Below are 57,671 nucleotides of genomic sequence, written 5' to 3'. Positions count from 1 at the left end.
GTTAAGTAGTTATAGTCTTGCAGCAGACAAACCGTATTTCTTCCAGTGGACGAACGACTTCAAATCATCGACTTTAGCCAACCCAACGAGGTAATAGGTTTCACGTTACTATTATTCCTGATCGTTTTTATCCGTTATGTGATCGTCTCTGCCATCTTTTTTGGTGTCTTCTACCGCTTGGGTGGGCAGAAATTCGCCGCCAGAAAAATATCCATTGGCTCCTGGAAGAAAGGTCAGTTCAAAAAAGAAATCATTTATTCGGCCCTCACCTCTTTTGTCTTTGCCCTCTCAGGCGTGGGCATGTTGTGGGCATGGCAAATCGGGAAAACAGCCATTTACACTGATCTCTCAATCTTTGGATATTGGTATTTGCCCGTTAGTTTGCTCATCGCTCTGCTTATACATGAAACCTACTACTACTGGGCGCACAGGCTGATGCACCTGCCCGGGCTGTTCAAAGCCGTTCACAAAACACACCACGAAAGCCTGATTTCCTCTCCGTGGACTGCATTCTCTTTTCATCCGTGGGAAAGCCTGCTGCAAGCCATCATTGTGCCGCTGATTGTATGGTTTCTGCCCATGCACATCTATGTCGTCCTTGCCATGTTAGTGATCATGACGGTGAGCGCAGTTGTGAACCACCTTGATATTGAGATTTTCCCGGAGAATTTTGATCAGCATTGGCTCGGCAAATGGCTGATTGGTGCTACCCATCACAGCCTGCACCATTCGGAGTTCAACACCAACTATGGATTGTACTTCACCTTTTGGGACAAATGGATGCACACCGAAAGCAGGAAATACGAAAGGCTATTCAAAGAAAAAACATCAAAAAAAACTAGCGTGGCCGCTCACCAATAAAGGTGACGCAAGGGAAGGAATTCCACGAACACGGTTTGTGAAAAGTAACACTCAGTGGCTCATTGGCCTCCGCCAGCACCTCAAACACCAGGTTGGCTTCTGCCACCCACTTGTCCAGGCAGGCTTTATCCACAGCCGTATAATTCTCTGTCTTCTCGGCAAAATTCGACATCATGTAGTTGTACGAGGCTTTGTCCACTCTTTTCTCGTCTACCATCAGATAAAACCCTGGTTCCAGGCTAACCGAAAACTCCCCTCTTTCGTCTGCCGTCACCTCAGCCACCACCGGTGCCTCCGGGTCGTTGGCCTTTCCTGATTTTAGATAGATGACTTTCCCGACAAGTGGCTTTGGTGTTTTCATTTGGGCCAACCTGTCCTCGCTGGGTGCAGCCCCTCCGCAATACGACTGCGTTTCGAATACTGTGCCAGTCACAACAACGGCATTTGATTGTTTTGCCGCCGGGCGTTTGCAACCAAAAACAGACAGCGCTAGCGCCAGGGAGAGAATTTTAAAGAATTGCATGGCCTCAAGATACTAAAATAGATCGCTTTACAACCACTTTTTGTGTTTCATGTACACCACCATCACCACGCTGCTCACAATCATAAAAGTCCAAAGCATCGGGTAGCCATAGGGCGAATCAAGCTCGGGCATGTACTTGAAATTCATGCCGTACACCCCGGCGATAAAGGTGAGCGGAATGAAAATAGCGGCCACCACCGTCAGGGTTTTCATTACCTTGTTCATGTCGTTGCTGAGATTAGACAAATGCAGATCCATGATGTCCTTCAACATTTCACGGGAAGTTTCAAACGAGCTGATCAGGTAGTGGATGTGGTCGGCGACGTCCTGAAAATAATTCACAGAAGTTTTCTGGATGAAGTGAGAGCCCTCCACCCTCATCTTATTGAGGGCATCCCGCAGCGGCAAGGTGTATTTCCTCAGCGTGTTGATCTCCTTTTTGATCTCCATGATCTCCTCCACCACATGAAAAGAAGGGTCTTTGATAATCTCAGCTTCCAGCTTCTCTATTTTGTCACGTAGCCGCTCCATAATGATCATATAGTTGTCCACCACAGAGTCGATGATGTTGTAAAACAGGTAGTCGGCACCGTACTTTCTGATTCGCCCCTTGGCCAGTGCTATGCGGTTTCTTAGCTCATCAAACACGTCGCCGGGCAACCCTTCCTGAAAGGTGATGATGAGGTCTTCGCCCATCACAATGCTGAGATGCTCCTGGGTTATTTTATTGGTTTCAGGGTTAAACACCAGCATCTTCAAAGTAAAGAAAAGGTACTTATCAAACACCTCGAACTTTGGCAGCTGTTCCAGGTTTTGAATATCCTCGGCCATCAGGTGGTGAATGCCAAAGAACTGAGCGGTGTCTTCCACCAGAATCTTATTGGTGATTTCCACATCAAACCAGTTGATGTGATCGGGCTTTACCAGCTTTGAGGCCTCGGCGGGGCTAAGCCCGTCCCTTGTGGTGTAGCCAGGGTCGTTGTATTGAATGAGTGTTATCAAGGTTGGTGAGATTAGGCTGTTAATTTACACCAACGTTTTGGAATCCGTGCTAGCAGCTATTCCCCCGGAAGCAATTTATTTTTGCGCCCTTTGCAGGGGTTGGCATTTATAGAATTGGCAATCCGAAAAATCGTCAAGTACTTCATCCTCATCTATATAGATTTTCCACTCGCCGTCAATCTGTTTGAGGGTGGCGTGAAACATCCCATAGAGCACCTGAGGCGGGCTCTGGGGCTTGTGCAGGCTGACACGATAATAACCAACCTCATAGGCTATGGCGCCTTCCACCAGCCGGTCAACAAACCGAATTTCCAGGTTTCTTTCCCAGTCTTTCGATTGAGAAATGGCATTACGCCGGTACTCATTTTTCCGGTAGGCCGTGCCCACCATGATCTGGCTGCTCTCCCTTTTTACCCTGATTACATCCGGTGTGTGCAAAGCCATGAATGCCCGGGTGTTAAATTCATTGTAGGCCTTGATATAGGGTATCCACAACTGTTCATCAATTTGCTCAAATACTCTGTCCTGTTGCGCCCAAACGTCAACGGAAAGTATACATAGCAAGACCAATACCGTGCTCTTCATTCTTTCCTCCTTCTTCTGCCTGTGTGTTCTACAACAATTAAAGGACGTAAAGTCAGCACAATACAACCCATCGGACTGGGGTGAATTTTAGGGGGATATGTGGAGGAGAGGATTTGAAGGCTGGGGAATTGAGGAGCCGAATTGACGTTAAGGTTCTGTCCGGATGGGGCTCCACCGCCATCCGGGTTATATTACGCCCTTTCAGGGCTTGCTGCCTTAGGCACGCTGCAAGTGCTGTCAAACGCCGGGTTACCAACCTTCGTGGCTTCGTGGCTTCAGAAATGGTCGTTAAGGTGCCGGGGCTTCACACACCTTGTACGGACGGAACAAAACGCCTTTTGGGGCTCTCGCAGAGGACCCTGAAAGGCCGGATGGGGCTTTACCACCATCCTGTGGTTATTCCGCCCCTACAGGGCTTGCTGTCTTAGCCACGCTGCAAGTACCGTAGACACCAGGTTACCAACCTTTGCGCCTTTGTTTCTTCGTGGCTCCAGAAATGGTCGTGGTCGTTAAGGTGCCGTGTCTTCACGCACCTTGTCCGGGTGGAACAAAACGCCTTTTGAGGTCTCTCGCAGAGGACCCTGAAAAGACGTTTTAACCTTGTACGGGGCATCATTTTACCACCATCGCTCGCCCACCGTAACCCTCACCGTAGGTGGGCGGCTGACGGCTCCAACGCTACTGGCCCCTTGCGGTACCGACGCCTCCTTCCAGCTTCGGTCTTCCGTCTCCTCTTCGAACCTCCGAACGTCCGAACATCTGAACATCCGACCATCTGAGTGTCTGAATATCTCCACCATTCACCAACCTTTGCGCCTTTGTTTCTTCGTGGCTCCAGAAATGGTCGTTAAGGTGTCATGTCTCCACGCCCCTTGCATGGATATAACAAAACGCCTTTTGGAGGCTCTCGCAGAGAATCCTGAAAGAGCGTTTTACCCTTGTACGGGGCATCATTTTACCACCATTGCTCGCCCACCGTAACCCTCAGCATAGGTGGGCGGCTGACGGCTCCAACGCTACTGGCCCCTTGCCGTACCGACGCCTCCTTCCAGCTCCTGTCTTCCGTCTGCTCTCCGAACGTCCGAACATCTGAGCGTCCGAACATCCGAACATCTGAGTGTCCAATATCTGCCTCCCCCTTTCTTTTAAAACTAATTCCTCCCCATTTTTGTCTTAACCAAAAGCAAACTCACTCAAAACCCTTTTGCGCCTCAGCTTTCTCCATATCATACTCATTGCCATTTTAACCCTGGCAGAAACTGTCACCGCCCAGGACATTCCTGTATTCCGGCCGGCGGAGGACCTCACAATGTCCGCCAACGGCATTCAGCTGCGCCAGCCCTTTGCTGGTGGCATGCACTCCGGACAGTTTTTTATGTTTGATGCCAATGCCGATGGCGACGAAGACCTCGTCGTTTTCGACCGGGCCGGCGACGTGGTAAAAGTGTTCACCACCATGGCCGGGCAGTATGTGTACCAGCCCGACCTTGCGCAGTTTTTCCCGGCTGACCTTGAGAACTGGATCATTCTGATCGACTACAATTGCGACGGACAAAAAGACCTGTTTACCTATTCCTCGTTCGGTGTGCGGATTTTCGTTAACACCTCCAACGCTGGGGAGTACCCTGCCTGGGAGCTAACCGAAGATCCGCTCTTCACGAAGTCGGGTAATAACACCGTGAACCTCCTGGTCAATCCGTCTGATATCCCTTCCATTCAGGACATCGATGGCGACGGTGATGTCGACATCCTTGCCTTCAACTTCAGCTCCGGGCAAACGGCCGAGCTGTATGAAAACCGCAGCGTAGACAATACAGGCAACTGCGGTCTCGATTATATTCGAACCAACCAACGCTGGGGCGGCTTCTCGGAGTGCAACTGCGGCAACTATCAGTTTGAGCCTTTTACCTGCACCGACCCGTCCAGCCGGACGATGCACATCGAAGGAAAGGCCTTCCTTGTTGCCGACATCAACGGCGACGGGAAACGGGATGCGCTCATTGGCCAGGAGACCTGCGAAGGATTGACCTACCTGATCAATCAGGGTACCGATGCCAACCCCAGCTTCGTGGAGCGGAACCTGTACCTCCCGGATTTCTCTCCCAGCCAGGGTGCCTTTTTCCCCTCTACTTTTCTCGCCGACTTCAATAAAGACGGCCAGGCTGACCTGATCCTCTCGTCCAACCACCGGGAAGATCTGACCGGTCTCGACTATAGACAGTCGAGCTTTCTGCTTGCCAACAACGGCACCAGCGCAGCGCCTGACTTTGCCGCCCCGGAGCCTTTTTTGCAAAATGAAATGTTTGATGTGGGCGAAAATGCAGTGCCCGTTGCTTATGACGCCACAGGAGACGGGCGGCCTGACCTTCTCATCGCCAACAAAGGCCTGCCTGCTACCGACGGCAATTTCCGATCAACCATCACCCTGCTCCAAAACAAAGGCAATGGCAACTTTGAGTTAAATACCTCCGACTGGATGGGCCTCAGCCAGCTAGGCCTCACCAACCTCAGCTTTCAGCTGGTGGACATGAACGGTGACGGTAACGCCGACCTGCTGCTCAAAGGATATGGCCTCAATACTTTCGGTCTCAAAATCTTCTGGATTCCAAATCAAGACGACACCTTCAGCGCTTCAAAAGCCCTGCCGCTCACCATCGAAATCAACGCCACCGACTACCCCTATTTCTACGACATCAATGGCAATGGAAGGCTGGACCTGCTCCTGGGCCAAAGCAACGGCCGTCTCTCGCTATGGCTCAACAGCGGCACCAATACCGCCCCGGTATTCAACACTAAAACTGACGCCTACCTGGGCATCGACCGCACCCCCGACCGCACCTTTCTCGTGCCCATGGTTGTCAATGAAGACGGCAACGGGTCGCCCGACCTCCTCCTGGCCGACAACTCAGGTGGGCTGCGGCTGATTCACGACTTTACCACAGCGGGCACCACAGGGCCGCAGGTCATCCAGCTCTACAATGCCACCCTCAACGCCACCCAGTTGCTGAAAGCCGGCCGCAGGCTGTTGCCAGCCCTCGCCGACCTTACCGGCGACAATGCCAACGAGCTGATCATCGGCACCGCCCAGGGCGGACTCTTGGCCTTCACCGCCACCAACGAGCAGGGAAATCCTGGTGAAGAGGTGAAGCTTCAGGTCAACGTATTCCCCAACCCGCTTGAAACAGAAAGGGCGCTCCGGCTGACCACCAACTTGGAGGCTACAGGCGTGCTCTACAATGTATCGGGGCAGCGATTAAGTGGAGAGTTGTCCTTCAGCCGCACTGCCACGGCAGAGATAGACCTGAGCAACTTTCCTACTGGTCTCTACTTGCTGAGGATCAGGTCTGGCAGCCAGGCCATTACCAAACGTATCATTGTAGGGCCATGACAAAAGCACTGTTTTATATTCAGCTGGGCGCCAGGGAGCAAATTGGCTTCGGCCACCCCTTTGGGCCGTTGCCAGCCTGGCAGGTGTACGACCTCGACAACCACGCCGACGCTACCACGCTAAAATATGCCAGCCGCTTGCTAGGTGAAGCCGAAGAAGTAGTGCTGGTATTCAAACAACACGGGCCCTACCAATCCCTGGGTGGCCTCACTGGTTTTCTGGAAAGCGTGATGCGAAGCAAGAAGGCAAACCCAACCGCCTATTCGTTGGGGCCGGTCACGCTGCCCGTTCTTGTCAACAAAAGGTTTGGAGTGCAGGAAAAGAATATTAAAAGCATAAAAGCACTGCTCGATAAACCTTTCGAACCGCCGCAAGACGCATTGCCCGCCCCTTAAAATAGGGACTGTAGCGCCAATTTTTGCAATAAGCCAAAGAATGGTACATCTGTAGAAAGTACAGCACTTCTGCGAAAAAGGCCGGAACGAGGCGTGTTACCTTTGTCATACACCAAAGGAAAGCACATGAAATCGGCCATTCTCTTATCCGTACTACTTATCTCTTCGCAGTTGTCATTCGGCCAGAACATGGCTGCCGAAACTGTCCAACCCGACGCTCTGCCCGTGGCTCCCCATACCAGCGACACCGCCGCCCAGGAAGATGACCAGAGCACAAAAACGATTGACGACAGCCCCAATAGCATGCCGAAGAAGGTAGCCGCCGAAGAAACCGCCACCCTAAGCCGCCAGGGAAAACGAAGGGCCATTCAGACACAGGAACGCTACGCCATCGCCCACTCTAAGACTTCAAAGAAAAAAAAGAGAAAGAAGAGAAAACAAGGAGCGATAAGATAAACCTCTTGCCTGCTGATCGATTACCCGTCGGTTGCTGCCACCCCTAAAAGTAGCCAACCAGCCCTCGCCATTCGAAGCAAGCCCCTTCCGCAACGCTGTCAACTTAAAGAGGTTACTCTCTTCGCCCCTGCAAGTAGCAACCTCTTTAATCTCAACGAAACGTATAAAGAGGCTCTGCACTCCAGCAACGCCATCAAATTAAAGAGGTTACTCTATACGCCCCCGCAAGTAGTAACCTCTTTAATCTCAACGCAAACGAAATAAAGAGGCTCTGCACTCCAGCAACGTGATCAAATTAAAGAGATTACTCTCTTCGCCCCTGCAAGTAGTAACCTCTTTAATCTTAACGAAACGAAAGGGAAAACAGCACCTCAATCCCTCCATCAACAAATACTTCAATTGCTTTGGGCGTGCCCCCTTTACCGCCGGAGTGAGAGTCCTAGCCCAACAATCCTCATCGTCGGCAGGGGTCGGGCAGGCACCAAGGAGGCATCCGTCAATAGAAGCACCTACCACCTCTTCTAATCCCAATCCCCCACCTGCCGCCAACTGTCATCCACTCTGATAAAACCAGCGCTAAAATCAATTCCAAGTTAGTGCCCCGTCAAAACCCGCTGGCCTTCCCTGGCATCCAGGTACCGAAAACTGTCAATAACATCGCCATTCGCATTCAGGAGTTCCACCAGGTCTCCATCATTGTTGAGGCTCATCGCCTGTCGGTTCCGCACAATAACAAGACTCTGGCCCGCAGCCAGCGAACTGGTCAACACCCAGGTCCTGCTGCTGGCATCCCTGAGCACCCACCCTGTGAGGCTGACCGAAGCCGTGCCTTTGTTTTTAATCACCACTTCCTCATTATCGGCGTCCGCACCGACCGGATCAGGCACCAGGCTCTCAATCACTACCGCCATGGCGGCAGATGAACTGGCCGGTGCTTTTACCTGATACGTTTTGGAGAAGCTGCCAAAAGAAACCTTGTAGGAGCTGCCTGTGAGTTCTGTAACAATGGTTCCCTCATTGCCTGCCGGATCCAGGTCGGCAATAAACTGGTCGGCCACGTTGCCAGCGCCTGCTTTTGTCTTGGTAAATTTGTTGGTCTGAAAAATATCAGGTCGTGGGTTCAATGCCGCCATGTGATCAAGCGTGCTCTGTCGTGGGTGCCCATAGCCATTGTCGCTCCCGTTGGAAATAACGATGACCGATGGTTTCATGGAAGCCAGAAAACTTTCGGCCGAGCTGGTCTCTGAGCCGTGGTGGTTGGCCTGGTACATGTCCACATCTTTGGCTGTGCTACTAGCGGCGATTTCTTCTTCAATAGTGGCATGAATATCTCCGCCCACAAAATACCTGAATCCATTATAGGTAACCAGAATGGCCACACTCAAATCATTCTCATCGGTGCCAATACTGGGACCATTGTTGATCACCTGCCCACCTGACGCCAAGCACTGCACACGCATGCCACCCAGCTCAAACTCCTGACCCGCCCTCAGGGTGCCGGCGTTTTTGCCCACCGCATTGTCATAATCGATATACGTCGCCTCTCTTTTCTTGGCCGCTGGCAATATGTCCTTGTCTCCCCTGTCGTAGGCCTGCACAATCTGCACGTTATGGTTGTTGACCAGCTCATCGATGCCGCCATAGTGATCGGAATGATAGTGGGTGTCGATGAAGCAGTCGATCCGGGAAATGCCAGCTTGCTGCATAGTGGCAAACAGCACCTTGCCGCTCCCATTGTTGCCGGAGTCCACCAGCAGGCTGTGGCCGGAAGCTGTTACAAACAGCGTGGCATCGGCCTGGTTCACGTCGATGTGATAAATACGCAGATCCTGTGCAGCACCGATCCACGAAACTGCCAGAAAAAAAATAGCGAGTAGTAGGTGTCTTTTCATAGAGCCAAAAATAATCCAATACACTGAAGTGTCTGTTTTACATGAAGTTAGCTATTATTTCCTGCAGAGGAAATACCTAAATCCTGGTATTTTGAGGCCCCTTCCTTCCGGAGCTCCGCCCACCACCTGACCGTCACTTCGCAGCATAGCGGAGAAGTCCCCAGCTACGAAGCCCAACCCCCCGAAGCTCTGCCCACCACCAGCCCATTACCTCATTTGCCCTTTTCCTCCACTTCCCTTTATATTACCACCAAAAAACTACTTCCTGTGACACCTGCCAAATTCATCAAGCGTTGTAACCTCGTCATCTTCTTCATTGCCTTCCCCTTTGTGCTGGAGCAGGTGCTCCCCCTTTCCAAAACTGACGCAGAAGTCACCAAAACCTCCCGCCCGGCCAACTATGTAAGGGACAAAATCAAGTATTCTAGTGAAGAAGTCATCATCCACACCACTGAAGGCAATATCAGGGTGCCCCCCAACCATCTCAATATCATTAGAGAAGGTGACGACGTCGTGGTATACAAAACGGTGTTCTTCAGAAAGCTGAAGCGGATTCACCTGCTGAGGCAAGACAAAACCATCGATAGCATCAACCTGCTCTATAGGTGGTTTATCTTTTTACCCGTAGTCATGACCATCCTCGCCGTCGCCACGGTTCGGGTTGCCGACAATGAATTGGCAATGAACCTCGGCTCTGGCAACCTTGTGATAGGCCTCGTAGCTCTCTACATGCTGCTGAGAGATTATGTCAGTTGATTGAAACAGACGTTGATTCTTCCCTCCCGTTAAAATGTGTGCCTTCACACAGATTGACACCAACACAAATGGGGCGAGTCTTCGCTAGTCGAAGCAAGCACCGCCACCAGACAGTCATTCTCTTGGCCTTAGGTGGCCTCGTGCGGGTGAGAAGTCTCTAACTACTAGCGATAATACTCTTTGATTGTTTTCAACGACGATGCAAAAAAAGTAAAGTGAGTATTACGACGCAAAGCACATGGCCACTTTCGATAAATTCACGAGTCAAAGTATCGACATTGCTCTTCAAATATTTCCATAAGAGATTCTTTGCGGTATATTTAAAAACGTAAAGAATCGTATTGCTTCCAACTAATAAGTCAATGGCAGAAATTCAAAAAATTATCAGCGAATTGATTCAATTCAGAGATGAAAGAGACTGGGCCCAATTTCACAACCCAAAGGATTTAGCTCTTGCAATTAATGTGGAAGCTGGAGAACTGTTGGAACTATTTCTTTGGAAGACTCCGGAAAATGCTAATAGGAATAAGGTTAAGGAGGAATTAGCAGATATTCTTGCTTATGCTTTTCTGCTTGCTGAAAAATACGAGTTTGATGTCAAGGAAATTGTCCTTGAGAAAATCAAGATCAATGGTCAGAAATACCCTGTGGATAAGGCAAAGGGAAATGCAAAGAAATACAATGAGCTATGATATTACCCAATAGCTTCGAAATCAAGCGATACGAATTTTCTTCAGATTTAACTAGAGTTCTAAGCAGTGAATACTTCGCTAAAGACCTTTGGCCAATTGTTTACATTATAAGTGATGGTAACGTCAAAGAAGCCTATGTGGGGGAAACTACTGACGTGGACGCACGAATGACTGCCCATTTAAAAAATCAGAGAAAAAAGACGCTTACCACAGTTCACTTAATATCAAGCGTCAAGTTTAATAAATCTGCCACACTTGACATTGAATCAAATCTCATCAAATACATCTCAGGAGATGGAGTATACACATTACTTAATGGCAATCTGGGATTGGCAAATCACACCTACTTCCAGAAAAGAGAACTTTACTGGGATACCTTCAGGTCGATTTGGAATAAACTACGGGGAGAGGGAATAACAGAACATTCTATTGAATACATCGACAATTCAGATTTATTCAAATATTCTCCCTATAAGACGCTTAGCAAAGACCAAAAGGATGGGCTACTGGCAATAATCAATAGCTTGCTCAGCGAGACCTACAAAAACACGATTGTTCAGGGCGGGGCCGGGACAGGAAAGACCATCTTAGCTTTGTTCCTTTCTAAAATTCTAAAATCACCTTACAACTCATTCAATTTTAGGGAATTTCAGGAAGTAGAGGAGTTTACTGACCCTTTAAGCGAATTGAGAGTCAAGTTCCCCGATCCAAAAATTGGACTTGTTGTTCCAATGGCTTCATTTCGCAACACCCTAAAGAAAGTTTTCAAGAATGTAAAGGGACTCAATTCGTCAATGGTTATTGGGCCCGCAGAAGTTGTAAAACAGAAATATGATATTTTGATTGTTGATGAGGCACATCGATTACGCCGAAGAGTCAACTTGGGTACGTATTTTGGCTCATTTGATTCAGCATGCGAAAAATTGGGACTCGACAAAACTAGTTGCAGTGAATTAGACTGGGTGATCCTTCAATCAAGGAAGTGTATACTTTTCTACGATGAGGCGCAGTCGATCAAACCTTCGGATGCAAAAACAGAAGACTTCCAAAAGTTGAAGAACAGCCCAAACACCACTCTCTTAGGGTTGAAATCGCAGCTGAGGGTAAATGGGGGGAATGACTACGTCGAGTTTGTCAATGACTTGTTAGACTGTCGGCTAGCGACTATTAATCAGTTTCAGAACAACGAGGAATTTGAGGTCTTACTTTTCGAAAGTATAGATGATCTTGTAAGCGAAATAAAAACCAAAGAATCACAATACGGTCTGTCTCGCCTGGTCGCCGGCTATTCCTGGGAATGGGTATCCAAGGGTGATGACACTAAAACCATGACCGATATCGAGATTGAAGGCACCAAGCTTCGTTGGAATAGTGTCGCATCCGACTGGATAACTTCCGAAGGTGCTATCGACGAGGTGGGCTGTATTCATACGACCCAGGGATATGACTTGAATTACATTGGAGTGATTTTTGGAAACGAAATCACCTACAATCCAATCAAGAAAGAGATCGAGGTAATTAAAGAAAAATATTTCGATCGAAACGGCAAAATGTCGATCAACAATATCGAGCAGCTGAAGGCATACATTATCAATATCTACAAGACTATTATGCTAAGGGGAATTAGAGGTGCCTATATATTTATCTGTGATGCTGAACTCCGAAAATATATGGCTCAGTACATTCCAGAGGCCCTTCACCATAAAAAACCGCCCCTAAGAATATTGACACGAGATGAAGCCAAGCCGTTTGAAAACTGCATCCCGATTTACAACCTGAGAGCAGCGGCTGGCAACTTCAGTGAACCCCAAATAGTGGACGAGTTAGATTGGCTTGAGTTGCCTTCAGATTTGCGCCCGAAAACGGATATGTTCGCATGTCAGGTTGTAGGCCGGTCAATGAACGTTGTAATACCTGACGGCGCCATATGTTTGTTTCGTAGATACCAGGGCGGATCGAGAAACGGAAAGATTGTGCTTGTCGAAAGCACTTCCCTCCAAGATGCTGACACAGGTTCTAACTATACCGTTAAAGAATACCATAGCGGCAAAACCATCGACGGAGATGGTTGGCAACACAATTCTATTACCTTAAAACCGTTGTCCGACGATCCTAACTATTCTGATATTGTACTGGCCACAGATGCCGCCCAACAGCTTAGAGTGATTGGAGTCTTTGAACGGGTTTTGGATAGTTGAATGAACATCAGCAGCAAAGGCTACGACACGCCTGATGAGGTGGGTAACTTCAGCATCAAGCGCAACAAGATCAGCTTTTTGCCCAGCGCAGAGATGAGGGAAAACATGGTTACAGTGAGGTATACCAAGTATACTGAGCTATCAAGCACCCTTTTGTCGAACGAACCTGACAATGTATTTACCTGGGTAAAGCTCAGGGTTGTTTACATTTTTGGCTGAATTTTTTTCCTGAGTTTGACACGATTTTGAGTTAAGTATCTGATATATAAGTAATTAAAAAATTGCTTTCGATATACAAGATTTTATAAGTATTTGATTATCTGATCCTTATGAAAAAGGTCTGGGAGGTTCTTTTCAGCCACTGCTTGTAGTAATTGCTGTGAGATTTCAGAGGTCTTGGAGCGCAGGTAGAAGTATTGATCGGCTTGTTTGACAAGGCTGACTTGCATTTTGGACAAGTGGGTTCGGATGGTTTGCTCTGTAAGTGGGGTGCCTTGTTTGGTTAGCCGAAGTTGTAAATGGTTTAGCATGCTATAGGCGATATAGCACAGACAAATGTGACCCTGGATACGCTTATTGGTCCAGTGGAACATCGGGCGGGTTTCCAGATAGCCTTTGAAGGTACGGAAGCTATGCTCTATCTGGTATAGATGGTGGTAGTGATCCAGCACCTGTTCATGGGAGAGTCCTTTGGCGTGGTAGGCGATGGCAAGGAAGCCGTCATACTTTTCGCTTCGTTTGATTTTTTCAGTATCAACCACATACTTTTCCCCTTCGGTATTTTTGAGGTAGTAGTGATGGGCCTTCTTTTTGAGTTGCGTTGGGTTTTTGAGCAACAATTCAGCCTTACGAAGCTTTTCTTCTCTTTCTTGTCGATCTTTTTCAGCTCGCTTTTCGCTGTAGGTAGCTATGATCTTTCGCTCATTGTATTCCAGGACAGTGTAGCGCACTTTGACCGGCTCACGCTCCGAACCTACTGAAGAACTCATCCATTGATGGTGATAGTTATCCAGATCGATCAACCGGGCCTGGATGGGTTTGGGGAGTACCTTGAGCCGCTCTCCCATGATGAACTCATAGCCTTTGTCAACAGTGACTTGCAGGTTGTCAGTATTGAGCATGCCTCGGTCGGCTACCAAGACGATGTTTTCGATCTGGTATTCTTTCTTGAGGCTTTCCACCATTTCTGTGTAGGTGTATCCTTCCCACAGGTCTCCGCTATAGAGTTTGTAACCGATGGGTTGCTTGTATCTGTCAATGAGCATGGCAAAAACCACTTGTGTGCTTCCTATTTTGCCATCTTTGCTAAAGCCTTTCTGACGCAATGCTCCTTCCTGTTCTATTTCTGATTCAAAATAGAAGGTGGTCACGTCATAGAACACCACATCTAATTTCTGGTTGAACAGGTCTCTACCAGTTTGGAAAATGGTTTGCTGGATCAGTTGGCTATGGTCAGCCAGGTAGTCCAGACTCCTGTAGAGGTGTTGCAAGGACACCTGAGCCAGTCCCAGGTATTCTTCCTGGTGGAAAAAGCTACCCCGCTTGCTACAAGGATCATTGAGGCGCTCAATGAGCAGTAGTAAAACCACTTCAGTAAGAGAGAAGGTCAGCTTTTTCTTTTTGGTGATCCGCTGAAATATGCGATCAAGGCCGTAATAGTGGAGTATTTTACGGTAAACCAACAGAAAGCCGTAGTTATATCTACCTTCTTCGCTGACTTGCTCACCGAGTAAATCCTTCAGATTTCCACCACCTAATTCATAGAGCCGCTGGCCCATTCGTTTCAGAGACTCGGGCGAAAAACTGTCTACCCGCCCCAGGCTGTAAAGCGTTTTGGTGCGTGGCTTGCCATCCTGGTCACGATAAGACTCAACGATGCGGATATAATCACCTGATGGCTTCTTGTCGATAATGATACTAGGCACTCAAAATCTGTTTGAGGCAAATCAAGCCACTATCTGAAAGAAAATCAAGCGAGTTTTCGATATACAAATTTCTGAAAAGTAGTCTAAAAAGTGCCCATACACAGCGCAATGGCACTTTTTCAATTTCAGCGTGTCAAACTCAGGACCATTTTTTCCAATCCTATACCTCTGCTGGCTTTTATCAAAATCGTGCAGTCAGCGAAGCCCGATGTCTTCACATGGGCCAGTAGTGCGTCTCTCGTTTCAAAATATAAAGCCGAAGGACATGCTTCTTTGGCTTGTTTCATTTTAGGCCCGCAGAAAATCACCTGACTGAAACCCGCTTCGCAAGCCGCTTTGCCGATAGCGGTATGCTCCATGTCGGAGTCAGCGCCTAGCTCCAGCATGTCGCCCAGGATGGCCACTTTGTTGTCGGCCTTCATGGTCTTTAGGTTCTCGATGGCCACTTTCATAGAGTCGGGGTTGGCATTGTAGGCATCGAGGATGATATTGTTGCTGCCAGCTTTGAGTAGCTGAGAGCGGTTGTTTTTTGGCTGGTAGCCTGCAATGGCTGCCTCGGCCTTGTCCAGTGGTACTTCAAAGTACTGCCCCACGGCCATGGCGGCAGCGATATTGTCGAAGTTGTAGCTGCCAATCAGCTGGCTGGTAACAGGCGCCCGATTGCCGACCTGAAACACCACGAACGGGTTGGCTTCAATGAACTTCACTTCATAAGTGTCGCCGGGTTGAGGAAAGGTAACGGCAGACTCAAATCGCTTCGCCATGTTTTGCAGCATGGGCTGCCGACTGTTGATGAAGACGGTGCCCTCATTTTTGCGGATATGATCAAACAGCTCACTTTTTCCCCTGAGCACCCCTTCGATACTACCGAAGCCCTCCAGGTGTGCTTTGCCAATGTTGGTGATTAGTGCATGGTTGGGGTCGGCGATGTCGCAAAGCTCTTTGATATCGCCAACCTTGTTGGCACCCATTTCAATGATCGCCACTTCCACCTGCGGATGAATGCCCAGCACGGTCAACGGCACGCCGATATGGTTGTTGAGGTTGCCGGTGGTGGCGTGGGTGATGTATTTCTTGCTGAGCACGGCATTGATCAGCTCTTTGGTGGTGGTTTTGCCGTTAGAGCCGGTAAGACCAAGCACCTTTCTGTGAAACCTGCTGCGGTGGAAAGTGGCGAGGTCTTGTAAAGCCTTTAAGCCATCCTCAGCCAGGATGTATTTGTCTCCCTTTTTGTATGCCACATCGTCGACTACGGCGTAGCTAGCACCCTTGGCCAGGGCTTCTTCGGCATAGGCGTTGGCGTTGAAGTTGGGGCCTTTCAGTGCAAAGAAAAGGTTGCCTTCACCAACGGTGCGGGTGTCGGTACTTACTCCGCTCGATAAAAGAAACCGGCTATAAAGGAATTCGATGAAGTTGTTGTCCATGCACAAATGTAAGGAGGAGTGGGAGAGTAGGAAAGGGAGAAGGTCGAAAGTCGGATAGTTGGCCAGTCGGACGATTGGATAGTCGGACAGTCAGACAATCGGACAGTCAGATTCTCTAAGCCGTCTCCTGTCTCTGGCATAAACGTCTTCCTGACATCATCCGGTATCTGACGACTCTTGTAAAGCTGGCTATTGGCCATGCAAGCACCTTTACTCTCCAGAAGTTCCTCTCCCACTCTTCACTTTTGTACTCATCACTCTCCGACTTACTCCGTCCAGCTCATCGGGTAGTTAGGATCCACAAATTCAAGCGCCTCCTCTGTTAGGAACAGCGGCCCAAAGGTGTCGAGCATCACTGCCAGCTCTTCGGTTTCTTTAGCGCCAATGCTCTTTTCTACCGTGCCGGGGTGAGGCCCATGTGGCAAGCCGCCAGGGTGCAAAGTGAAAGAGCCTCTCTCAATTCCTTTTCGGCTCATGAAGTTTCCTTCCACATAATAGAGCACCTCATCAGAGTCGATGTTACTGTGGTTGTAGGGAGCGGGAATCGACAGCGGGTGATAGTCGAACAGGCGGGGTACGAAGCTGCAGATAACAAACCCATGTGCCTGAAAGGTTTGATGCACTGGTGGTGGCTGGTGGATGCGGCCAGTGATTGGCTCAAAGTCGTGGATGCTAAGGGCGTAAGGATACAGGAAGCCGTCCCAGCCCACCACGTCAAACGGACTGTAGTCGTACACATACTGGTGCAGGTAGCCACCTTTCTTAATTTTCATAAGAAACTCGCCTTTCCTGGTTTCAGTGACTGGCTCCGATGGCGGCCTGATGTCCCTTTCGCAGTAGGGCGAATGCTCTAAAAGCTGCCCCAGCTCATTGCGATAACGTTTCACGGTTTCGACTGGCCCAGCCGACTCAATGACAAGTGTTCTCAAAGGGCCTTCGTCCCATTGAAGCTTATAAATGGTGGTGCGGGGAATGACCACATAGTCGCCCGACTTGATCCTGAGCTTGCCAAACTGAGAAAGCAGCCAGCCGCTGCCATCGTGGATGAAAATGACCTCATCGGCTTCGGCATTTTTGTAGAAATAGTCCATGCTTCGGCTGCTGGGGTTGCAGAGTGCCATCGACACATCCTTGTTCTTGAGCAGCACCTTGCGGGCCTCCAGCCAGTCGCCGCCAGTGGTGCCGACGCCGGTAGTTTTCAAATGGGTTTGCAGCAGTGCATTGTCTTCCGCCATTTTTGACCCGAACCTGACGGGCGTGCCAACAGACTTCACCCTGGTGGGGGCGTTGATATGATAAAGGTTAGAGTAAATACCCGAAAAGCCTTTGGAACTTACCAGTTCTTCTTTGTAGAGGCTGCCATCGGGTTGCCGGAATTGGGTGTGTCTCTTGGGGGGAATTTCTCCCAGTTTATAATAGTAAGCCATCTCATGTAGGGTTAATAGTCAAATTTACATAATGATAGATGGTTTTCCGTCAAGACAGTGAAAGATTGGTGATCCCATCTTTTTGATCTGCTAGGGCGATAAGAAAACGAATATCACAACCAACGCCGGCCAGACGGGAGGTTTTGAATTAAGACTACAAAAGTTTGGCAGCACCATCCCAAGCTCTTTAGCCTGCCACAGCAGATACGGCGGCTACTTTGCCGGTAACCAGCAAAACTTTTGTAGTCTACTTAACAACAAAAAAGGCTGAACCCGACACTCGTCAGATTCAGCCCTTTCAATTCGAAATCAGTCATCCGAAATCTCCAAATTTTTAATTTCTTTCAGCTAGCTGCTCGGCCTGGTCAAACAGCGTCAGTGCTTTGATGAAAATCTCGTCGGCCTGGTTGAACACTGGGAAGAAGCCTTCTTCGCCCCAGTTGCTTCGGGCTATCTGCGCCTTCATGTGAATACGCACCAACTCCTTCGACTTAGCAAAGTCAGCTGCGGCGTATTTCACGCCATTTTCCTTTGCCACCTTGTTGAGGTCCTCCAGCATTTTGTCGGTCACGCTAAAGTCATTGAAAAACTCGTCAAAGCCCATTTTCTCAAACTTCTGTTTGTTGGCCTCATAGTATTTGAATGTGTACTCTCTCAGCGAGTTGCTGGTGTACATCTTGGTCAGGTAACTTGATGTTTCCGTGGTGTCGATGGGAACAAAGAAGTCGGGCACAATACCGCCTCCGCCATACACTTTTCTGCCCTTGCCAGTAGCATATTCCAATGTGTCGTTTACGTGAATGCTATCTGCTACGAAGAGCTCACCGTTTTCGTACCTATCGGCCAGGTCATGAGAATATGCGGCGTCCTTGCCATCATATGGCTTCTGTATAGAGCGGCCGCTTGGTGTGTAGTACCTCGAAATCGTCAGTCGCAGTTCGGCACCATCGCTCAGGTTGATAGGCATTTGCACCAGGCCTTTACCAAATGACCTACGACCAACAATCAGTGCCCGGTCGTTGTCCTGCAGGGCACCGGCCACAATTTCTGAGGCCGAAGCACTTCCCTGGTCAATCATTACCACAACAGGGCCTTTCTCAAAAATGCCCTTGCGCACTGCCCTGTATTCATCGTTGTAGCGGGTTTCTTTTCCTTTGGTATAAACGATCATATCATCGTCGGCGAGCAACTCGTCGGCCATGTTCACCGCCTTGTCCAGATAGCCACCAGGGTTTCCTGTGAGGTCAAGCACCAGCTTCTTCATGCCCTGGTCGATCAATTTTTCCATGGCCGCATAAAACTCATCGTAGGTAGTGGCAGTGAAGCGGCTCACCTTAATGTAGCCCACCTCCTTATTGACCATGTACGACACATCCACTGACGACTGAGGTATTTTATCCCTGATGATCGTGAAGTCAAGCGGTGCTTTTTTGGAATCTCTGATGATCTGTAGTTTCGCTTCGGAGCCTTTTGGTCCACGCAGCTTTTCAAACACTTTTCGGTTGTTCAGGCCTATGCCAGCAATGTTTTCCCCGTCCACCTTCACAATCTTGTCGCCGGCCTGGAGTCCAACTTTTTCGGATGGGCCGCCGCTGAGTGGGGTAACAACATAGAGCGTGTCTTTGAAAATATTGAATTCAATACCAATCCCCTCGAAGTTGCCCTGCAGCTGAGACTGGGCAAGCACTGCCTCTTCTTTGGGAATATACACGGTGTGTGGATCCAGTTTCTCCAGCATCTTCACAATGGCAGTTTCCACCAATTCTTCTGAATCTACGTCGTCGACATAATTTCTGTCGATATAACCCAGCACCTCCCTGAACTTGAACAGGCTTTTGTTCATATCACCCGACGGGGTGTCGCTGGTGGTGAAGTTGGCTCCCAGAAGTACGCCAATGGCGACAGCTGAGGTAATGATGATTGGCAAACGGATGGCCCACTTTGAGTTGTTCATAATTTTTTCTTTGATCAAGACTTCTGTTTTCTCCAGTCAGTATTCAATAAACCGAATTGTGTATCAACCACAGTTTAAGTTCAAACGCAACTTAATAGTGTTCGGTTATTAATAGCCTTGAAATTTATGCGATTAGTTGGTCAATGGCAATGGTAAGTTTTTAATATTCAGCGTTTACACCATCAACCATAATGTGTATATTTGCTTCTTAATCAGAATCAGTAGCGTGAAGCTTGCCCAAAGAACCATTAATTCTATCATCGACGAGAACTTCGTGTTCGCTAAAGTGCTCGACTACTTTGGGGTGGCTTTCTACAAATACTCCGGGCATACTTTAGAGGCTCTTTGCAAAGAAAAAAACCTTCCTTTGGATAAGGTACTTCGCAATATGGAGCGTTACAAGCCGCAAAGTCAGTTTGACAAAAACACCATTGCCACCTACCCGGTTGATCTGATCATTGAATACCTGAAACATTCACACCACATATTCATCAAGCAAAAACTGCCCTACCTTGCCCGGCTTATCAATGGGCTGGATCAGCGATCTGCTGTGAGCAAGACATTGGCTGACGACCTAAAGTTTGTTTTTCCCCTGTTTCTGGAAGACTTCATACACCACGTATACGAGGAAGAAGACACGCTTTTTGCTTATGTGAATTCGTTGTATAAAGTGCAGCAGGGCACCATGCCTTCAAGTAAATTGTTCTATATGCTGGAGTCGTACTCTATTCAGGAGGCGGCGCTTGATCACGACCATACGGAAGATGAATTGAAAGGCATAAGAGAAATAACTGGTGACTACCAGCACAATCCTAACAACGACCTTCACCTGAAGGTTATTTATGAGGAGTTCAAGGCATTTGATAAAGAGTTGGTACAACATGCGTCTATTGAGGACGAAGTGCTTTTCCCCAAGGCGCTCATGCTTGAAAAGAGTGTGCAGGAGTTGATCAACAGAAAAATCCGCTGGAACTAGCACATGGGGCGTATTCTTGCCATTGACTACGGAGGCAAAAGAACTGGTATTGCCGTCACCGATCCCTTACAACTGATTGCCACATCGCTCGAAATGGTTCGATCGCATGAACTTATTGCGTTTTTAAAGCAATATTTGCAAAAGGAAACTGTGGATGCTTTTGTGGTGGGAATGCCAAAAAAACTGGACAATACCGACACCAATGGCACACTGCTGGTCAACCGGTTTCTGGTGCAGCTAAAAAAGGAATTTGCAGAAATGCCCATTCATTTGATTGATGAGCGCTTCACCTCCAAAATGGCCATGGACACCATGATTGCCGGGGGCATGAAGAAAAAAGACAGGAGAATTAAAGGAAACGTAGATAAAATAAGTGCAGTGATTATACTGCAGTCGTACATGGAGAGTAATAGATTATGATTTACCCTATAGTAGTATATGGTGATCCCGTATTAAGGAAGAGGGCGGCTGATATAGAAAAGGGATCTGATGTAAAGCAGCTTGTGTTGGATATGTTTGAAACCATGCGAAGTGCCAGCGGCATTGGGTTGGCAGCGCCGCAAATAGGCATGTCTATCAGGCTGTTTGTGGTGGATGGTTCACCGCTGGAAGAACCCGAATTGTCGGGATTCAGGAAGGTGTTCATCAATGCGAAGATTGTAGAAAGAGATGGCAAGCCCATCGTAATGGAGGAAGGCTGCCTGAGCATTCCCGGTGTGAGGGACGATGTGCAACGGCCGGACAGCATCACGGTGAACTACTACGACGAGCACTGGAAAGAATACACCGAGACGTACGAAGGCATGAAGGCCCGTATTATTCAGCATGAATACGACCACATTGAAGGCGTGCTCTTCACTGACCACCTCACTGCTTTTAAAAAGAGGATTATCAAAAACAAGCTTGTGAATATCAGCAGGGGCAAAGTGTCTGCTGACTATCGTTTGAAAATTCCCGTGAAAAGATAACTGCATGACGCCCATTTCCTCGAAGCTGCCAGATGTTGGTACCAGTATTTTCACGGTGATGTCGAAACTGGCGCTGGATGAGGGGGCCGTTAACCTTTCGCAGGGGTTCCCTGATTTCCCTATTTCGGAAGAGCTGGCAGAGGAAGTGATGAAGGCCATGAAGGCCGGGCTAAATCAGTACGCCCCTATGCCCGGCTACCCACCACTGTTGAAAGCCATTTCAGAAAAGGTGCAGCATACATTCGGCTGGACGCCCGATCCTGCAACCGAAGTGATGGTGACGGCCGGCGCTACTGAGTCGATCGTGTGCGCTATCCTTACCCTGATAAAGGAGGGCGACGAGGTTATTGTGTTTGAGCCTGCTTACGATTCGTACCAACCCTGCATTGCCCTGGCAGGCGGCACCATGGTGCCCATTCCGCTCAATTTTCCAAACTATTCGATTCCATGGGACAGAGTGGAAGACAGCATTACGTCCCGCACCCGGATGATTGTGGTGAACACGCCCCATAACCCCAGCGGCGCTATTTTGGCTGAGAGTGACCTGGAACAGCTGGAACGTTTGGCTCATAAGCATGGCATTTATATCCTGGGCGATGAGGCCTATGAGCACATCATCTTCGAAGGAAAAAAGCACCACAGTTTGCTCTCAAGGCCCAACCTGAAGCCCTGGGCCATTGCTGTGTTCTCCTTCGGAAAAACCTTTCACGTGACGGGCTGGAAAATAGGCTATATGGTCACCCATCCTGAGCTGATGGTGGAAATGAAAAAGGTACACCAATTCCTCACATTCAGCGTCAGCACACCTATGCAGGCCGGCATTGCCGCTTACCTGAGCTCTGGCGACCACTATTCAGGCATTGGTCCCATGTTTCAGAAAAAGCGAGATCTTTTTCTCGATTGCATCAAAGGCACCGACTGGAAACCGTTGGCCAGCCACGGCACCTATTTTCAGGTGGTGTCGTATGAAGAAATTACAAAAGAGAATGACTACGACCTGGCCATACGCCTGACCAAAGAAATGAAAGTGGCCAGCATCCCGGTGTCAGTATTTTATCACAACCGAACCGACCACAAAGTATTGCGGTTCTGCTTTGCCAAGCAGGACGAAACCATCATTCAAGGAGCCGAAAAACTATGCAGGATCTTAAAGTAGCCCTCATACAAGCCGATCTTCATTGGGAAAGCATTGAAGCCAACCTCCACATGTTTGAGGAAAAAATATGGAAGGTCAAGAACAAGCCTGACATCATTGTGCTTCCTGAAATGTTCACCACCGGCTTCAGCATGAAAGCCGCAGCGCTGGCTGAGCCCATGAACAGCAAAACCTTCCGCTGGATGAAGCAGCAGGCAGCGCAGACTCAGGCGGCGATCCTTGGCAGCTACATTGTTACAGAAAAGGGCCAGTACTATAATCGTTTTATTGCCATGCTGCCCGATGGCACTCACCATCAGTACGACAAGCGCCACCTGTTTACCCTTGCTGGCGAAGCCGATGGCTTTACCCCAGGCACAGATCGGCTGATCTTTGAATGGAAGGGCTGGAAAATTTGTCCCATGATCTGCTACGACCTACGCTTCCCTGTATGGGCCCGCAACAAATGGGAAAACGATACGGCAGCGTTTGACCTGCTGGTGTACATGGCCAACTGGCCAGCACCGAGAACCAATGCATGGGATACCTTGCTCCAGGCCAGGGCCATCGAAAACCTGTCCTATTGTATTGGCGTCAACCGTATTGGGGTGGACGGTGTAGATGCCGAGTATCTCGGGCATTCGGCTGTGTACAATCACAAGGGTGAAGAGCTGGTCTTCAACGAAGGCAAGGCTTGTATTTTGGAAGCCACACTCAACTACGAGGAAATGGCTGCTTTCAGAAACAGGTATCCGTTTTACAAAGAGGCGGATGAGTTTGAGGTGAAATAGCCCGACGACGCACTAAGCGATGGAACCTCTTATTTGAGGCTCCATATCAAAACAGCGCTGGTTTCGATGCTTCTATAGTTGGTGTGGTGCCTCTTCCAAATTGCCCACTACAAGTACTTCTGCAAATGCTTCTTGAAATACGCCGCACTGTCGGCGATGCTCTGCATGGAATTGGTGGCGAAGTTGCCGCCCTGCTCCAGGTAGTAATACTCCAGTGCATCGGTGTCGATGGTCGACAACATTTTGATGTAGTCGATGGAGCCGTTGCCCAGCTCGGAGTAGTCCTGGGTCACTTTGTCCATGTCTTTGATATGCCACATCACGTAGCGGCCCGGGTTGGCAGCAATAAGCTCAGCGGGTGTTGAGTTAGAAGAGCGCACCACCCAGTACATGTCCATCTGCAATTTGACGAACTTAGGATCTGTCTCACCAAGGATAATATCGTAACCGGTCGTGCCATTGTGCGACGTAAATTCGAAGTCATGGTTGTGGTAGGCAAAGCCGAGGCCGGCTGCCTGCACCCGCTCGCCCATTTGGTTGAGCTTGTCGGCAAGCGCTTTGAAATTGTCGGGTGTGCGGTAGTCAGGTGCCAGCCAGGGCCAGGTAATGTATTTGGCGTCGATTACTTTGGCGCCCTCTATGCACTGGTCGAGGTAGCCGAGAAGCGTGTCCATGGGCTGGTTGAAATAAGAAGAAAAATCGTAGTGCCCGCTGGTGGCGGTGAGTTGCAGGTCGTTCAAAAGCTTTTTGAAGTCGGCGGCCTTCATGCCGTAGTACGTGCCTTTGACACCATCATAGCCAAAGATTTCCGTGTCCTGATAGCCCAGCGCCTTCACCTGCTTCAGGGTGCTGACCGGATCTTTGGCCATGGCATCTCTGATGGTGAAGAGCTGCAAGCCCAATTTGTATTTTGGCTTCCTGGCCGCCGAAAAGCCGGTGAGTGGCACCAGCGCAACTGCCGACAGCGCACCGGCAGACTTAACAAATGTTCTTCGATTCATCTTTAATTATTGAGGGTGTTTAAGTTTCTCAATTTACCATTAATAGACGGAATCTTGTGGTGTCATTTGTAACAAACTGGTGTGGTGATGGGGTGACTGGGAGTGACATTGCTGCTTTGGTGTGAAGGGCTGGCACCTATTGGATATGTAACTCCTTGGGGGTTCTTTCAGGGCTAGTGAAGAGGCGATGGTGTTGTCGTTTTCGTGGAGGTAGGTGGAGGTAAATCGGGTAAAGAAATTACAAGCTTCTAAAAAAAAACATAAACCTGCCAGGCATGGATGCACAATTGTTAAACTTGTAAAGGAGGGGAGTTTAGAAGTCTTCGATGTTCGGCCAAGAGTTAGCCTAAAAACGCAATCGCATCATAGAGGTCAAACGGAGTGAAATGGCCGTGACACACTTCTTTATAAAACACAGTTCGATTAGATGAAAAAGACTGCAAGTTCTCAAGTAAATCAAAAGTTATTACCGGCAGACTTGGAACAGGCTCCTAATATTATTTTTTTCGAGTCTCGACAGATCTTATTAGCTCTGCCCTGTTCTCATCTTCTGGAGAGATTACAAAGTTTTCATTGCTGCTTTTCTCTTTGGTTATCATCCTATACCACTCAAACTGATTAAAAAAGTTAGTTAAGTCGCTACTGGAAAACAGATAACCCCATTGAGCATAAAGTGCGTTTCGTAAAAGCCTCAGTTGAGCATTGCTCAATAGTTCTAACTCACTAACTGGTGCTTCCCTGAGCAAATGTGATGTAATGAAAGTTCCATCAAATGTCTTTGAAGTCATAGCTACGTTGTACCAAACTTCACGAGGCAATACTTCACGTAATTTGTTAGGATAAGAACCTGGTAACCTTGGTAACAGTTCCATACCGATGGTTTCAATTCCTTTGGCTTCATCCTTTAAGCTGTAAAACCCGTAAAACCTATCGTCATACTTCAGGTAGGCTGGAGACGAAGATCTATTTACAAGTATACTGGGGACAATAGCAAAACCTTTTGCGAGGCTGCTATAAAGTATCTGATTCTCTCTATTCTTTGTCCTATCACCTAGGTCAATGTCAGTTGCTATAATCTCGCTTTCTGGGTATAAGAACCAGTTGTCATATTCGTCACTCGTTAATATTAACTCTGGGTTATTCCATGCACCTATTTTCACTCTAAAGATATCATCTGGGTAAGGCGAGTAATCACTATTCTTATGATAAAATGCAAAATATAACCAGTCTTGAAAAGTGTATCCTCTGTAACCATAAATAGGTAGAACTTCCGTGTTGTAAGGGGGTATATTACAATTGATAGAAAGTATATTCTCTCTTCCAGGTTCGTCTACAATGAATACAAATAATTTATTAGTGCTGTTACTGTACGTAAACCTTGGAGAGTATTGAGTGGTCAATTCACTCACTCTAGCGCCACCTAGGTGAATTGAAATTTTATACTCGTTTTTACTTGATACCCAAACGCCAGTAACCTTTAAGCTATCTTGAATAAAAAGGATATCACTAGCGTCTACTGTATCTGTAAAAACTTTCCTAAATCCATAAACATCGCCTTGCTCTGCGATAGTATAAAATGATTTTGCATCTACACCTTGCTTGCTACCAAATAGGTGGAATAATGGCGTATTATCTTTGTAACCAAGAAATCGAAAGTCACTTGTTAGTACAATCTCTTGAGCTGCTACAGAGAATATACATAGTTCAAATAAAAAGATAAGAAACCTAATTTTCATACTTGTACCATTTATACTTATCAACCTCACTTTGAGCTTGCTTAAACCAAGCTATTTCTTTCATATTACCTCCTGCTTCGATGGCACAAGGCAGTAATACTTTCTTTTCTCCCTTCCAATCCGTAAGCGTTCTTTGGTCGTTTGAACACAAACTTTTTGGTACTACTGCTACAATATGGCCTCTAGATGCAGTGCGATTCGAACTATGTACAACACCTACAACAACCGAGCCCTTATTTGCTTCGTATTGAAGCCTGTTAAAGAAGTTGTTCCATGTTTCCGAGCTATGTTTAGATACTTCGGTAAATGTATCAAACAAATCATCGCCAGGTTGTTGAAAATCTACCCAAATATTATCTGCAGTACCGTCCCATGAAATTTCTCCTTTCAAAACGGTCGGGTCATCGGGGCCACTTAGCCCTGATCCGTATCTAAAATCATCCGGTTGACCTGGCATGGTTTCAGGAAACAGAACGGCATCCATATTGTGGTAATAAACAAATGCCCTTACAGCATTGTTGCACGCATATCCAGCTGGGTTCCAACTTTCGCCATCGCCCACTCCATTATTTGCATCTTCCTCGTATTCAGTGAGTTCATCACCAGTTATATCCTGGTATACAACTTTTTTATATAAAAAAAGTTGTATAGGTTCTAATCCATCAATCACTATACTGAACTCCTTAGTAACTTGTTTTTGGATGTCTTCAATATCCAATGCAAATCCTGAAGACAATCGTTTACCTTTGAGCCCCTGAAAGTTCAAGGTATCCAACTCAACCACTTTACCATCAGGATCTTTTAGGAAGATAGTAAACCCCGTCAAATATTCATGAACTATGATTGTATCAGCATTGTTGAATTCCTTTTTTTGTGGGGCTACTAGAAAATAATTATCCTCAACATAGGCTATGTAAGACTCTTCAGCCACAGGCGTTTGTATCCCTTCTGTCATATACTCGCAAAACATCTCGACAAGTAGTTTTTGTATTCCATCTGTAAGCTGATCGAAATGAGGGGCTGGCATACCCAAACGACTTAGACTCGCCGTCCTTAGCACGGTGGGAGAGCTTTCATCGGCGTCAATTTTTGACATCAAGCCATCAACGTCATTTAGAAGTCTTACGGTATTATCCAACAAAATCTCATAACTCTCCTCTTTCCCCGCAAAGCATTCGTACTTAAATGTGTTAAGGTTAAGTGGGTCTAACGATCCAATTGTCTGTAACTCCTCAACATTCGCTTTTGCAGCCTCTAATGTCTCCCTTATGATAATTTTCCGTATCCCCTCCAATGAAGCGTCAGCAGCTATGGCGTCCTTTTCCTCTTGAGAGCTTTCCTCCACCCGCTGCAGCGCCGCTATCAGCGCACTCACCACGGTTTCTTTGGCCTCGTTGGGGGTGGCGAAGGTGGCGTTGCCCAGCTGCTGCTGGCTGGTGGAGGCAGCAATGGAGTCGACCTCGGCTTGGCTGATGCTGAGCAGCTCGTAGACCGTCGATGTTTTGCCCGTTAGCTCCAGCCGGGTGGTGTAGCCAGTGGGTGGCCCTTCGGTGGAGGCAGGCACAAAGATGATTTTGGCGGCCAGCAGGTTGTCGTTGTCGGCCTTGTTGATTTTGTTGAGACGCTGCTGCCGGAAGATCCTGGGCCAGAACTCATCACTGTCGATATAGCCGATGGTGAGCACTTGAATATTGTTGCGCTGCATAAAGCCGTCGGTGAAGGCGGTGAGGCGCTCGTCTTTGGCAATGCGGCCCAGGGCCAGGGAGTGCGTAAGCCGGGGCAGGTCAAACAGGCCCTTCATGATGTTGCGGGCTTCGGCCTCCGATATGGTGACATTGTCGAGGGTGTCGCCTTCTTGTGGGGAGACTGAAGCTTGCTGGGCATGGCTTTGAGGCACAATTGCCAACAGAAGCACCCATAAAATCAGGTAAAATGCAGGGCTATATACCTTCGATATCATACCAGGGGAGATGAAATTAATAGATGGTATCCCGCTATTTTAAAAAATGATTTATATAAAACCCCTGGTAAAACTGTCTCCATCTGGCTAAAAATAGGTTCTAGGCTGAAATAATATAATGAGATATTAAAATACGTACTTATTTTTTATTTGCAAATAGGTGTTAGATTTTGAGGAAGAAAGTAATGCTGGAAACAGCGGTTGGTGAGGTTTGAGATAATGGTCTTTGCTTCGGTGCGATGGGCTGTCACACGGGACAACACACAATTTCAGTTACAGGCGTCCAAATCACCGGCTCTGTATAATTATACTTTTTTTACGCTTTTCACCAACTTACTCTTATCCAACAATAATTCTTTGCCACATCAGCGGAATTAGCTTTGAAAATATCTTCTCTACCCCTATTTTTTGACTCAAAATTTAAATCCAACCTTCACCATGATTCAAAACACCGTCACACTGTCGAGTGAGTTTAAAAGCCAGGCTACCAGGGCAGTCTTGTCTATTATCTTGTTCATTTTCACCTATGTGGTGTTGGTCATCCTGGCCCTGGGGCTGACTGCCCTTTGTGTGTATGGCGGCATCATGCTCATTATCACCTACCCGAGGCTCATTACAATTCTTCTTGGTGCAGGCCTCGCCAGTCTCGGGATTCTGGTACTGATTTTCATGGTTAAATTCGTTACCAAGTCGCACAAGGCAGACAGGTCACATTTGACAGAAATCACCAAAGCTGACGAGCCAGAGCTCTTCAACATGATCCAGCAAATTGTTGATCAGGTGGGTACCAGCTTTCCCAAAAGGGTGTATCTCTCCGGAGAGGTGAATGCATCGGTGTTTTACGATTCTAGCTTCTGGAGTATGTTTTTTCCAGTGAAGAAGAACCTCCAGATTGGCCTGGCACTGATAAATACATTGACACTTGATGAACTTCGGGGGGTGCTGGCCCATGAGTTTGGCCACTTTTCTCAACGGACAATGAAGGTTGGCAGCTATGCATACAATGTCAATCAGGTGATTTATAATATGCTTTACGATAACGAGTCCTACGACGGTCTCATCCAAAGCTGGGCCAGCGTCAGCGGTTACTTTGTTCCTTTCGTGCAGGGAGCACTGAAAATCATCATGGGCATTCAGTGGGTATTGAGTAAGATCTACGGCGTGGTGAACATTAGCTATATGGGTTTGTCACGGCAAATGGAGTTTCATGCCGATGAAATAGCTGCCCATGTTACAGGCTATGCTCCGCTGCGAAATGCCCTGCTGCGACTCGAACTCGCTGATTACTCTTACAACACGGTGCTTAACTATTACGGTGACAAAGTAGACGACAAAATTACCAGCGAAAATTTGTACAAGGAGCAGGCATATGTGATGCAATTTACGGCCAGCGAAACACAGGCACCCATCGTCAACGGGTTTCCGCAGGTGACACTTGATGAGCAAAAGAAGTTTAATAAGTCTAGGCTGGTTATCAAAGACCAGTGGGCGTCGCATCCAAGTACAGAAGAGCGGGTAGAAAGGCTTGAAAAAACCAATATTGAGGTGCAAACAGGGCCTCCCCGGCCGGCCATCACCATTCTGAAAGACCCGGAGGCTACTCAAAAGCGGCTGACCGAAAAGCTGTTCAGTGTGGTGCAATATGCAGGCCCCACGGTACACCAGCCCTTCGATGTTTTTACGGATAGCTTTCAAGCTGAGCAGGTCAAAAACTCTTTCGACAAACGCTTCAATGGATACTATGATCGAAAAAACCCTATCAAGTTTGACCTGAATAAAGCTAAGAAGGAAGCGAGCGTTGATGTAAGTGCGTTGTTTGCAGATGAAAAGCTCGACATGGTATACACTTCCATTGCGTTGCAAAACGATATTGAAACGATCACTCAAATAGCCACAGGAGCTTATCCAATGAAAACCTTTGATTACGACGGCAAAAAGTACAAGAAAGCTGACGGATTTGCTTTGGTGAAAGAGCTAAAACTAGAACAAGAGCAAGTAGATGAGGCAATTAAGCAAAACGACATGGAGATTTACGCTTTCTTCCGGCAGCGGGAAAGCGCAGCTGGCAGCGACAGAAAGCTGGCCGGACTCTACTCCGACATTTTCGCTTATGACGAAGCAGGCGACGAAAGGGTCAAATTGTATAGCGAGCTGATCAACGCCACACAGTTTGTGAGCACTACCACCCCGTTTGACGTCATCGACATGAATTTTAAGACGGTGAAAAAGCTTGAGGACAAAATGAAAGCATACCTCGGGGAGTTTTTGAACGATCCCCAGTATACCAATGAGATATCCACCGAAATGAGGGAGACCCTGGAGGCCTATGTGGCGAAGGACCTGATCTATTTCATGAACGAGCAATACCTGGATAGCAATTTGCAAAAGCTATTCCAGGCCGCCAATTATTTTTACTACCTGGTTTCGAGGGCTTACTTTCTTAGAAAAAAGGCACTGGTGGACTATCAGGCTACGTTACTGGAGAAGTAGCCAAGCCGTCCGATTACTTAATTGCCTGTGGGCAAAATGGACTCTTGGCAGCACCACCAGTCCCGTTAGGGACGGCATGGCGGTAACGCCAACGGTGCCCAAGAGTAAAGCAGAGCGAGTGCCGTAGGTACGGTATATAAATACCCAGTCTGGTCCAATAGAATCAGAAGCTGCACCTACTCCGTTAGGCTATTCGTCCAGAAATTGCAGGAAGCGACGGGACGCCGAAAATTAAAAGACTCACACACCTGCCTGGCCGAGACCCTTGCGAGATGGAGGGATACCAAGTTTGATGCTCCCAACCACGAGGTGTCACCTAATAGTGCCAGGCTCAAAACCGGAAGAGGTAGCCAAGAGAGAAGAAAATGCCCGTTTGTAATACGGAAACCACAGAGGTTTCTGGTTTTGCACTGTAGTTCCTGCTAAGATCGAGTGCGACACTTTTTTTGTCGACATATCCTGTATTCCCTCCCAGGTCGATGGCTAACGTATGGACGTCGCCAAGTGTCATACCCACCCCATATAGCACCCTTGGTTTAACCTTGTCAGAAATGGATAGTCCGGGGCCCAGGGAAAAATGAATCCCAACCTTTTTAGCCTTTCCAGCCATGGTTCCTAACCGAAAAAGTGAGGCTAGCCCAATTTCACCAGCGGCCTTTTCCTCCTGCACCGCATTGAAGTGAGAGGTAGAGTCGGTATCTGCCGTTTCCACAAATGAAAAGGCCTCGTTTTTTAGTGTAGAATAGTAAAATGATAGCCCGACACCTGCGTACGCTTTTTTCTCCAGCGGGAAGGTCAGTCGTGTACTGTAAGTCTGGCCCAACAATGAGTCGCCTCTGGGGGCAATGGTGATATCCAAAATTGCCTTGTCACCAGTAAACTGGAATGGCATCGACAGGAAGTTATTGTCTCTGTTGTTCTCCAAAAAGAGTATAGAGGTAAGCAGCGCATTAACCGCATCGGCGTTCACGGCATTGCGGGCCTTGGAGATGGTGGTTTCAAATTCCCCGAAGGCTGCTCGAATCGCCTTGTCGGTCTCGGCTAGATCTCCAATGATCACGTCATTGTTTGCCTTTGCAAAAGCCTCGTAGGTAGCTTTTGAGTCAGCCACCTCGGCTTGTAGTGCAGGAAGCAGGCTGCGAAGGCGTTCTATGGTGGTGAAAGCGTCCTCGTATGCAAATGATGCTGGCGTTCCACCAAGCCTCATGTACTGGAGTCTAGCGGTGTATACTTTAAGCTTCAGGTTGCCAATTTGCATAGCAATCGATTCAAGTGTGTTCAGATGCTCTTTTAAAGCGGACTGCACCCTGTTGAGTTCTTGCTTTACATCATTCAGTCTGGGATTGCCCACCGCTTTTAACACCTTAGCGAAGTCAATCGCCGTGTAGGCTTTGGCCATGAAGCCAACCGATTCTTCGGCGTTTTCGAGGGCAAGGTTTACCGCCGTGCTCAGCGGTGAAAGGCCAGCAATGGCCGATGTAAGCGCATCAAGGGGCAGGTCTCCAAAGGTTGGCATCGATAGTGCCCGGGAAGTTACGGAGTCTTTGGTATTGACAGTGATCTTGTAAAAGTTGGTGTTGATGTTGTCAATTTTGAGTTGGTAAAACTCACCCTTAGTAATGTTATCAGGCAGCTTAAATTCGGGCTTTCTATCTGTGAAGTTGTATTCAATCACGTTCTGGCCAACGACGGGATAATATGCGGTGGCTATCAATGAGAAGAGGATCAGGGAGAGATGTAAATGTTTTTTCTTGAGCCGGTTTGTTTAATTGTAAATGACAATATGACGGAAAGGTCACCAGAAGGAAAAAAAATTCAGCCAAAAATGTAAACAACCCTGAGCTTTACCCAGGTAAATACATTGTCAGGTTCGTTCGACAAAAGGGTGCTTGATAGCTCAGTATACTTGGTATACCTCACTGTAACCATGTTTTCCCTCATCTCTGCGCTGGGCAAAAAGCTGATCTTGTTGCGCTTGATGCTGAAGTTACCCACCTCATCAGGCGTGTCGTAGCCTTTGCTGCTCCTGAGTTTGACACGCTGAAATTGAAAAAGTGCCATTGCGCTGTGTATGGGCACTTTTTAGACTACTTTTCAGAAATTTGTATATCGAAAACTCGCTTGATTTTCTTTCAGATAGTGGCTTGATTTGCCTCAAACAGATTTTGAGTGCCTAGTATCATTATCGACAAGAAGCCATCAGGTGATTATATCCGCATCGTTGAGTCTTATCGTGACCAGGATGGCAAGCCACGCACCAAAACGCTTTACAGCCTGGGGCGGGTAGACAGTTTTTCGCCCGAGTCTCTGAAACGAATGGGCCAGCGGCTCTATGAATTAGGTGGTGGAAATCTGAAGGATTTACTCGGTGAGCAAGTCAGCGAAGAAGGTAGATATAACTACGGCTTTCTGTTGGTTTACCGTAAAATACTCCACTATTACGGCCTTGATCGCATATTTCAGCGGATCACCAAAAAGAAAAAGCTGACCTTCTCTCTTACTGAAGTGGTTTTACTACTGCTCATTGAGCGCCTCAATGATCCTTGTAGCAAGCGGGGTAGCTTTTTCCACCAGGAAGAATACCTGGGACTGGCTCAGGTGTCCTTGCAACACCTCTACAGGAGTCTGGACTACCTGGCTGACCATAGCCAACTGATCCAGCAAACCATTTTCCAAACTGGTAGAGACCTGTTCAACCAGAAATTAGATGTGGTGTTCTATGACGTGACCACCTTCTATTTTGAATCAGAAATAGAACAGGAAGGAGCATTGCGTCAGAAAGGCTTTAGCAAAGATGGCAAAATAGGAAGCACACAAGTGGTTTTTGCCATGCTCATTGACAGATACAAGCAACCCATCGGTTACAAACTCTATAGCGGAGACCTGTGGGAAGGATACACCTACACAGAAATGGTGGAAAGCCTCAAGAAAGAATACCAGATCGAAAACATCGTCTTGGTAGCCGACCGAGGCATGCTCAATACTGACAACCTGCAAGTCACTGTTGACAAAGGCTATGAGTTCATCATGGGAGAGCGGCTCAAGGTACTCCCCAAACCCATCCAGGCCCGGTTGATCGATCTGGATAACTATCACCATCAATGGATGAGTTCTTCAGTAGGTTCGGAGCGTGAGCCGATCAAAGTGCGCTACACTGTCCTGGAATACAATGAGCGAAAGATCATAGCTACCTACAGCGAAAAGCGAGCTGAAAAAGATCGACAAGAAAGAGAAGAAAAGCTTCGTAAGGCTGAATTGTTACTCAAAAACCCAACGCAACTCAAAAAGAAGGCCCATCACTACTACCTCAAAAATACCGAAGGGGAAAAGTATGTGGTTGATACTGAAAAAATCAAACGAAGCGAAAAGTATGACGGCTTCCTTGCCATCGCCTACCACGCCAAAGGACTCTCCCATGAACAGGTGCTGGATCACTACCACCATCTATACCAGATAGAGCATAGCTTCCGTACCTTCAAAGGCTATCTGGAAACCCGCCCGATGTTCCACTGGACCAATAAGCGTATCCAGGGTCACATTTGTCTGTGCTATATCGCCTATAGCATGCTAAACCATTTACAACTTCGGCTAACCAAACAAGGCACCCCACTTACAGAGCAAACCATCCGAACCCACTTGTCCAAAATGCAAGTCAGTCTTGTCAAACAAGCCGATCAATACTTCTACCTGCGCTCCAAGACCTCTGAAATCTCACAGCAATTACTACAAGCAGTGGCTGAAAAGAACCTCCCAGACCTTTTTCATAAGGATCAGATAATCAAATACTTATAAAATCTTGTATATCGAAAGCAATTTTTTAATTACTTATATATCAGATACTTAACTCAAAATCGTGTCAAACTCAGGAAGAAGCATGTCCTTCGGCTTTATATTTTGAAACGAGAGACGCACTACTGGCCCATGTGAAGACATCGGGCTTCGCTGACTGCACGATTTTGATAAAAGCCAGCAGAGGTATAGGATTGGAAAAAATGGTGAGTGCTTTGGAATAAAGAATTCAACTTTGCTTCACCAGCTCCCCTCTTTTCACCCTGCCAAAGTAGTCGTTGGCAGCAGCCTTTACTTTAGGCGCCAGCAAAATAGCTCCCACCATAGTTGGGATGGCCATCAGTCCAAACATCACATTGATAAAGTCGACCACCATGGTGAGTGTGGTGATGGATCCCACAATAATGATGGACACATACCAATAGTTGAAGTAATGGGCGTATTTCGCTCCCGCCAGAAAGCTGACGCATTTGGTGCCATAGTAGCTGTAAGAGAACAGGGTGGTAAACCCGAATATCAGCACACATAGGAACAAAAGGAATGGCCCTACTGTCGGCATGGCCGCTTCAAATGCTTTGCCCGTCAGGGTAATGCCGTTGGTGTCAGTGGTTTGCCACACGTTGGTGGCGAGGATGGCAAAACCCGTTAGCGTACATACAATGAGTGTGTCGATGGCTGGCCCCATCATGGCCACAAGTCCTTCCCGCACCGGCTCCTTGGTTTTGGAAGCGCCATGCATCAATGGCGCAGTGCCAATACCGGCCTCATTGGAGAAAGAAGCTCTCTTCGCTCCCTCTATGATCAAAGCCCCAATAGCACCTCCCATAGCCGCTTTGGCCGTAAATGCATCACTCAGGATCATGCCGAAGATATGGGGAATATCAAGAAAATGAATACCCATGATATACAACACACAAGCCATATACAGCACCACCATAAACGGCACCATGCGGCTAGCGACCAGTCCAATTCTCTTGATACCTCCAAAAATTACCAGACAAGTAAGCGCCGTTATAACTAAACCCATCACCAAATTGGAGGTGAAGGAGCCTGCCCAGGCAAATCCGGCAGGAATAAGAAGTACGTCGTTGGTCACCTGAATCACCTGGTTGGCTTGGAAAATAGGCGTGGCACCAAAAAAACAGAATACGCTGAAGAACACGGCCAGCGGTTTCCACTTCTTGCCAAGGCCTTCCGTAATCACATACATCGGGCCACCCTGCACGTCGCCGTTGGAGTCTTTGCCCCGGTACATCACGGCCAATGTGCAGGTGAAAAACTTGGTGGCCATTCCGAAGAAAGCGCTCACCCACATCCAGAAGATAACGCCCGGCCCACCCATGACAATGGCAATGGCAACTCCACTTACATTGCCCATGCCAATAGTAGCCGCCAACGCACCTGAAAGCGCCTGAAAATGGCTGACATCACCAGGAGCATCCGGGTCGTCGTACTTACCTCTCAAGACATCGAGGGCGTGTTTAAAATAGCTGAAAGGCGCAAAGCCCGAATAGAACATGAAGAAAATGCCGCCGCCCATGACAAGCACCAGCAAAGGCACTCCCCACACGAAGTTGGCCGCAGCCGAAATGAAACTCTCTATTTTGTCCACAGATCAAATATTGTCTTCGTCAATGATAGGTTTGAGTACAGCCCACACATTGTCTGCCAACATCTTGTGTCCTTCCGGCGTAGGATGGATGCCATCGGGAAGATTCAACTCCGGAATCCCACCCACTCCCTCCAAAATGAAAGGAATAAGTGCCGTGCTGTGCTTTTCGGCAAGCATCGGGAAGATTCCCTTGAACCTGTCGGTGTACTCCTGCCCCATATTAGGGGGAATTTGCATACCGGCCACGATAATTTTTACCTGCGGATTAGATTGCTTTACTTTTTCTATGATTTGGGAGAGATTCTTCTCGGTTTCGTCGAGGCTTATCCCACGCAGTCCATCATTGCCACCCAGCTCCAAAGAGAAAATATCGACCGGTGTTTTCAGCACCCAATCGATCCTGGAAAGTCCGCCAGCGCTGGTCTCGCCGCTCAGTCCGGCATTAATTACATGATACTCATATCCCAGAGAATCCAGCCGCTCCTGAATCACCGCCGGAAACGCTTCTGAAATATCGAGCCCATAGCCTGCTGTGATGCTGTTGCCGTAGAAAAGGATGACCTTTCGTTTATCCTCTGCCGGTTCACTGGCAGCAGCTGCTTCACTTGCTTTCTCCGTAGTCGCCGTTTGCTGCTTGCTGTCAATGCTGTCGCAAGCAAATATCCCTGACAATAACAGCACTCCCAAAATACTTCTTCTCATAAGTACCTTCTTTTATCCTACAAGTATACTAATTCATGAGCGAAATGTGCCCGAATGCCTTTAAGTTGACGAAGGGCCAAAACACCTTCAGCGTCAAAGCACTAAGCATCGGGGCTCCCTGGAAACAGCATATAAGTACCTGTTTTTAAACCAGTTTGCGCTGAAATTCCGCCGAGAACTTTATGCAATAAGAAAATCTTGGTTAACTTAACCTAACATTTACATTTGCAGCGAAAGCGCAAGTGCTAATGCGGTTTTTTGAATTTAATTGTTAGCCAAACTACCTATGGAAACGGTGAAAGTTCTCATTGTTGAGGACAAGTCTGTGGTGGCAGAGGATCTGAAATTGTGCCTTCAGGACTATGGATATGTAACACTCGGCATTTGCAGCAACGGCCACGATGCCATATTGATGGCCGACGAACTGTCGCCGGATATTTTATTGATGGACATCAACATCAATGGGCCAATCGATGGGGTGGAAACAGCGAAGCAGATTACTTCCAAAAACGCTCTGCCTGTTATTTATTTAACGGCTTATAGCGATTCAGTAACTGTCGACCGGGCCAAAGCCACTCACCCAGCGGCCTACCTGGTTAAACCTTTCGATCCCATCGACCTGAAGATAGCCATTGACATCGCCATAGAGAACTTCCAGAAAGACAGAAATGACAAAGGTGTGTCAAACGGCGAGCATGCTCTACCCGTCATAAACGATTCGTTTTTTATCAAGCAAGGGGAGTCGTACCACAAAGTTCCATTTACCAACATATTGTATGTTGAAGCAGATGGAAGCTACACCAAAATCCACACTACCCAGGGCACCATGACTTTGTCAATGAATATGAAAGGTGTTTTGTCAAACCTTCCGTCCGTATTCCTGAAGGTGCACAGGTCGTTCATCGTTAACCTTCAAATGGTTGACAAGTTTGATAGGAATAATCTGTACGTCGGAGAAGTCGCCATACCGGTGAGCAATTCTAATAAAGAAATTTTGACAGAGAAGTTTTTGAAGATTTCGTAGCGAAAAACTACTGAATCAACTTAAACCTAACCGCCACTTCGGCGCCGCCTTTGACACTATTCGAAAAGTCTACGGAGCCATCCAATTCAGACACCAACATGCTCATGAGATTGAGACCAAAGTGGCCACGGGTTTTTTCGAATCCTTTACCAAAACCGGGGCCGTTGTCTGATATTTTCACCAGCACTTCGTTACCTACCCTGCTCCCTTCACACTTTACAGCAAGCTTTTTCCCTGGCTGATAAGCATGCTTAAAAATATTTGAAAAGACTTCATTGACAATCAATCCAAAGGTAACAGCCGTATCAACATCCAAATCTATCTCGTTACAAGAATTTACCTGATCCACCTGCGTTTTAGCCAAATGATGCACCTTGAGAAGGTGGTTAAAAATATCCTCGGCGTATTGCTTTAGCTCAACCGACTCATGATTGCCCTGCTGGTAAAGTCGCTGATGCAACAACGACATCGACTGCACCCTGTTCTGCCCTTCAAAAATTGCCTTTCTGGCATTTTCGTCCTCAATGTCTCTTTGCTGAAGCCTGAGAAGACTGGAGATAATCTGGAGGTTATTTTTTACTCTGTGATGGATTTCTCCAATAAGGATTTCCCTCTCTCTGGCCCTCTTCTCCAGTCTTTTGTTTTGCTCCCCAATCTGATTTTTTTGCTCCTCCACACTTGACTTAAGAGACCTTATCCTGCCCAGGCGGTTACTAACAAAAACAAGAAGAATCAAAATCGTCAATAAGCCGCCACTTAGCAGGGTAATCACTTGCCTCTGAAGGCCAAGCACACTTGCATCGAGCGACGATATTCTATTCAGTTGATCAATCTCCTTTTGTTTTTCCTCAGTCTCATACTCTATTTGAAGCTTGGCTATTTCTCGGTGAGCAAGAGCATCGTTGATTATCTGGTTGAGTCTGGTCGATTCCTCCAGAAAAAAAAGTGCCTTTTCAAATTGGCCACTCCTCGAATGCGCTTCAAACAAAAGTTGGGCTGCATCACGCTTGAGTTTTTTTATCTCCAACTGTGAGGCCAGCTCATATGCATCGTTCGCCTTTTCGATCGCCATCGCTTCGTTATTAGCATCTAAATAGATGCTACTTAGCTCGATATTCAATCTTATCAGTGACAGGCGATGCCCCAGGCTGTCGTTGAGCTTGACCGAAGCATTTAAATACTCAATGGCTTTGTCGAATTCTCCGCTACTCCTGGCTATTTTGGCAAGGTCAGAGAAAGTATAATCCAGTTGAATCAAGTATCCATTTTCGAGGTAGATTTCATGCGACTTCAAAAAATAGCCTCTTGCTTCATCCGAATTGCCAAAGTCAGCAGCAACCTTTGCCAGTTTTCTGTAGCAATCGGCCAGGAGCAGAAACTCTCCCAATTCTTTGTAGATAATTTCCGACTTGAGAAAGTACTCCCTGGCCTTCTCATTTTCTTTCAGAAGGTCGTACAGGTTAGCAATTTCAAAAAGCTTTGACACAAGGGTCAGCGTAGGTTGTCCCTGATCAACTGTTTTTAGCTCATTAAGCCTCTTCTGCAAAAGTCTTCGCTTCACAAAGCCTGCCTCGCCTCCATGCTCCTGGTCATACCGCTTGTTCGATTGCTCATAAATATTGCGAAAACTGAGATCCAGCTTCATTGCCTCAACAAAATACTTCTCCGATTGCAGGTAATCTCCCCTTGAATCGAAAATCAGGCCCATGTTGTTCAAAATACGTGACAGATTAATCGTGTCCTTTGATTTTCGAAACGCCTGCTCCGATTTATTCAGGTATTCGATTGCCCTGGGGTAATCTGCTGTGTAGTAGTAGACAAGTCCAATTTTATTGTACGCCTCTCCATACTCCGCTTCCATATTATTTCTTTCAAAGAGGCTCATGGCTTTTGCGTGGTAAAAAAGAGCACTATCATATCTGCCATGAGCCCAGTAGGCAATCGCCTTATTCTGATAGGCTTTTGCCTCCCCCTTTTCATAAGCCAATTTGAGGCTCAGCTGCAGGGCTTGCTCCGCATAGCTCATAGCCATTTCAAAATTACTCAGGTGCCTGTAGGCCGAAATGGAATTGTATACCCTCACTCGCAAAGTATCGTCCAAATCTTTTTTCAATATTCTATTGAGACTATCGATTTGGGACAAAAAAGGCTGGCATCTTAGATCTTGAAGAAAGAAAAAAGAAAAAAAGAACACCGTAAAAGAGACCCGCCTACATGTCATAACCTCGAAAGAGTTTATGGTAATATTTCATTCACAAAAAAACTGAGATAACTCAAGAGAAAAATCTTATCGCCTGCAAACATTCCCAAATGGCTATTTCAATTTCAGCATAATTTACAGGGCTTAACTAGCTGTAAATAAAGCAATAAGAGCTCGTCTAAGTACTTCAATTTTTTGAGAAAAGCAATTCAAGCAAACCTGATCGCCTGTGGCCACCGTCTTTTTCTACCACTCAAAAACACCAATATACCAGTATGAAAAGGTCATTTTTTTCTATGTCGTCATTTGCTGCTCAAAGACGTCGTCTGGCTTTTAGCCATGATGGCAAAGTGCGGCTCTTAACGTTGCTTGTTTTACTCGTATCAAATTCTTTCGCCATCGCCCAATTCTCGGGGTCGGGGACAGGAACCGGGTTAGGCAAGTAGAGGATAGCAAATATGTTAGGGGTTTATTAGGAATATCTTTGTCTTTGAAGAGGCGTCAGAAGGCTCTGCGGCCCTTTGAGACTAGCCAGTGGCTGTTTCCGTGCCCTCAGAAAAAGGCGACCGCCATTAGTCGATATAAGCTTCGGCTACTCTGATTGTAACAGTCAATCCTTTTGTCTCCCCGCCTGCAAATGTTGCCTCACCGCCCAGTTCAGTGGCAAGCATTTCAACAAGCCTTAGGCCAAAACCAGTTTCATTGAAATCTATCTTTTCAGGCAAACCAGGGCCATTGTCTGTGATCCGGATGGTCAATCCATTTTCCTTTTTTATTTCCGAGTGAAGCCTCAGCACTTCCACAAAAGGATAGGCATGTTTAAAAATATTCGAATACACCTCGTTGGCCATCAACCCTATCGTAACCGCAGTGTCTATTTCGATGCTGACACTATCAGCTTCAAAGCTGCTCTCCATCTTTTGCTTGTCCAAATTGTAGACTTTTGCCAGATGCTCGCATACGTCCGATACATAGTCGGCGATAGAGATTTTACCATACGACCCGTGCTGGTAAAGTCGCTGGTGAAGCAGTGACATCGCCTGCACCCTGTTTTGGCCCGCAAAAAGAGCCTCTTTGGCCACAACATTTTTTACTTTCCGCTGCTGTAGCCTCAGCATGCTGGAAACAACCTGCAAGTTGTTTTTTACCCGGTGGTGAATTTCCCCAATTAAAAGCTCACGCTCTCGGCCTCTTTTTTCGAGCTTAAAGTTTTGTGCTTCTATATGCGCATTCTTCTCCTCAATCCCCGATTTAAGCTCTCTGATTTTGATCAGTCGATTTCTCATCACAACGAAGATGACCGCAAAAGCAGCAAAACCTCCTCCCATAAGCATCAGCAACTGCTTCTGCAAGGCCACAACGTTGCTTTGCAGCTGGGACACTTCATTCAGTTGATCAATTGCCTTCTGCTTTTCTCCACTCTCGTACTGTATTTGTAGCTCGGCTATTTCCCGGTGGGTCAGCTCATCCCCAAATTTCTGCTTTAGCGAGGTGCTTTCCTCCAGATAACTCAAAGCGGTGCCCATCAGTCCGATAGCCTTGTAGCACTCATAAAGCTGCCTTGCACTCGTCTCCACCCGGGTAAGTGACCCAATTTCTCTTGCTATTTCATAGCCTGATTGGGCATAAGATAGCGCCTCCTGCTTCCTGCCTTGCTCCAATAGTATCCCAGCCAGGGCTACCTTAGTCTTTGATAAAGCTGCCCTATGACCAACACTGTCGTCGAGGGCAATTAGTCTTTTATAATGAAGAATGGATTCCTCAATATTGCCCAGCTTATAATTTGTTTCCCCAAGCTGCGCCACAACAGCAGCTAGTCTTATGTAATTCCCCTGACTAATATAAATTGACTCCGATTGACGAAAAACTTCCAGAGCAGTCCCGAAGTCGGCGAGCTCGACATAACATTCGGCCTGGTCACGCAAGCAATGAGCCAACAACACCTGCTCATCCAGCTCAGCGTAAATCTCGTCGGCTCTTCTGTAATAGCTCAGGGCTGAGTTGTACTCCTTCAAAACAAAGTAAATTTCTGCCGCCTCAACGCAAAGATTAGCAAGCTGCTCAGCGCTTCCGCTCTCGCCCACCCTTTCAATTCTCTCCAGCCTTTGTTCCAGAATCGGCCTGTTAATGAACTCATTCTCATGTATCATTCCCTTGCCATAGGTGCGGTTCTGCTGATCACGCAACTGTCTAAAGCTCTGGCTCAGCTGCAGACTTTCTATAATGTATCGGGTGGATGTAGCATAGTCTCCTTTGGCATCATGCACAAGACCCATATTGTTCAATACCCTGGCCAAATTGGCGGTATCGCTTCTCGCTCTGTAATCCTCAATTGACCTGCTCAGGTAGCCAATTGCTTCCTCATATTCGGCCAGATAGAAGTATACAAGACCAATTTTGTTGTAGGCCTCCGCCAGCTCATTCGTCATTCCAACTGAGCGAAACATCTCAATAGATTTCTTGTGATTCTCGAGTGACTGATCATACCTGCCATTGGCCCATGAGGCTAAAGCAATATTTTGATATCCCTTGCTTACGCCATACTCATAACCAATTTCTTTAGCTTTTTGTATGGCCAGGTTGGCATAGCGAACAGCCTCTCTAAAGTTTCTTCCATGGAGCACATTCGAAATTCTATTGAGCGTGTTTACGTAGGCAGTATCTGAAATTTCAAGGGAAAGTACATACTGAAGACTGTCGATCTTTTTTTTAAATGGCTGACTATAGCTAGCCACCCCATGAAGGAGCAGTAGCATCGAAATCAGTAAAATGTTTGCCCACGGTTTTTTCATTCACAAAAGACTTTGAGCGATTTAGAAAGTAAACCTTGCTGTTCGCAAATATTTCCAATCTGGCACCCTTTTACCACTTAACTTATTGACAATTAGTTCACTTGAGACATGTTGTCAACTTGCTGTCGAAGTACTTTTTATTTTTTGACAAAAACAATCTGGTCTTAGAAAAGGCCTATCAAGCCGGGCTCCCAAGAATCCAGGATCATACCTTAATAAACGATACTGATGAAGCAATACCTACCTTTTTTTTATCCAGGCCTAACACAAAAATCGCTAGCTGGTATTAGCGCTTTTGTCAGACTACTTATTGCGCTGGCTTTGTGCCTGCCACTTCAAACTTCCCTCTCCTATGCGCAATTCTCAGGTTCGGGATCGGGAACAGAAGGCGAGCCATTTCAAATTTCTACCGCTACGCATTTGAACGAAATACGAAACAACCTCAGCGCTCACTACATACTCCTCAATGATATCGATCTCACGTTCGACACCAGCGACCCAGCCGGGTTATTCTGGAATGGTGGGCTGGGGTGGGAGCCGATCGGAACAGTTGACGATTTATTTACAGGTGGAATTGACGGAAATGGGTTCAGCATTATTGGCATACGCATAAATAGACCAGAGGGAAATTTCGTTGCCTTCCTGGGCTATGTGGCCTCGCCAGCCGAAATAAGCAACCTGGGAATAGAAGCTGCAGAAATTACAGGCTTTTTCTACACAGGGAGTCTTCTGGCGTATGGTAACGGGGCCACAGTGTCAAACTGCTTTGCAACCGGATCCGTGACCGGAATTGATTTTACCGGCGGGCTTTCAGGAGGCGTGACCTCAAATTTGACTGAATGTTATGCAAACGTGAATGTTGTGGCCACAGGAGGGAATACCGGGGGATTTTCAGGTATAGTATCAGGTGCTACTATCGAGAACTGCTACGTCACCGGCAACGTCAGTGGAACCAGCAGTGTAGGCGGTTTTGCGGGCTACGTGTTTACTTCGGGCAGTGAGGGAGGAGGCTCAATCACCAACTGTTTTTCATCGGGGCTAGTCACAGGCAACAGCAATGCAGGTGGCTTTGCTGGCTTAGCAGAAGGTGATGAAGTTACCTCAGTCTATTGGAGTACCAGTTCAAGCGGTCAGGCCACCTCTGCGGTTGGCAGCGGACTGGACATGGGCGGTATGAGAACCGAAGACTCATTTTCCGGTTGGGATTTTACCAATATCTGGACCATCAACGAGTACAGTTCGTTTCCCTTCCTTATCAATAATCAGCAAAGCCCGGCCCCGGGTCACATCGTCACCATGACAACCGGAACACTTACAGCCTGCGGCATGGATTTTACCGACTCTGGTGGCTTTGGAGCCAGCCATGCTTCGTCCGAAGATTATACACTCACCTTTGAGCCGGAGAATGAAAATGAAAAGGTAAAAGTATCGTTTTCCGCCTTCAACCTTGAAACCGACTACGATGAGCTGGAGGTGTTTGATGGTCCGTCCACTTCGTCGCCCCTCATCGTTACGCTGTCGGGTTCGGCCATCCCTGCCGATATTACAGCCAGCTCGTCGGGAGGACAGCTCACATTCAGGTTTACTTCGGATGGCTCCTTCGAATTCGCCGGATGGGCAGCAGTTGTTACCTGCGCTGTCGTTCCGCCCGACAAGCCTTCACCGGTTACTTTTGCCTCAGTCACCGGCACGTCGGTTGTAGTCAACTGGGTGGCCCCCGATGACAATGGCGTTGAAATTACCAGCTACACGCTGGCCCAAAAAGAAGGCGCCGCCGCCAGCTACTCCGATGTGTATACCGGCACTGACCTGACCTACGCTGCCACCGGCCTCACACAGGGGGAAACTTACAACTACAAGGTGAAGGCGACCAGCGACGCAGGCGATTCAGAATTTTCAGATGCCGCCGAGGTGGCGCTCGAAAACATAGTCACCATGAGCAACGGAAGTATTTCCACGTGCGATGCCGTATTCCTCGATCCCGGTGGAGCCAGCAACTACACCAGCAGCCTGGACATTGTGCTAACGGTAGAGCCTGAATTACCCAACACAAGAACCTCGATTTCATTCTCCTCTTTTCAGCTTGAAAACAACTACGACTACCTGTACATCTACGACGGGTCCACCACCGCCTCGCCGCTCCTGGCAACGCTTACCGGAGGCTCCATTCCAGCCGACTATACAGCCTCAGGAGTCGATGGTACACTTACCTTTCGGTTCACATCGGATGGAAGCGCTGAGTATGCTGGCTGGGAGGCCCAAATAACATGCCTCGCCGCCACGGCGCCATCCCAAGCAGCCGGGGTCACCTTCGAAAACACGTCCTCAAGTTCAACGACTGCTAAATGGACAGCACCAGCAAATGGCGGGTCACCCATTACGGGTTACACACTCCAGATGAAAGAAGGAGTGGATGGAGAATATGTTACGGTATACACGGGCGAAAACCTCACCTACACCGCCACTGGCCTTCAGGCGGGGGAGTCATACTATTTTAAGGTTGTCGCCACAAATGCCATTGGCGATTCGCCAGCGAGCGTTGAGACATCAGTTACCCCGCCTGCGACTGTGCCGGGCTCACCGCTGAGTGTGGAAGCAACTCCAGCCTCATCCAGCGCAGTTGATGTCAGTTGGGAAGCACCCGAGGAAACTGGCGGCTTTCCTATTTTAGGCTACAGAGTAATACGAAGGGTAAAGGGCACATCTACATTTGAATTTGAAGACGTTGGGCTTGTTACCAACCATACTATTTCCGGGCTATCTGCAGGAGTAACTTACGAGGTGCAGGTAATGGCCAAAAACCAATTGGGGCTCTCCACGTACGGCATCCTCGTGGAAGTAGCTACCCTTAAACTGGCTCAAACCATCACCTTTGACGACGTTCCTGCTCAAACCTTTCTGGGCGAAAAAGTTTCCATGTTGACGTATGTCAGAAGCAGCTCCGGGCTGTACGTAACTACGCAAATCGTTTCGGGGCCAGCCACGATTGATGCCGGAATAGTCAGCTTTACAGGTGCCGGTGAAGTAGTTGTTAAAGCCACCCAGGCCGGATCCAGCACATATGCGGCTGCGGAGCCTGTACAAAAGACAATCATCGTTCAAAAAGCTTCTCAAAGCATCCAGGCGTCCAACCTCTCCGCCACATTTGGAGACGATCCTTTGGAGGTATCGGCCTCGGCCACTTCCGGGCTGGCCGTTTCTCTGTCACTGGCGTCAGGACCCGGAGCGCTGGAGGGAAACACGCTGACCATCGCCGGAGCAGGGTCAATAATCATTCACGCTAAACAGGCGGGCAGTGACAACTACCTGCCTGCCGATCAGGTCACAATAACGACAACGGTAGCCAAGGGAGCTCAGCTGCTCAGCGCTGTCGGTGCATCTGGAGCGGGCTTCAACGGCACTCTTATCTATTCTCCCGGCGGCTTCACTTTGGAAGCTACGTCCAATACCAGCAATGCCATTGTATTTTCAGTGGTCGCTGGAAGCGGGCAAATAGACGGTCAAACCTTTATTCCATTGGCGGCCGGTTCTTTCACCATAGCCGCCAGCCAGGAGGAAACAGACAACTGGACTGCAGCAAGCAAGACATTTGAACTTTTTGTGCAAAAAGCCCAGCAAGAAATTATCGCTGACCAGGTTGCCGACAAGCTAAAGAGCGAAACACCCTTTACGCTCAGCGCCAGCTCTTCTGCAGACGCTGAGATAACCGCCCTCTCCGGCACAGGCAAAACATCCTTCGAGGGCCTAACGGCAACGATCGACCCGAGCGCAGCGGCAGGCGTAGAGGTAATAAGCTTAACCGGCGCTGAAACTACCTTCTACGAGAGCAAGACCATCGACGTGGTATTTTGCATAATCGCTGATACACCCACCATATTGGCCGCCGAAAACAGCAGCGGGGATTTTCTCCTCTCGAGCAATAACCTGGTGGACAGTCACCAGTGGCATTTAAACGGCGAGAGTGTTGGACTAACAGGCCCGGGAGAGGCCTTCGCTATCGAACAATCCGGAAACTACCATGCACTGGCGCTGGCAACGAACGGGTGCCCTTCCAGTGGTGCATCCAATACCGTTGAAATAGTCCCCGAGGAAGTGACAGGCGTTGGCACAGATCATCTGGCAAATCTCCTACTGTTCCCCAACCCTGCTCAACAAATTGTTTCGCTCTCCATGGACAACGCCCTAGGTGAAACTGTAGTCGTTACCATGCGATCCATCGCTGGTTCAGTACACGAAAGACAGGTTTTTGAAAAACCCAGCGGCAAATGGCAGGCTTCTCTGGACATAAGCCGGTTACCTTCCGGCATTTTCTTCATAGTAATACAACAGGGTGATGCGCTGATCACTAAAAAAATGATAAAACAATAGACTTAATCCATAACAACAAAGATTACACTTCGGTGTAGTTGGCTAACACGGGATTAGATAGAGCCGGCATATTCTGTCGGCTTTATTTTTTGATATCCGGGAGTCTAAACTCTTCCGATTCCATTAGATCAGTACGATTCAAGGCACGATCAGCTATAGAGATGCTTAGCCTATACCGCCGATCCTTGAAAATAGAAAAGGCTTGAGAAAGAAGAGAATATTGAATCTCGATTTCAAATTTGTTAAATCTGGAGATTTTAAAAGGGCTTCCAATATATGTCTGTGTACCAATTTGGCTGGGTGGCGGGGGCAATCTTGCATCATATCCCAGGTAACAATCACTGGTTGTGAACAACTTGCCAAAAGGAATAAATTCACCATCAAACTCTACCATCAAGTCAACGAAGATATTGTGTCTGAAAGTGTTTTCTACCTTAAATAGGTTGCCGTCTTCCGTAAGATTTGAATTATGGCACGACTCAATGTCATCTTCTCTCGGATCACTTTGAGAGTAAAGAACTGTATCTATGCGATCCCTATATGGAATCAAAAGAAAAAAAGGAGGGTAGTAATTACTTTCATCCCACTTCAAAATCTGGCTCTTTGAATCTACCACTTTGTTATTCCATTCATAGGGGTGATATGTCTCGCTGGGGAGTAAACCAATATCCATTTCTTCGTCAGCCAAAAAAATCGAAACAAAAAGTGAATCTGGCTGATTATCCCCCCCTTCTGTAAACCAAATGTCCTTAAGCTCAGCATATGGTGACACCTCGTACGTATATATCACCTCTGAATCTTCCTTAAAGCAGCCCACAAGAGCAAACAGTCCGATTACTATCCCAACTGACCGGATTTTTTTCATTGTCGTATCAGGTATTGCAGGTTTAACGATATGGAGGTGGGTATCAAATCCAAATCAAAACCCACAGTCTTATCAGTTTCTTTTGCTGGCAGGTACCCAGGCGGATTAGTCCTCTCTAAAGTGTTCTTTATCACATGTAAATCCAAATTTCCGACAGATGCCTGTAGAATTAACTTCGGAGACAAAAACACTATTAGCGACGGACTCGCATTAATGAAATACTCGTCGCTGATCTGCTTTTGGTCAGAATTACTGGTTTCAAACTTTCCTGTCGACAACCCAATCATGGCCGAAACTCCAAAATAGAGTAGTGATTCTTTAATTTCCAGATATCTGGAAGCTCCAGCACCTCCTCGAAAAGCTATGAGTTTTGCTGTGCCTTCACTTTTGTTTCCATCCACATCCTCGCTCGTATTTTTAGTAGATGTATGCCCTATGCCCAACATTAGATCCAAACTCCACTTCTGGCTAAGAAAAATCTTTAGTGATGGATCCACTTCAATGTAAAGTGATTTTGATTTAATGGGTACGTAAAAATTTTCACCACTTATATCCTTATCACCAATTTCACTTGAAACAGTTATGCCTGTCCCAAGCACCAAATTCCCCCTGCCAAACTGGCCAACAGCATCAACGGCGAAAAGGATTACCAAAGCCAGAACTCCAAGAATTTTCCAAACACTACGCATCTCTTTATAAATTTATCTCGGTTGAAACAGATAAGAAATAGCAAAAGCCAGCGAACTCCCATCAAATTTGACGTCTGTACGGTAATACCTGTTTGTAGGTGTATCCAGAGGGACGAAACCTCCGCCCAAACCACTCACAGCTTTCACATCGAAGTATCCAAACGTCGCTGATAGGAAGTAAACCTCAAAAACAAACCTTTTTCTGATAAAAAAGCCTACAGACGGGTTGGCTTGAGCATAATAACTGCGTGATCGAAAATCCCAATTTCCGTCATAAAAAGTGGAACCACGAATTTCGTGGCTTCCCCTCCCTGCCCCAAAGTTCAATCCGCCGTTCAGTTTAAAAAAAAACAAGGAATCCTTCATATAAAAGTACCGGGCCACTCCCATCCCAAAAACAGTTTGATTTTCATGGGACTTTGATGAATACCTTACCGCTCCGCCGTTGTACTGTCGCTGAACATATTCACTGCCTGCCCAGTCTTGATTTAAAAAACCATAAAGTAGCCAGTTGTGTGAAACCATCTTCCCACCGGACAGCCCGGCCCTGGTTTGCTTCTCAGAATTATCAACTCGGAAACCACTACCTGTGTCATATTTATCATCCCCAGAAATCAGATGATGCGAAACCCCTGCTCCAACCACCCATTCATATGCTGAGTATTGAGCAGAAGCAGTAGAACAAAGTATTGAAAAAACAATATAAATAACTCTCTCTTTCATATCAGCACTACCCCCAAAATCCTGATGGGTACCGAAAATGGGGAAATAATTCGAAAATAATACGATACCGTCAATATATTCAAAATTTTCGCCTCTGAACCATGCCACCGTCTGGACACTAATTTGCTCGGCTAAACAAATACTCAAACAATAACAAAACACCTTCGTAGTTAAAGTGTATTTGTTTAATCTTTATAGCTTTGGCTACTATGTCATCTATTCTTAAAGTAACCAACCTCTCCAAGTCCTATTCAAGCGCTACAGGTTCACTCACCGTTCTCGATGATGTTTCCTTCGATTTGGCAAAAGGCGAAACATTCTCCATCGTCGGCCCTTCTGGCAGTGGCAAAACAACCCTGCTCGGCCTCTGCGCTGGCCTCGACCGAGCGTCATCGGGCAGTGTAGAAGTGTGCGGCATTAAGCTCGATGCACTGGACGAAGACGACCGAGCAAGGGTCAGAAACCAGCACATTGGCTTCATTTTCCAAAACTTTCAGCTATTGCCCACCCTCACAGCGTTGGAAAATGTGATGGTGCCGCTGGAGCTCAGAGGAGAGAAAGGCGTTGCTGCAAAAAGCATCGAACTGCTGGAAAGAGTGGGCCTTGGCAGCCGATTGCATCATTATCCTACTCAACTTTCCGGTGGTGAGCAGCAGCGGGTGGCTCTAGCCAGGGCTTTTTCCAACGACCCTGAAATCCTGTTTGCCGATGAACCCACCGGCAACCTGGATGAAGAAACAGGCATCAAAGTAGAAGAGTTGCTTTTCCAGATCAATAAGGAGCAGGGCACTACCCTGGTGCTGGTTACCCACAACATGGAGCTGGCTCGAAAAACTGGCCGCATCCTCCGGCTGAAAGGCGGGAAAGTAATTGAACTCACCGAATCGGCATTGGCTGCGCAAGCATAATGGATAGCAAAATCAGCATCAACCGACCGGAATATAGCAAAAGCTGGCTGTGGAAAATGGCGTGGAGAGACAGCCGCAGAAGCCGCTCCAGACTTTTCTTGTTCACCTCCTCTATCATCCTCGGCATCACTGCCCTGGTAGCGATCAACTCCTTTAAAGCTTCTCTTTTTTCTGCCATCAATGACCAGGCGAAGGGGCTATTAGGGGCGGATTTGGTCGTGAGGTCGAGCCAGCCATTTACAGAAGACTACCAGCCGCTGCTGGACTCCATTGGCACCGAGCGCTCCAGCGAATGCTACTTTGCTTCCATGATCTACTTCCCCAGAAGCCAGGGCACAAGGCTGGTGCAGGTGCGAGCACTTGAAGGCGACTTCCCCTATTATGGAACTATCGAAACCGACCCAGTAGAGGCTGCGAGGTCTTTCCGGGGAAAGAAGCAGGCCTTGGTAGACCAAACACTCATGCTACAATTCGGCGTAGAGGTGGGAGACGAAGTAAAAGTGGGTACCGAGTCGTTTGAGATCGTCGGTCGGCTACAAAAAATTCCCGGGCAAACGGGAATTACAACCAGCGTCGCTCCGGTGGTGTATATCCCTTTCGAATATGTGGAGCAAACTGGTCTCCTGCAAAAGGGCAGCCGCATCAACTACATGGAGTACTTCAGGTTCGACGACGAGGCCTACGTAAAAACCGTTGAGGAGGCGTATGAAAAAAGGTTTGATCAATTAGGTTGGAGATACGATACCGTCGAAGAACAGAAAGAAGACACTGGGCGGGCGTTCAAAGACCTGACCGGCTTTCTGAATCTGGTAGCCTTTGTTGCACTTCTGCTGGGCTGCATTGGCGTTGCCAGCGCCGTCCACATCTATATCAAAGAAAAGATTACCTCTGTGGCAGTTATTCGCTGCCTCGGCGGCACTTCTATCCAGGCCTTCTTTATTTTCCTTATCCAAATTGCATCAATCGGCTTGCTGGGTGGCATCATTGGCAGTGTGCTGGGATCAGTCCTGCAAATGTACCTGCCAGGTGTGCTCAAAGACTTCCTTCCAGTCACTGTCGATTTTGCCCTTTCGTGGTCAGCCATTCTGCAAGGCATTGCGCTGGGTTTGTCTATCTCTGTGCTCTTTGCGCTTCCGCCGCTTCTTCGCATCCGGAAGGTAGCTCCTTTGCAGGCAATAAGGGCGGGAATTGATGGAGCCGTTCCTGATTCTACTCGTGGCATCTACCCCGTTTATGCCGCAATCCTGGCTTTCATTCTTGGCTTTGCCTGGTGGCAAATTGGCTCTATTCTCGATGCCTTGTCTTTTACAGGAGGTCTGATTGCAGCTTTTCTTTTGCTTGCCGGAGTTGCCAAACTGATCACCTGGTCAGTAAAAAAGTTTTTCCCCATCACCTGGAGTTATGTGTGGCGGCAAGGCCTGGCCAACCTGTTCCGGCCTCAGAACCAAACAATGATCTTGATTATCACAGTTGGCCTTGGCACAGCCCTCATTTCAACGCTTTACCTTGTTCAGCAGTCTCTCATCAGTCAGGTAAGCATCACCGGTGCGGGCGACCGGCCCAACATGGTGCTTTTCGATATACAGTCCGACCAGAAGGAGGCCATCAAAACGATGACCCTTGACTACGAACTCCCGGTAATACAAGACGTGCCCGTGGTAACCATGCGGCTCGAAGAACTAAAAGGCTATAGCAAAAAAGAAGCAGAAGCGGACACCACGTTGGGTCTGCCCGACTGGGCATATAACCGGGAGTATAGGATCACTTATCGAGATTCACTCATCGACTCAGAAGAGATCATTGCAGGCAAATGGCTTGGCAAAATTGAGAACCCTAACGACACCATCTTTATTTCCATGAGCGACGGCTATGCCGAAAATCTGGGAGTGAAAGTGGGTGATGAAATGTTGTTCAACGTGCAGGGTGCTCTCATCAAAACCTACGTGGGCAGCCTGCGACGCATCGACTGGAACAGGGTGCAAACCAATTTCCTGGTCATTTTCCCTGAGGGAGTGCTGGAAAAAGCACCTCAGTTTCATGTACTGATCACAAGAGTTGAAAACAACGAACTTTCTGCCAGGTTCCAGCAAGCTGTGGTAAGGAACTACCCCAATGTTTCCATCATCGATCTTCAGCTGATCCTGTCAACGCTCGACGATATTTTGGGAAAGGTGTCCTTCGTTATTCAGTTCATGGCACTCTTGAGCATTTCAACCGGCATTTTGGTCCTCATTGCTTCGGTTGTTATTAGCAAGTTCCAGCGGATACAGGAGGGTGTCCTTCTCCGAACGCTGGGTGCGAGCCGAAGACAGGTGCTGACAATAGCAGGCCTTGAATACTTGTTTCTGGGTGTTTTTGCCTCCTGTTCTGGCATATTGCTGTCACTAGCCGGATCCTGGATCCTGTCCTACTTCCTGTTCGAGTCTACTTTCAGCCCAGTGTGGATGCCCCTTCTCGCAATTATTGGAGGCATTACGGCACTGACTGTAGCCATAGGGGTAACTAACAGCAGGGAAGTAGTGAATAATCCTCCACTGGAAGTTTTAAGACGTGAAATCTAATTTGACCCAACTATGAATCGTTTTTTGGCAATCGCAGCATTGATATTGTGTGCATCCAGCTCGGCAACAGCCCAAAAGAAAACCAAATGGTCAGCCGAGCAGAAGGAAGTGCTGTCAGTAGTTTTCGAAATGTTTGAGGGCATGAGGAAAGCAGACACCACTGGCTACCACAAAATGTTTACGCCCAATGCACAGCTTCATACCGTAATGGACAGAGAAGCGGGAAAAGAAAACCTCAGGTCAGATGATATGACCAAATTTTTTGAGGCCATGGCTAAACCCAGGGAAATCATCTATGACGAACCCCTTTGGGATATCAGGGTAGAAATAGATGGCAGACTGGCCCAGGTGTGGACTAAATATGCCTTCTATGCTGGCGACAAATTTTCCCATTGTGGAGTCGACGCTTTTCTTCTATTCAAAGACAAAGATGGCTACTGGAAGATTTTCGAGCTAGTAGACACAAGGCACTTTGGCGAGGAGAATTGCCAGCTTCCGAAGAAGTTTTTGAGAGCACTTTCAGACCTGTAACATTTATCAAAACGTTTTTTGGTAAAAAAGAACCCTGTTGAAAGATTCAACAGGGTCCCTGAAATTGATAAGCACAAAACAGAAAAGTTATGTCCAGATGACAGTATTCTCTGTTGCGTACCAAGTTTGCAAATTTTCTTCGTATTTCCCTTCTAAAACATTTCTTTTTATACTCATTTTGGGCGTCAATATGCCATTTTCCATCGTCCATGGCTCCTTCATCACAATCACTTTTCTCACCCTTTCGTAATCCACCAAATCCTTGTTCACCATGTTCATGGTATCCACAAGTGATTTTTCTACATCAACCCGATTCTTTTTCAGCGCCTTGTCTGAAATAACCACCAATGCTACTGGCTGTGGGAGCCCCCTGCCCAAAACACATATTTGTTCGATGTAACCATTGAGAGAGTAGCCCCACTCGATAGGCCCCGGCACTATGTATTCACCCTTGGACGTCTTGAAAGTGTCTTTTACCCGCCCTGTAATTTTCAAAAAGCCCTCATCATCAATCTCTCCCATATCGCCTGTATGCAGGAAGCCATTTTTGAGTACCGAAGCCGTCATCGCTGGTTCCTTATAGTACCCCTGCATCAACCACGGTGCCTGCATAAGTATCTCACCGGTTTCTTCCTCAATCTTGAGAACGGAGCCACGGTAAGGCTGCCCAACGGTTCCCATTTTTACATTGTCAGGATGCATCAGCGTACAGGCGCCAACATTCTCCGTCATGCCGTACAGCTCGAGCAGCTGAATGCCAAGAGCGTTGTACCACTTATGAAGCGAGGGCGGACAAGGAGCGGCAGCAGTAAGGCAATATTCTGCCTCGTTGATTCCCAGGCCTATCCGAATTTTCTTTTTCACAATTCCTGAAATAATTGGCAGCTTCAATAGAAAATCCAGCTTCGACTGTGGCATTTTTTCCCAAACGCCCATTTGAAACTTAGTCCAGATGCGTGGCACAGCAAAAAACATGGTCGGCTGGGCATTTGAAAGGTTCTGCATGAACGTATCCAGCGACTCAGCAAACGAAATAACCCCGCCACAATGAAGCGCACCCAACTCAATAATCATTCTTTCGGCTACGTGGCACAGCGGAAGGTAAGAGAAGTAGCGATGGCGCTTATCCCCAAAATTTATCACATACTTGGCAGCAGCGGCAGTGAACTTCAGTTGTTTGTGATTGTACATCACTCCTTTCGGTGAACCAGTTGTGCCCGACGTGTAGATAATAGTGCACAAATCCATCTCATCCGGAATATCGCTTTCTGTCAGAGGATCATTCTTTGCGATAATGTCCTGCCACTTGTCGTAGTCCTCCACATGGCTTTCAGGCAAAGTTAAGCAAGGCAGTGTTTCAGGGATACCCTTCTTCATACTGTCCCACTCATCTACTTTTCCAACAAAAAGCAGCTTCACTTCACTGTGTTCCAGCACCTGGTTCAGCTGCTCCCCTACCAGATTGGGATACAGAGGAACTGAAATATAACCTCCCATCATTATCGCCAGGTCGGCAATAATCCAGTGGGAGCAGTTTTTGGAAATCAACCCGACATGGTCTCCTTTGACAAGCCCCTGACTCTTCAAATAAGAAGTCATTCTGCGGGCTTCATCCCCCACTTGTTTCCAGGTGTATTCGATCCATTGATCCCCATTGGGTTGTCGTAAAAAAACACGATCGGGAGTCTCTTTTTCCCAATGAAAAAACCACTCCACGAGTGATCTTGGATCATACTTAGACCTGATGTTTTCAGGAATTTCAATTACTTCAGTCGACGTCATAGGGGTGTCTTTTCCTGAATTTATGAAAATTGATCTAAAACTTGGAGAATTTTTCATGAAAGTAAGCCCCCGGTAACTTCCCAGCGGTCAATCCACTGGCTTTGACTGGCTTGCCTGTCGGCAAAAAAGTACGTGTTTAACAACATAGCTGTACACTCCTGAAAGAAAAGTGTTACAAAACCGGACACAACAAGTCTTTCTTAAAATTACAACTTATTGATTGTCAAATGTTTAAACTTTTTGGCATAGCAATTGGCTAAGATGTGGCAGGTCAACAACTCAAAATAATCAGGACATCAAATTTTAAGTGACATGTTACGGCAAATTTTACTCAGTAAAAATGTGTGGGCTAGTCTGGCAATCATGCTGGGCCTGACAATACTGTGGGAGGCTAACCAGAATCAACCATCAGCTGATGCTGAGCACAACTCAACCCATCAAGTTGCAAAAAGATGATAACGAAATAGCGGTCGTGAAAGCGATCAAAAAAAGAAAAACTCAAAAATAAATTCTGACTAAGGACTAATCAATCTCTAAACAACCGGGCAGACTACTGTCCGGTTTGTTTTTTGTAGCCAAACATAAAAAATAATAAGGTTAATAGACCCGAAAGTGTTTATTTTGAGGCAAAATCCTAGCACACAGGATACATGTACATTAGAGATATCTCACATTATATTCCCAGCCAGCGAGTTACGAATCAATACTTCGCCGATCTAAACGGCCTGACAAACGAGTGGATCGTAGAAAGGACTGGCATTTCTGAAAGGCGAAAGGCCGGGGCAGAAGAAAACACGGCGACAATGGCCCTTGAGGCCGTCAAAGCACTCGAAGAACAAGTAGACTTTCCCCTTCAGCAAGTTGATCTGATTGTAGGTGCCTCCTACACTCCGTACGACACCATCGTTACACTTGCCCACAAAACACAACATTACCTCAACGCAACGAATGCAGCGGTGGTGTACATTTCATCGGCCTGCTCTTCATTCCTCAATGCCATGGAGATTGTGGAGGGCTATATGGCGATGGGAAAGTCAAAAAATGCGCTGGTTGTCCTTTCCGAACATAACACGGCCTACCATAACGAGCACGACCACAAGGCAGGCCATCTTTGGGGAGACGGCGCCAGTGCCTTGCTGGTGACCAAAGACAAGCCAACTGCGCCAAGTTTGGCAGTGAAAGAAATTTTTACCAGAGGCGCAGCCCATGTGGGAAGAGGCCTGGAAGGAGTTACTTTGAGACCTCTCCATGGTGGCATTGAAATGCCCTATGGCAAAGACGTGTTTCTAAACGCCTGTTCTTATATGGCATCGGCCACCAGAGACATCATTGAAAGGAATAACTACACGCTTGATGATCTTTCTTATCTGGTACCTCACCAGGCCAACCACAGGATAACAAAGAATGTGGCGGAAAATCTGAAGTTATCACCTGAGAAAGCTATTTCAAACGTACAGTACCTTGGCAACACGGGGTGCGCAGGTGCTGCCATTGGCATATCCGAGCACTGGCATGAGTTCAAAAACGAAGACAAAATAGTCGTGACGGTTTTTGGTGGAGGCTATAGCTACGGAGCCATGCTGCTGGTAAAAGAATAGCGGTACGTAAAACCATTTTTAATAGTTGTACTGTACATCACCGGCCTATGCCTGTATCATTTTCGGACAGTCCGCCAGGCTAACATTTCCGATCTGTCACGCAAACAACTGTTTTTCAACTACTTACAAAAGTTGGCACGTCGTTTGGCTATCAACAGGTGTCTGCAATCAGGCAGACACAAAGGTCAAGAACTCAAAATAGAAAATAACAATACGCAAAGTGGATGCTGAACGACAACAACGGAAAAATCTACTCTGCCACGAATCTCAAGGTTAAAATATACTCCTGCGTCTCGGGGTTTTAAGCAGTTACTTAACACCCGCATACTGGCAAAAGGATATAGTTTTTAGTTTACGGTTGGTTGATGGAAAAGGGAGGGCACAAGCCCTTCTTTTTTTTATTCTACTGCCTCGAGCATTTCCTCCTCCACTTCCACTTCGCTGTCAACATAAACCTCGTCTTTTCTTGGACGTCCTTTAAATGTGGTGTCCGGCTTAAATCCATTTTTGTAGCGTCGCTTCCTGATCTTCCAAACCTTGTAGTTGTCTTTGTTTCCGTTCTCAAACTGGAAAGCCATGTGTTCAGAAGAACTTACCCACTCCAGATTGGTCGAGTCGTTGTTGCGGGGATTATTGTCAAGATGAATAATCATATTGTATTCATCCGGAAGAACATTGATACAATAAGCTTTTGCAACTTCCTTGTGCGGATAAACAGTTCTCCTTTTCCCGTCATCATTGAGAAGATCCAGGAAAAAGCATTTACACGACTTATTCCATCTTTGCTTCATCACCTTGCCTTTCACCTTCATCATCGTTTGGCTTCCCCTGTGAAAAGTCTCACGGTCTTTGCTTCTGATACGACCCCTGTTGGATACTTCGTAGTTCGAAAATTCATCAATGGGCTTCCACACCTCTTCTATACGTTCAATTCTTTGAATGCTCATAGCGTGTGTTAGTAAAATCTTAAACTAATGTTGTCTATTTTATAA

43 protein-coding genes are annotated in these 57,671 nt (G+C 47.3%); 21 read left to right on the top strand and 22 right to left on the bottom strand.

Going from position 1 to position 57,671, the window contains the following annotated elements; translation table 11 throughout:
• Window positions 1-45 precede the first annotated feature (45 nt).
• Window positions 46-861, top strand: a complete 816-nt coding sequence (locus ACMVP2_RS14525) for a sterol desaturase family protein (protein ID WP_416868158.1) — start codon at window positions 46-48, stop codon at window positions 859-861.
• On the opposite strand, the gene ACMVP2_RS14520 is transcribed toward ACMVP2_RS14525, so the two are convergent.
• The 3 genes from ACMVP2_RS14520 to ACMVP2_RS14510 form a co-directional block, all read right to left on the bottom strand.
• Window positions 839-1,384, bottom strand: a complete 546-nt coding sequence (locus ACMVP2_RS14520) for a hypothetical protein (RefSeq protein ID WP_416868157.1) — start codon at window positions 1,382-1,384, stop codon at window positions 839-841. The two genes, ACMVP2_RS14525 and ACMVP2_RS14520, sit on opposite strands and share 23 nt — an antisense overlap.
• A gap of 27 nt (window positions 1,385-1,411) precedes the next feature.
• Window positions 1,412-2,386, bottom strand: a complete 975-nt coding sequence (gene corA / locus ACMVP2_RS14515) for a magnesium/cobalt transporter CorA (protein WP_416868156.1) — start codon at window positions 2,384-2,386, stop codon at window positions 1,412-1,414.
• Between the two features lie 75 nt (window positions 2,387-2,461).
• Window positions 2,462-2,971, bottom strand: coding sequence for a YybH family protein (locus ACMVP2_RS14510; protein ID WP_416868155.1), 510 nt, complete (start codon window positions 2,969-2,971; stop codon window positions 2,462-2,464).
• 1,204 nt (window positions 2,972-4,175) lie between these two features.
• Here ACMVP2_RS14510 and ACMVP2_RS14505 point away from each other — a divergent pair.
• The 3 genes from ACMVP2_RS14505 (at window position 4,176) to ACMVP2_RS14495 (ending at window position 7,210) form a co-directional block, all read left to right on the top strand.
• Window positions 4,176-6,359 carry a T9SS type A sorting domain-containing protein gene (locus ACMVP2_RS14505; protein WP_416868154.1) on the top strand — a complete coding sequence of 728 codons (2,184 nt, stop codon included), beginning with the start codon at window positions 4,176-4,178 and terminating at the stop codon, window positions 6,357-6,359.
• Entirely contained in the window at window positions 6,356-6,754 is a 399-nt protein-coding gene (locus tag ACMVP2_RS14500; RefSeq protein ID WP_416868153.1) for a hypothetical protein, read from the top strand. The genes ACMVP2_RS14505 and ACMVP2_RS14500 overlap by 4 nt, the downstream gene beginning before the upstream one ends.
• Window positions 6,755-6,880: 126 nt before the next feature.
• Complete coding sequence (locus ACMVP2_RS14495; protein WP_416868152.1) at window positions 6,881-7,210, top strand: hypothetical protein; 330 nt, start codon at window positions 6,881-6,883, stop codon at window positions 7,208-7,210.
• A gap of 593 nt (window positions 7,211-7,803) precedes the next feature.
• On the opposite strand, the gene ACMVP2_RS14490 is transcribed toward ACMVP2_RS14495, so the two are convergent.
• Window positions 7,804-9,102: a lamin tail domain-containing protein gene (locus ACMVP2_RS14490; protein ID WP_416868151.1), complete on the bottom strand. Its 1,299-nt coding sequence runs from the start codon at window positions 9,100-9,102 to the stop codon at window positions 7,804-7,806.
• A 267-nt stretch (window positions 9,103-9,369) separates the two neighbouring features.
• On the opposite strand from ACMVP2_RS14490, the gene ACMVP2_RS14485 reads away from it, so the two are divergent.
• The 4 genes from ACMVP2_RS14485 (at window position 9,370) to ACMVP2_RS14470 (ending at window position 12,967) form a co-directional block, all read left to right on the top strand.
• The gene (locus tag ACMVP2_RS14485; protein ID WP_416868150.1) at window positions 9,370-9,858 is read left to right on the top strand and encodes a hypothetical protein; all 489 of its coding nucleotides are present in this window, start codon (window positions 9,370-9,372) and stop codon (window positions 9,856-9,858) included.
• Between the two features lie 362 nt (window positions 9,859-10,220).
• On the top strand, window positions 10,221-10,550 hold the full coding sequence (locus ACMVP2_RS14480; RefSeq protein ID WP_317489589.1) for a nucleotide pyrophosphohydrolase: 330 nt from the start codon (window positions 10,221-10,223) through the stop codon (window positions 10,548-10,550).
• Window positions 10,547-12,748, top strand: coding sequence for a DNA/RNA helicase domain-containing protein (locus tag ACMVP2_RS14475; RefSeq protein WP_416868149.1), 2,202 nt, complete (start codon window positions 10,547-10,549; stop codon window positions 12,746-12,748). Before ACMVP2_RS14480 ends, ACMVP2_RS14475 begins: the two co-directional genes overlap by 4 nt.
• On the top strand, window positions 12,749-12,967 hold the full coding sequence (locus tag ACMVP2_RS14470) for a hypothetical protein (protein ID WP_416868148.1): 219 nt from the start codon (window positions 12,749-12,751) through the stop codon (window positions 12,965-12,967).
• Window positions 12,968-13,050: 83 nt separating this feature from the next.
• Here ACMVP2_RS14470 and ACMVP2_RS14465 read toward each other — a convergent pair whose 3' ends face one another.
• The 4 genes from ACMVP2_RS14465 to ACMVP2_RS14450 all read right to left on the bottom strand — a co-directional run bounded on the left by ACMVP2_RS14465 (window position 13,051) and on the right by ACMVP2_RS14450 (window position 19,478).
• A complete protein-coding gene (locus ACMVP2_RS14465; protein ID WP_416864871.1) occupies window positions 13,051-14,673 on the bottom strand; it encodes an IS1634 family transposase in 1,623 nt (540 codons plus the stop codon).
• 125 nt (window positions 14,674-14,798) lie between these two features.
• The gene (locus ACMVP2_RS14460; protein WP_416868147.1) at window positions 14,799-16,097 is read right to left on the bottom strand and encodes a UDP-N-acetylmuramoyl-tripeptide--D-alanyl-D-alanine ligase; all 1,299 of its coding nucleotides are present in this window, start codon (window positions 16,095-16,097) and stop codon (window positions 14,799-14,801) included.
• Between the two features lie 266 nt (window positions 16,098-16,363).
• The gene (locus ACMVP2_RS14455; RefSeq protein ID WP_416868146.1) at window positions 16,364-17,524 is read right to left on the bottom strand and encodes a homogentisate 1,2-dioxygenase; all 1,161 of its coding nucleotides are present in this window, start codon (window positions 17,522-17,524) and stop codon (window positions 16,364-16,366) included.
• Between the two features lie 334 nt (window positions 17,525-17,858).
• Complete coding sequence (locus ACMVP2_RS14450; protein ID WP_416868145.1) at window positions 17,859-19,478, bottom strand: S41 family peptidase; 1,620 nt, start codon at window positions 19,476-19,478, stop codon at window positions 17,859-17,861.
• Between the two features lie 226 nt (window positions 19,479-19,704).
• On the opposite strand from ACMVP2_RS14450, the gene ACMVP2_RS14445 reads away from it, so the two are divergent.
• From ACMVP2_RS14445 to ACMVP2_RS14425, 5 genes are read left to right on the top strand one after another with little or no spacing between them, the layout of a single operon-like run.
• Complete coding sequence (locus tag ACMVP2_RS14445) at window positions 19,705-20,454, top strand: iron-sulfur cluster repair di-iron protein (protein WP_416868144.1); 750 nt, start codon at window positions 19,705-19,707, stop codon at window positions 20,452-20,454.
• A gap of 3 nt (window positions 20,455-20,457) precedes the next feature.
• Window positions 20,458-20,874 (top strand): Holliday junction resolvase RuvX, encoded by a 417-nt coding sequence (ruvX, locus tag ACMVP2_RS14440; protein WP_339790400.1) that lies wholly within the window; start codon window positions 20,458-20,460, stop codon window positions 20,872-20,874.
• Window positions 20,871-21,422, top strand: coding sequence for a peptide deformylase (gene def, locus ACMVP2_RS14435; RefSeq protein WP_339790403.1), 552 nt, complete (start codon window positions 20,871-20,873; stop codon window positions 21,420-21,422). The genes ruvX and def overlap by 4 nt, the downstream gene beginning before the upstream one ends.
• Before the next feature lie 4 nt (window positions 21,423-21,426).
• Window positions 21,427-22,578, top strand: coding sequence for a methionine aminotransferase (locus tag ACMVP2_RS14430; protein WP_416868143.1), 1,152 nt, complete (start codon window positions 21,427-21,429; stop codon window positions 22,576-22,578).
• A complete protein-coding gene (locus tag ACMVP2_RS14425; protein ID WP_416868142.1) occupies window positions 22,560-23,348 on the top strand; it encodes an amidohydrolase in 789 nt (262 codons plus the stop codon). Before ACMVP2_RS14430 ends, ACMVP2_RS14425 begins: the two co-directional genes overlap by 19 nt.
• Window positions 23,349-23,455: 107 nt before the next feature.
• Here ACMVP2_RS14425 and ACMVP2_RS14420 read toward each other — a convergent pair whose 3' ends face one another.
• The 3 genes from ACMVP2_RS14420 to ACMVP2_RS14410 all read right to left on the bottom strand — a co-directional run bounded on the left by ACMVP2_RS14420 (window position 23,456) and on the right by ACMVP2_RS14410 (window position 28,045).
• On the bottom strand, window positions 23,456-24,349 hold the full coding sequence (locus tag ACMVP2_RS14420; protein ID WP_416868141.1) for a TIM barrel protein: 894 nt from the start codon (window positions 24,347-24,349) through the stop codon (window positions 23,456-23,458).
• 497 nt (window positions 24,350-24,846) lie between these two features.
• Window positions 24,847-26,085, bottom strand: a complete 1,239-nt coding sequence (locus ACMVP2_RS14415) for a YARHG domain-containing protein (RefSeq protein WP_339790416.1) — start codon at window positions 26,083-26,085, stop codon at window positions 24,847-24,849.
• Window positions 26,075-28,045 (bottom strand): hypothetical protein, encoded by a 1,971-nt coding sequence (locus ACMVP2_RS14410; protein WP_416868140.1) that lies wholly within the window; start codon window positions 28,043-28,045, stop codon window positions 26,075-26,077. Before ACMVP2_RS14410 ends, ACMVP2_RS14415 begins: the two co-directional genes overlap by 11 nt.
• Window positions 28,046-28,483: 438 nt before the next feature.
• Between ACMVP2_RS14410 and ACMVP2_RS14405 the strand changes: the two genes are divergently transcribed.
• The gene (locus ACMVP2_RS14405; RefSeq protein ID WP_416868139.1) at window positions 28,484-30,535 is read left to right on the top strand and encodes a M48 family metalloprotease; all 2,052 of its coding nucleotides are present in this window, start codon (window positions 28,484-28,486) and stop codon (window positions 30,533-30,535) included.
• Window positions 30,536-30,866: 331 nt separating this feature from the next.
• Here the strand turns inward: ACMVP2_RS14405 and ACMVP2_RS14400 are convergent, their stop codons facing one another.
• The gene (locus ACMVP2_RS14400; protein ID WP_416868138.1) at window positions 30,867-32,249 is read right to left on the bottom strand and encodes a hypothetical protein; all 1,383 of its coding nucleotides are present in this window, start codon (window positions 32,247-32,249) and stop codon (window positions 30,867-30,869) included.
• 101 nt (window positions 32,250-32,350) lie between these two features.
• Window positions 32,351-32,596: a hypothetical protein gene (locus ACMVP2_RS14395; RefSeq protein WP_416868137.1), complete on the bottom strand. Its 246-nt coding sequence runs from the start codon at window positions 32,594-32,596 to the stop codon at window positions 32,351-32,353.
• Window positions 32,597-32,704: 108 nt separating this feature from the next.
• On the opposite strand from ACMVP2_RS14395, the gene ACMVP2_RS14390 reads away from it, so the two are divergent.
• Window positions 32,705-34,327: an IS1634 family transposase gene (locus tag ACMVP2_RS14390; protein ID WP_416866955.1), complete on the top strand. Its 1,623-nt coding sequence runs from the start codon at window positions 32,705-32,707 to the stop codon at window positions 34,325-34,327.
• Between the two features lie 226 nt (window positions 34,328-34,553).
• Here the strand turns inward: ACMVP2_RS14390 and ACMVP2_RS14385 are convergent, their stop codons facing one another.
• Window positions 34,554-35,936, bottom strand: coding sequence for an alanine/glycine:cation symporter family protein (locus ACMVP2_RS14385; RefSeq protein WP_416868136.1), 1,383 nt, complete (start codon window positions 35,934-35,936; stop codon window positions 34,554-34,556).
• 3 nt (window positions 35,937-35,939) lie between these two features.
• Complete coding sequence (locus ACMVP2_RS14380; protein WP_416868135.1) at window positions 35,940-36,638, bottom strand: arylesterase; 699 nt, start codon at window positions 36,636-36,638, stop codon at window positions 35,940-35,942.
• A gap of 286 nt (window positions 36,639-36,924) precedes the next feature.
• On the opposite strand from ACMVP2_RS14380, the gene ACMVP2_RS14375 reads away from it, so the two are divergent.
• Entirely contained in the window at window positions 36,925-37,662 is a 738-nt protein-coding gene (locus ACMVP2_RS14375; RefSeq protein ID WP_339790380.1) for a LytR/AlgR family response regulator transcription factor, read from the top strand.
• 7 nt (window positions 37,663-37,669) lie between these two features.
• Here ACMVP2_RS14375 and ACMVP2_RS14370 read toward each other — a convergent pair whose 3' ends face one another.
• Both ACMVP2_RS14370 and ACMVP2_RS14365 read right to left on the bottom strand, forming a co-directional pair.
• On the bottom strand, window positions 37,670-39,775 hold the full coding sequence (locus tag ACMVP2_RS14370) for a tetratricopeptide repeat protein (RefSeq protein WP_416868134.1): 2,106 nt from the start codon (window positions 39,773-39,775) through the stop codon (window positions 37,670-37,672).
• A gap of 659 nt (window positions 39,776-40,434) precedes the next feature.
• Window positions 40,435-42,654, bottom strand: coding sequence for a tetratricopeptide repeat protein (locus ACMVP2_RS14365; RefSeq protein ID WP_416868133.1), 2,220 nt, complete (start codon window positions 42,652-42,654; stop codon window positions 40,435-40,437).
• Window positions 42,655-42,882: 228 nt separating this feature from the next.
• On the opposite strand from ACMVP2_RS14365, the gene ACMVP2_RS14360 reads away from it, so the two are divergent.
• A complete protein-coding gene (locus ACMVP2_RS14360; protein ID WP_339790373.1) occupies window positions 42,883-47,022 on the top strand; it encodes a fibronectin type III domain-containing protein in 4,140 nt (1,379 codons plus the stop codon).
• An 82-nt stretch (window positions 47,023-47,104) separates the two neighbouring features.
• Here ACMVP2_RS14360 and ACMVP2_RS14355 read toward each other — a convergent pair whose 3' ends face one another.
• The 3 genes from ACMVP2_RS14355 to ACMVP2_RS14345 are packed head-to-tail and all read right to left on the bottom strand — an operon-like array spanning window position 47,105 to window position 49,446.
• Complete coding sequence (locus ACMVP2_RS14355; RefSeq protein WP_416868132.1) at window positions 47,105-47,887, bottom strand: hypothetical protein; 783 nt, start codon at window positions 47,885-47,887, stop codon at window positions 47,105-47,107.
• The gene (locus tag ACMVP2_RS14350; protein WP_339790368.1) at window positions 47,884-48,576 is read right to left on the bottom strand and encodes a hypothetical protein; all 693 of its coding nucleotides are present in this window, start codon (window positions 48,574-48,576) and stop codon (window positions 47,884-47,886) included. The genes ACMVP2_RS14355 and ACMVP2_RS14350 overlap by 4 nt, the downstream gene beginning before the upstream one ends.
• 12 nt (window positions 48,577-48,588) lie before the next feature.
• Window positions 48,589-49,446 carry a hypothetical protein gene (locus ACMVP2_RS14345; RefSeq protein WP_416868131.1) on the bottom strand — a complete coding sequence of 286 codons (858 nt, stop codon included), beginning with the start codon at window positions 49,444-49,446 and terminating at the stop codon, window positions 48,589-48,591.
• Window positions 49,447-49,508: 62 nt separating this feature from the next.
• On the opposite strand from ACMVP2_RS14345, the gene ACMVP2_RS14340 reads away from it, so the two are divergent.
• The 3 genes from ACMVP2_RS14340 to ACMVP2_RS14330 are packed head-to-tail and all read left to right on the top strand — an operon-like array spanning window position 49,509 to window position 53,299.
• Window positions 49,509-50,207, top strand: coding sequence for an ABC transporter ATP-binding protein (locus ACMVP2_RS14340; RefSeq protein ID WP_339790363.1), 699 nt, complete (start codon window positions 49,509-49,511; stop codon window positions 50,205-50,207).
• Complete coding sequence (locus ACMVP2_RS14335) at window positions 50,207-52,768, top strand: ABC transporter permease (RefSeq protein ID WP_416868130.1); 2,562 nt, start codon at window positions 50,207-50,209, stop codon at window positions 52,766-52,768. The genes ACMVP2_RS14340 and ACMVP2_RS14335 overlap by 1 nt, the downstream gene beginning before the upstream one ends.
• A 12-nt stretch (window positions 52,769-52,780) precedes the next feature.
• Window positions 52,781-53,299: a hypothetical protein gene (locus ACMVP2_RS14330; protein ID WP_339790357.1), complete on the top strand. Its 519-nt coding sequence runs from the start codon at window positions 52,781-52,783 to the stop codon at window positions 53,297-53,299.
• 87 nt (window positions 53,300-53,386) lie between these two features.
• Here ACMVP2_RS14330 and ACMVP2_RS14325 read toward each other — a convergent pair whose 3' ends face one another.
• The gene (locus ACMVP2_RS14325) at window positions 53,387-55,081 is read right to left on the bottom strand and encodes an AMP-binding protein (RefSeq protein ID WP_339790354.1); all 1,695 of its coding nucleotides are present in this window, start codon (window positions 55,079-55,081) and stop codon (window positions 53,387-53,389) included.
• Between the two features lie 650 nt (window positions 55,082-55,731).
• Between ACMVP2_RS14325 and ACMVP2_RS14320 the strand changes: the two genes are divergently transcribed.
• The gene (locus ACMVP2_RS14320) at window positions 55,732-56,679 is read left to right on the top strand and encodes a ketoacyl-ACP synthase III (RefSeq protein ID WP_339790351.1); all 948 of its coding nucleotides are present in this window, start codon (window positions 55,732-55,734) and stop codon (window positions 56,677-56,679) included.
• Window positions 56,680-57,077: 398 nt separating this feature from the next.
• On the opposite strand, the gene ACMVP2_RS14315 is transcribed toward ACMVP2_RS14320, so the two are convergent.
• Complete coding sequence (locus ACMVP2_RS14315; protein WP_151996384.1) at window positions 57,078-57,626, bottom strand: NUMOD4 domain-containing protein; 549 nt, start codon at window positions 57,624-57,626, stop codon at window positions 57,078-57,080.
• Window positions 57,627-57,671 lie beyond the last annotated feature (45 nt).

It is taken from the genome of Imperialibacter sp., from assembly GCF_048007035.1.
GTDB lineage: Bacteria > Bacteroidota > Bacteroidia > Cytophagales > Cyclobacteriaceae > Imperialibacter.
This window is presented reverse-complemented; position numbering and strand designations above follow the sequence as displayed.

Excerpts from the sequence above, each read along its gene's own strand:
- ACMVP2_RS14520 (WP_416868157.1), bottom strand. The coding sequence starts at position 1,384 with ATGCAATTCTTTAAAATTCTCTCCCTGGCGCTAGCGCTGTCTGTTTTT.
- ACMVP2_RS14510 (WP_416868155.1), bottom strand. The coding sequence starts at position 2,971 with ATGAAGAGCACGGTATTGGTCTTGCTATGTATACTTTCCGTTGACGTT.
- ACMVP2_RS14500 (WP_416868153.1), top strand. The coding sequence starts at position 6,356 with ATGACAAAAGCACTGTTTTATATTCAGCTGGGCGCCAGGGAGCAAATT.
- ACMVP2_RS14495 (WP_416868152.1), top strand. The coding sequence starts at position 6,881 with ATGAAATCGGCCATTCTCTTATCCGTACTACTTATCTCTTCGCAGTTG.
- ACMVP2_RS14490 (WP_416868151.1), bottom strand. The coding sequence starts at position 9,102 with ATGAAAAGACACCTACTACTCGCTATTTTTTTTCTGGCAGTTTCGTGG.
- ACMVP2_RS14480 (WP_317489589.1), top strand. The coding sequence starts at position 10,221 with ATGGCAGAAATTCAAAAAATTATCAGCGAATTGATTCAATTCAGAGAT.
- ACMVP2_RS14475 (WP_416868149.1), top strand. The coding sequence starts at position 10,547 with ATGATATTACCCAATAGCTTCGAAATCAAGCGATACGAATTTTCTTCA.
- ACMVP2_RS14470 (WP_416868148.1), top strand. The coding sequence starts at position 12,749 with ATGAACATCAGCAGCAAAGGCTACGACACGCCTGATGAGGTGGGTAAC.
- ACMVP2_RS14460 (WP_416868147.1), bottom strand. The coding sequence starts at position 16,097 with ATGGACAACAACTTCATCGAATTCCTTTATAGCCGGTTTCTTTTATCG.
- ACMVP2_RS14455 (WP_416868146.1), bottom strand. The coding sequence starts at position 17,524 with ATGGCTTACTATTATAAACTGGGAGAAATTCCCCCCAAGAGACACACC.
- ACMVP2_RS14450 (WP_416868145.1), bottom strand. The coding sequence starts at position 19,478 with ATGAACAACTCAAAGTGGGCCATCCGTTTGCCAATCATCATTACCTCA.
- ruvX (WP_339790400.1), top strand. The coding sequence starts at position 20,458 with ATGGGGCGTATTCTTGCCATTGACTACGGAGGCAAAAGAACTGGTATT.
- def (WP_339790403.1), top strand. The coding sequence starts at position 20,871 with ATGATTTACCCTATAGTAGTATATGGTGATCCCGTATTAAGGAAGAGG.
- ACMVP2_RS14430 (WP_416868143.1), top strand. The coding sequence starts at position 21,427 with ATGACGCCCATTTCCTCGAAGCTGCCAGATGTTGGTACCAGTATTTTC.
- ACMVP2_RS14425 (WP_416868142.1), top strand. The coding sequence starts at position 22,560 with ATGCAGGATCTTAAAGTAGCCCTCATACAAGCCGATCTTCATTGGGAA.
- ACMVP2_RS14420 (WP_416868141.1), bottom strand. The coding sequence starts at position 24,349 with ATGAATCGAAGAACATTTGTTAAGTCTGCCGGTGCGCTGTCGGCAGTT.
- ACMVP2_RS14415 (WP_339790416.1), bottom strand. The coding sequence starts at position 26,085 with ATGAAAATTAGGTTTCTTATCTTTTTATTTGAACTATGTATATTCTCT.
- ACMVP2_RS14410 (WP_416868140.1), bottom strand. The coding sequence starts at position 28,045 with ATGATATCGAAGGTATATAGCCCTGCATTTTACCTGATTTTATGGGTG.
- ACMVP2_RS14405 (WP_416868139.1), top strand. The coding sequence starts at position 28,484 with ATGATTCAAAACACCGTCACACTGTCGAGTGAGTTTAAAAGCCAGGCT.
- ACMVP2_RS14395 (WP_416868137.1), bottom strand. The coding sequence starts at position 32,596 with ATGGCACTTTTTCAATTTCAGCGTGTCAAACTCAGGAGCAGCAAAGGC.
- ACMVP2_RS14380 (WP_416868135.1), bottom strand. The coding sequence starts at position 36,638 with ATGAGAAGAAGTATTTTGGGAGTGCTGTTATTGTCAGGGATATTTGCT.
- ACMVP2_RS14375 (WP_339790380.1), top strand. The coding sequence starts at position 36,925 with ATGGAAACGGTGAAAGTTCTCATTGTTGAGGACAAGTCTGTGGTGGCA.
- ACMVP2_RS14365 (WP_416868133.1), bottom strand. The coding sequence starts at position 42,654 with ATGAAAAAACCGTGGGCAAACATTTTACTGATTTCGATGCTACTGCTC.
- ACMVP2_RS14360 (WP_339790373.1), top strand. The coding sequence starts at position 42,883 with ATGAAGCAATACCTACCTTTTTTTTATCCAGGCCTAACACAAAAATCG.
- ACMVP2_RS14355 (WP_416868132.1), bottom strand. The coding sequence starts at position 47,887 with ATGAAAAAAATCCGGTCAGTTGGGATAGTAATCGGACTGTTTGCTCTT.
- ACMVP2_RS14350 (WP_339790368.1), bottom strand. The coding sequence starts at position 48,576 with ATGCGTAGTGTTTGGAAAATTCTTGGAGTTCTGGCTTTGGTAATCCTT.
- ACMVP2_RS14340 (WP_339790363.1), top strand. The coding sequence starts at position 49,509 with ATGTCATCTATTCTTAAAGTAACCAACCTCTCCAAGTCCTATTCAAGC.
- ACMVP2_RS14335 (WP_416868130.1), top strand. The coding sequence starts at position 50,207 with ATGGATAGCAAAATCAGCATCAACCGACCGGAATATAGCAAAAGCTGG.
- ACMVP2_RS14330 (WP_339790357.1), top strand. The coding sequence starts at position 52,781 with ATGAATCGTTTTTTGGCAATCGCAGCATTGATATTGTGTGCATCCAGC.
- ACMVP2_RS14325 (WP_339790354.1), bottom strand. The coding sequence starts at position 55,081 with ATGACGTCGACTGAAGTAATTGAAATTCCTGAAAACATCAGGTCTAAG.
- ACMVP2_RS14320 (WP_339790351.1), top strand. The coding sequence starts at position 55,732 with ATGTACATTAGAGATATCTCACATTATATTCCCAGCCAGCGAGTTACG.
- ACMVP2_RS14315 (WP_151996384.1), bottom strand. The coding sequence starts at position 57,626 with ATGAGCATTCAAAGAATTGAACGTATAGAAGAGGTGTGGAAGCCCATT.